The organism is Bullifex porci (assembly GCF_009695635.1).
In the GTDB taxonomy this organism is placed as follows: domain Bacteria; phylum Spirochaetota; class Spirochaetia; order Sphaerochaetales; family Sphaerochaetaceae; genus Bullifex; species Bullifex porci.
This window is the reverse complement of record NZ_VUNN01000002.1, coordinates 1-57671: the sequence shown is the minus strand read 5'-3', so window position 1 is coordinate 57671 and position 57671 is coordinate 1. Positions and strand designations below refer to the sequence as shown.

The following is a 57671-nucleotide window of genomic DNA, read 5'->3' as shown; positions in this document are numbered from 1 at the left end:
TACCAACCTTTCGCCATTATTATTACCTACTAGAAAATTAAGAAGATACCCTTCAAGAGAAGGAAATCAACAAGGCCAAGGATAAGAGCAAATACTACTGTAGAGATAATAACAATCTTTGTTGACTGGAAAACCATCTGACGGTTAGGCCATGAGACCTTTTTCATCTCGAGGTAACATTCCTTGAAGTATTTAACAATTTTCTTCATCTTATTTTCTCCCAATTTGTTTCAAGGTACCTGCAGGCCAAGTAGGATTCGAACCTACAACACCCGGTTTTGGAGACCAGTGCTCTAGCCGTTGGAGCTATTGACCTGCAGGTACCTTGACGTACCCTTATAATCTTATTTGATTTTTGTCTCTCTGTGAAGAGTGTGCTTTCTCTCAAAAGGACAATACTTCATGAGCTCAAGCTTATTTGGTGTATTACGACGATTTTTCTCTGTAGTATAGTTCTTCTGCTTACACTCTGTGCACTGAAGAGCAATTTTCTCTACTGGACCTTTCTTCTTTGAACTTGCCATACCAATATATCTCCTCGGTTATTACCGTTCTTTTCTCTTATCGAGCCCTCGAGCGGATTTGAACCGCTGACCCCCACCTTACCATGGTGGTGCTCTACCGACTGAGCTACAAGGGCACAAATATACACTTATCCGACTATGTCGAACATGCAGAAGATAATGTATCAGAATATTTCATATTTTGTCAATATATCAAAAAAATTATTCTTTTAATATATTTCTTCTCGAGTTTATTTTTATTTACATTAGTTTAGTACTTGCTTAATTTACAAAAAATTATCTATATTAAAATTCGTTGATTTTTACAAATTAGGAGATAATATGGCCAACGAAATTCGTACAAAATACGGACACACTGCCAAAGACATCGCACAGGATTTTGCAGAGCAATTAAAATATACTCTCGATGCAGATACTTATCATGTAGATGATCAAGCTAAATATCAGGCTGCAGTGCTGGCAATCCGTGATAGGATAATCCACCAGTGGGATCTCTCCAGAAAAACTCAGAGAGCGAAGAGCGCTAAGAGGGTCTACTACCTTTCACTAGAATTCCTCATGGGTAGAGCTATGACCAACAACATCATCAACCTTGGTATTGAAAAGCAGGTTAAGGATGCTTTTGCTTCTCTTGGATATCAATTTGAAGAGCTTGCAGATATTGAACCAGATGCAGGCCTTGGTAATGGTGGTTTAGGACGTCTTGCAGCATGCTTCCTCGATAGCTTAGCAACTCTAGAGCTTCCAGCTTATGGCTATGGTATTAGATATAATTATGGTATCTTTAAGCAGCAAATTAGAAATGGCTGGCAGGCAGAGCTCCCAGATAACTGGCTTGAAAACGGAAATCCTTGGGAAGTAAAGAGACCTTCTATCGTATACCCAGTATATTTTGGTGGTGAGGTAAAGGTTATCAGAGAAAATGGAAAGGATATCTATAAGTGGGTTCCAGCTGAACAGGTAAATGGTATGGCTTACGACACACCAATTATTGGCTACGGTGGTAAGACTATCAACACACTTCGTCTCTGGTCTGCAATGTCACCAGCTGAATTCAGCTTCCAGGAGTTTAACTCAGGTGATTACACAGAAGCAGTAAGAAACAAGATTAATGCAGAGAATATCTCACAGGTTCTCTACCCTAATGATACTCTTTATATGGGTAAGGAGCTAAGATTAAAGCAGCAGTACTTCTTTGTTGCGTGCTCAGTTGCAGATATCGTTAGAAGATTTAAGAGAAATCCTAACTACAATTGGAAGAACTTCCCTAATGAAGCAGCTATCCAGCTTAACGATACTCACCCATCAATTACAGTTCCAGAGCTAATGAGAGTACTCATCGACCTAGAGGGACTCGAGTGGGATGAGGCTTGGGATATTACAGTTAAAACTCTTGGATATACAAACCACACATTGATGCCAGAAGCACTTGAAAAGTGGTCAGTACCAATGCTTGGTTCAATTCTCCCAAGACACCTCCAGATCATCTATGAAATAAATCATCGCTTCCTCCAGAAGGCTGTAGCATTCTTCCCATTCCAAAATGACAAGATTGCAAAGGTTTCTATTATCGAGGAATCAAATCCTAAGATGATTAGAATGGCTAACCTTTCTATTATTGGTACTCACTCAACAAACGGTGTTGCAGCACTCCACTCAGAGCTTCTCAAGACTAGTATGTTCCCTGAGTTTAACCAAATCTACCCAGAAAGATTTAATAATAAGACTAATGGTATTACACAGCGCCGTTGGCTCTTAGATGCAAACCCATTACTTGCTAAAAAGATTACAGAAGTAATTGGTGATGGCTGGATTACAGACTTTAGCCAAATTGCTAACCTTAAGAGCTATGCAGATGATGCTGCCTTCAGAGAGGACTTTAATAAGATTAAAAGAAGTGCTAAGGAAACAGCAGCAGCATTCCTCAAGAAGGATTGTGGTATCATTGTAGACCCATCTACCCTATTTGATGTTCAGGTTAAGCGTATTCACGAGTATAAGAGACAGCTAATGAATATCTTTAACGTTATCTTAATCTATTCAAGAATGAAGGAAGATAAGGCTTATAGAGAATCATTCCCACCTACAACCTTCTTATTTGGTGGTAAGGCTGCTCCTGGATATGTTAATGCTAAGCTTATTATTAAGTTTATTAATAACGTTGCAGCAGTTATCAACTCTGACCCACAGGTTAATAAGAGCTTACAGGTATTCTTCATGCCTAACTACCGTGTAACAATGGCTGAAAAGGTTATCCCAGCTACTAACATCTCAGAGCAGATCTCAACAGCAGGTCTTGAGGCTAGTGGTACAGGTAACATGAAGTTCATGATCAACGGTGCTCTCACAATGGGTACTCTCGATGGTGCAAACGTTGAAATCCAGGAAGAGGCTGGCGCAGAGAACTGCTTTATCTTCGGTCATACTGAGGATGAAATCACAGCTCTTAAGAATAATGGCTACAACCCAATGGACTGGGTAAATAAGGATGCAGAAATCAAGAAGGCTGTTGATCTAGTTACCTCTGGTCACTTCAACGTTAGTGAGCCAAATATCTTTGAGCCACTCTTAAGATCCCTATTTGAATATGGTGATAAGTATTGTATCTTTGCTGATCTTAGAATGTATAACGACATGCATAACAAAGCTACAGATCTTTACAAGAATAATATTGATGAATGGAATAAGAAGGCTATCATCAATATTGCTTCTTCAAGTAAGTTCTCTTCAGATAGAACAATCCTTGAGTATGCAAATGAGATTTGGAAAGTTAAGAAGTGTCCTGTTAAGAAGAGCAAGACAGATAGTGCCCTTGAGGATGCTAAAAACAACTAATAAATAGCCTATGTCATATAAAAGCGTCTTTCCTTGTGAAGACGCTTTTATTTTTTAAAGAGGAAGTAAGCTATATAGGTATTGCATTATTGGAGCTAGGATTAAAGCAGGTAGGAAGTTTCCTGTTTTAGAGTCCTTAAGATTTAGTAGGCTTAATGCTAATAGAACTAGAAGGAATCCTCCAGTTGATGCCATAGCACTTATTCCAACCTCTCCTAGTATAGGCTCGATATACCCACCTGCTAAGGTAAAGAAGCCCTGATAAACAATAATAGTAAGCGCAGAAGCAAAAACTCCAAGACCGTAGGTTGATGCAAACACTATAGCCATAAAGCCATCCATTACACTCTTAATTAATATTAGCTCATAGTTTGAGGTAGTTCCGGCTTGAATGGAGCCAACTATACTCATTGCTCCAGTACAAAATAAAAGTGAGGAATTAAGAAAGCCCTTTGCAAAATCTCCATTTGAAGCTGATGAACCACCAAGTCTTTCTATCTTATCGCCAAGGCTTAAAACTCTATCCTCTATTCTTAAGGCAAACCCAATAAAGCCACCTAAAATCATACTAAATAAATTTGCTATAGCACTTGGTGCCTCTAAAGCCATTCCAAGTCCAAGTACTAAGGTTGTAACACCTGCTGCAGTCATAACAATATCTTTAAAGGATGAAGATATCTTTTTCTTTAATAAAAGGCCTAAAAGGCCACCTAAAATTACAGTAAATGCATTGATGAATGTTGCTATCATAGGTGCTATTATAGTTTTAGGAGAGGTTTTGTTCTATTATGAAAATAGGAATTCTTGCAGCAGGATTGTCAAAAAGAATGGGTAATATTAATAAGCTATTAATAGATGTAGGAGGAAAAACAATCCTAGAGCATAGTGTAATAAATGCACTCTCATATTCAAATGATATAACTGTAATAACTGGTTATGAAAGAGAAAGGAGCGAGGATATATTAAAAAACTATCCCGTTAAAGTAATATACAATCCACAATATGAAAATGGACAAGAATCATCGTTAAGATGCCTACTCTCTCATACTCAATCAGATATCATAGTAACTCTTGCCGATGTACCCTTTTTACAAAGGGAAGATTTTATAAAAGCAGAGATAAATTTAAAGGATGTACTAGCTGCTAGACCGATATTTAATGGCATAGCAGGTCATCCAGTTGCTCTAAAGAAGGAGCTAGTAGAATTAATACTCTCAAGTGATAAAAGAGTTAGAGATGTAATTAAAGAGCATCCTCATAATTTCTATAGCGGAAGAAGAGAAAGCATAATAGATATTGATGATCCTGCTTCATTAAATGCTATTAAAGAGCATTTAAAATAAAGCCTCACCCTGCTTTATGCATAGGTGAGGCATTTATTTAGTTAGAGACCTTTATATGGTCATTTTCAAGCGTTAGCTTAATTGGTTTAGAGGTTGAAAGTGTTCCTGCAAGCATCTCCTTAGCAAGAGTATTTTCAATCTCATTTTGAATTGCACGTCTAATTGGACGAGCACCGAAATCTGGGTCAAAGCCAACATCACTAATATAGGAAACGACCTTATCATCCCATACTAAGTCATAGCCACGGCCTTGAATTCTCTTCTTTAGAGCTTCAAGCTGCAATTCAACAATTGAAGATACCTGCTCCTTACCAAGAGGATTGAAGATAACTATTTCATCGATACGGTTAATAAACTCAGGCTTAAAGTGAGCTTCAATTATTGATAAAATATCCTCCTTCTTAGCTTTCTGCTCAAGTATCTCACGTGATGCTAGGTTACTAGTCATGATAATAATAGTATTTGTGAAATCTACTACTCTACCCTGACCATCTGTAAGACGACCATCATCAAGAACCTGAAGTAGGATGTTAAATACATCAGGATGTGCCTTTTCAATTTCATCAAACAAGATAACTGAATAAGGTCTTCTTCTTACAACCTCTGTAAGCTGACCACCCTGATCATAACCAACATATCCTGGAGGTGCTCCAATTAATCTAGACACTGAGTATTTCTCCATATACTCAGACATATCTATACGAGTTAAAGCTCTCTCATCATCAAAGAGAAAATCTGCAAGAATCTTTGCAAGTAATGTCTTACCTACACCAGTTGGACCTGCAAATAGGAATGAGCCAAGAGGTCTATGCTCATCGCCAATACCTGTCTTATTACGTCTAATCGCATTACTAACAGCTCTAATTGCTTCCTCTTGTCCAATTACCTTCTTAGAAAGAGTATCCTCAAGCTTTAGGTACTTTTGCATCTCACTACCCATCATCTTACTAACAGGTACACCGGTCCAGGAGGAAACTATTCTAGCAATATCATCCTCTGTTACCTCCTCTCTTAAGAGACGATGCTCAGAGTTTTGTGATTGCTTTAGCTTCTCCTCTCTCTCCTTGATATCCTTCTGGACAGCTGGAATTAAACCATATTTAATCTCAGCAGCTCTATTTAGGTTACCATCCCTCTCAGCTTGTGCTTGCTCACTAGAAAGTCTTTCAAGCTCACTCTTTTTGCTCTTTAGACCATCAATAAGCTCTTTTTCATTACTCCATTGAAGATGCATTGCATCGTGACGAGACTTTAAGTCGGCAAGCTCGCTATTAATCTTATCAAGACGCTCCTTACTAGCTTCATCCTTTTCTCTAGCTAGAGCACTCTTTTCAACAGATAGCTGAAGCATCTTTCTATCGATTTTATCGAGCTCTACAGGCTGGCTTTCGATCTCCATCTTTAGCTGTGATGCAGCCTCATCGACAAGGTCAATTGCTTTATCAGGAAGGAATCTATTAGTAATGTATCTATCTGATAAAGTAGCAGCAGCAACTAGGGCTTCATCCTTAATTCTTACACCATGGTGTACTTCATATTTAGGCTGAAGACCTCTAAGAATAGCAATAGTATCCTCTACAGTTGGTTCCTTTGTATAAACAGTCTGGAATCTTCTCTCAAGAGCCTTATCTGTTTCGATATACTTTCTGTATTCATCGAGTGTAGTTGCACCAATAGCATGTAACTCACCTCTTGCTAGAGCAGGCTTAATTAGGTTAGAAGCATCGGTAGAGCCCTCACTTGCACCGGCACCAACAATAGTATGAAGCTCATCGATAAAGAGTATTACCTCGCCATTACTTTTAGTAACTTCATTAATAACGCCCTTTAATCTTTCCTCGAATTCACCCCTAAACTTTGCACCTGCAACCAAGGAGCCTACATCAAGAGAAAGTATTCTCTTACTTCTTAAGGATTCAGGTACATCACCCTTTACAATTCTTTGAGCAAGTCCCTCTACAATAGCTGTTTTACCAACACCAGGCTCACCAATTAATACAGGGTTGTTCTTAGTCTTACGGCAAAGAACCTGCATAACCCTTCTTATCTCCTCATCACGGCCGATAACTGGGTCAAGCTTATCCTCTCTAGCTGCCTTAGTTAAATCCTTACAATACTTCTCAAGTACCTGGTAGCTAGCCTCAGGATCTTGGTTAGTAATTCTAACGTTCCCCCTAATATCCTTTAAAGCCTTAAGAATCTCTTCCTTCTTAAGTCCGAGTTCGTTTAAAGCACGTCCCTCAGCACTTGAGGACTCTACTAGCGCAAGTAGGAAATGCTCTGCACTAGTATATTCATCCTTAAAAGAGGAAGCTATTTTTTCAGCTTGATTTAAGTCCTGATAACAGCTCTGGGAAAGACTTCTTTGTACATTGCCATATGCCTTTGGAAGCTTAGCAAGTACATCTCGCATTGCGGAAGTTACACTTTGAACGCTAATTCCTAGCTTTTCCAAAAGAGGTCTAATTACACCTTCCTTTTGGTCAAGGAGTGCAATTAAGATATGTGCTGAGGTCAATTCGCTATGTCCCTCTTCACCAGCAAATTGATTAGCTCTCTCAACTGCCTCCTGCATTTTAATAGTAAATTTATTTAAATCCATAATAATCTCCAAGCTTTGGAGAACGCTTCACACAATCGAAAATGTAACTATCAAAGAGTAAATCGACAAGTTTTTTTTAAAGCTCTATTTTAATTTTCTTCTGAACAATATTAGGACTTAACCAATAATCATAGGCCTTAAGCTCAAACTCAATATCCTCAACCTCAAATATTAAATTTTCTTCAAGAGTTCTTTGACTCCAGCTAATAGTTGAATACTTTGAAGAATATGGTAGGACAGAGGTTGCCCAATATGGATCCGCCATATATCCATTTATAGATGAATAATCGAGAGAAAATAGAACATTCTTATCTGTATTATTTTCTAGATAAACCTTAAGTATACTAAGACCATCCAAATAGACAGGAGGATGCAAAAGTAAGAAATAATTGCTAGACTCTGAAAAAAGAGAAAGCAATGGGAAGAAACAGAAAAACTTACTCAGAAAGTTTCAAGAAGCAGGTAGCCATCGAAGCGATGGACGGAAAGAGGACAGTAGCTGAGATTGCAGCAAGCAATAATCTTTTTATTAATTTACCTACAAAATTAGTAGGGTATTACTTTTTTCTGAAGAAATCGAGATAGGTTGCAATAAATGCTTTAGAGTCAGAAGCAGAGAAATTACCCAAAAATGCAATTTGAAAGCAGAAAGCTTCCAAGAGTGTAAATAGATGTCTTGAAACCATCTCTATATCACACCCTGGAATAATCTCACCATTTTGAACACCGTGATTTAAAAGTCGTTTAAACAAAATAGTAAGCTTCGCAGTTCTTTTCATGATGATGTCTGAAAAATCTACATGCTCTCTCTTGCTTTGAAGCATAACATCCATTAATGATTGTAGCTCACCCTCTGAAGCAACAGCTTGGTCAACAATATCACAGCAAATCCAAGAAATACGATCTATAGTATTACCATAGCTTTCATCCCATGCCATTTGACTATATTCAAAGAACATTTTTCCTGTAACAAGCTTTACAGCATAGTAGTAGATTTCTTTCTTATCCTTAAAATATTGATATAAGGTTGGACGCGATAGCCCGCACTCCTGTGCGATAGTAGAGAGATTACTATCTCTATATCCATCACGAGCAAAAATCTCTAATGCTTTCTTTAGGATTGTTATCTTTCTTTCTTCATGGTCAATCTTTTTTGGCATAAAGTAATTATATCGATAAAATGTCAAAAATGACAAGTAAATATATTATTGTCAAATTTGTCAAAGAGTTATGACACTGTCAATAATAATAAAAAAGTGCTTCACAAAGGAAGCACTCTATTAATTAAAATCTGAGAGAATCTGAGATAGTTGCAACCATTACAGCCTTAATAGTATGCATTCTATTTTCAGCTTCATCAAAAACTACACTGTGGCTACTTCTGAATACCTCATCTGTTACTTCCATTTCATCTAAGCCAAACTTCTCTTTTACCATCTGAGCAGTTGTAGTATTTAGATCATGGAATGATGGTAAGCAGTGTTCAAAGATACAATTCTCATTACCAGTTAGCTTTAGCACATCCATAGTTACTTGATAAGGCTTTAATAGAGCAATACGCTCAGCCATCTTATCCTCTTCACCCATGGAGCACCAAATATCTGTATAAATGATATCAGCACCATTTACAGCCTCTTCAATACTAGAAGTTATTGTAATTTTACTACCACTAATCTCAGCAAAGGCCTTACACTCATCAACTAATTCCTTAGCAGGGAAAAGACTCTCTGGAGTTGCAACTGCAAAATCCATACCTACCTTAGTAGCACCAATGAAGAGTGCATTTGCTACATTGTTTCTTCCATCTCCAACGTATGCAAGCTTCATCTTGTCTAAAGGCTTCTTTAAATGCTCCTTAGCAGTTAAGAAATCAGCAAGAACCTGTGTAGGATGGTCATCATCTGTAAGACCATTCCAAATAGGAACTCCTGCATATTTTGCTAAATCCTCAACTACACTGTGCTTAAAGCCTCTATATTCAATACCATCATAGAGACGTCCAAGAACCTTAGCTGTATCTTCAAGAGATTCCTTTTTACCCATCTGTGAATTTGTGAGGAAGGTTACACCAGCACCTTCATCAAAAGCTGCAACCTCAAATGAGCAACGGGTACGAGTACTAGTTTTATCAAAAAGTAATACGATATTTTTACCTGAGAGCAAGTTTCCCATTACACCTGGATCACAAGGCTTTACATACTTTTTCTTCTTTAATTCTTCTGCTAAGGAGATTAAATACATAATCTCATCCTTAGTATAATCCTTTAATGTTAGAAAACTACGACCCTTTAATTTCATAAGATACACCTCTTGGAGAATAATATATTAATTTCTAAAAGCATCGTCAATAGAATTTGCATAAATATGCATATTAATCTCTATATTTTTTAATATATATATTTTATATCAAATAAATATTATTTATTATTTCATAAATATTTATTAAAATATTTTCACACATTAAAAAAGCTATAAATAATTTAATAATAATGCAGATTCATTGCTCATCAGTAATTTGAATAATATCTGTATTTGCATCCTCCTCTGGAAGCTCAATAGCTTCAAGCTTTGAAGATATTTTTTGAGTTCTTGAAGAAACATCACTAAGCTTTAAGGAAGCACTATCAATACTTTTTACTGCGGCATCAACACTCTTTGCAAAATTACCAAATTGCTTTTTCATAGCTGCAAACAGCTTCCAAACCTCATGACTTCGCTTCTCAACTGCAAGAGTTTTAAAGCCCATTTGTAAGCTATTAATTAAGGCAGCAAGTGTTGTTGGACCTGCAATAGTAACTCTATATTGAGTTTGTAAGCTATCTGTAAAGCCTGGAATTGATAGAATCTCAGCATAAAGACTCTCAGTTGGGAGAAATAAAATTGCAAAGTCAGTTGTTCTTGGTGGATTTATATACTTTGAATAAATATCCTTTGCTTCTGATAAGACTCTGTTTTTCATCTGAGTCTGGTAATATCTCATTTCATCAATATTACCATTTTCACTAGCTTTAACGTAGTTTTCATAGTCCTCTCTAGGGAACTTTGAATCAATTGGAAGGTAGCAGTTATCCTTCTCTGTTTTGCCTGGGAGCTTTATTGCAAACTCAACAACCTCACTGCTTCTCTCCTTTGGCTTAAAGTTCTTAACAAATTGATCAACAGTTAAGATTTCATTAATTATAGCCTCTGCTTGAACCTCTCCCCAGACGCCTCTACTCTTTACATTTGTAAATAGCTTAGAAAGGTCTCCAACATTTTTTGCAAGACTCTGCATCTCTCCAAGTCCCTTATAAACAGCTTCAAGCTGCTTTTGAACCTGCTCAAAGGACTTAGATATTCTATTCTCAAGAGTCTCTTGAAGCTTTTCATCAACTACTCTTCTCATCCTCTCAAGCTGGTCATTATTTTCCTTTCTAAGGTTTTCCATGCTTACGCTAACAGATTGCATTAATCTAGTAGTTGAAACAGATACCTCATTAAGAGTCTTATTAATACTCTCAGTTAATATTGCATTTCTATGATTTAGAGTATCAAAACGCTCTGTGATGGAATCACGAAACTCATTTAGCCCCTCATTGTGCTCTCTTTCAAGCTCAAGAAAATCTCTGTTTGAAGCTTTATTAGGCTTTATTTTAAAAATAATAACAATAAAGGAGAGTAAATTTAAAACTAACAAACTTATTATTACAATTAAACTAATATTCATACCTATTAATATAGTATTAAAAATTGTCTTTCATCATTACAGGATTAATAAAATACACTTCTATTTTAATCTTTTTTTGTTACTTACCTTCTTAGGTAAGAAAAAAGGGAGTGGCCAGGACAACCACTCCCAAAAGAGAATACTAATTATTATTTTACGAGAACAACTTCACCGTTTGGATATTTCTCACTAACAAACTTAGCAACCTTTTCGCTCTTAAGTGCTTTTACAAGAGCCTGGATGCCAGGATTGTTTTCATTACCAGCCTTAACTGCGATTACGTTTACATATGGGCTGTCTGCACCTTCTACGAATAGACCATCACGAGTTGCGATTAAGCCAGCAGGAATTGCATAGTTACCATTTATTACAGCTGCATCAACATCATCAAGAATTCTTGGGAGTGTAGCTGCTTCAATTTCCTTAAACTTAAGACCCTTTGCATTCTCTGTGATATCAGAAGGTGTTGCTTCGAGACCAGCAGAAGCAGAAAGCTTAATTAAACCAGCAGACTGTAAGAGAAGAAGTGCTCTACCCTCATTAGTTGGGTCATTAGGAATTGCAATTGTAGCACCATTCTTTAGATCAGCTAAGCTTGCTACCTTCTTTGAATAGAGTGCGAGAGGCTCAACGTGAATACCACCAGCATTTACAAGGTGATAACCATGCTCTGTATTAAATGATTCAAGGTAAGGAATATGCTGGAAATAGTTAGCATCGATCTCACCACTTTCGAGTGCATCATTAGGTGTTACATAGTCTGTAAATTCGATTACCTGAAGTGTATAGCCTTCAGCTGCAAGGTCATCAACGACTAGATTGAGTAAAATTGCGTGAGGATCAGGGGTTGCGCCAACCTTGATGACATTTGAAGCTGCAGCTTCTTTACTTCCTTGTGCGAAAACAGATGTAAATGCAAATAATACAACAACTAAAACAGTAAATAATTTTTTCATGATATACTCCTTCGCCATCCAAATAATATGGATGTTAATGATTTAATTTTTAAGATTTTTTGATTGTGGTTATAAAAATGGTTTAATTTAAAATATTATGCCCAAACGGGCATCATCATCATTGAAGAAGCCATCATAGAAACTGAACACATTGCATAAATATTATTTGTCATATTCAATCTCCTTTATTTCGATAGCTTGGCAATAGAATATCGACCCTTAAGAAAAAAATCAATATTTTTTATTCATTTTTTTAAATTTTTATGCAACGGATATTCACAGGTGATTAACTAATATTACGTTTTTTCCACTTTGCTTTATATAGCTTAAGCATTGTAATTACTTCCTTTTTCTTTTCAGAGCGAGCAAATACAAAGGTATCAGCAGCTTCCCAAATTGAAAAGCCACCAATAATATTAACAGCATCGTAGATAACTCTTTTTGCTAGATTTTCTAAGAAATATGAGACTATAAGTAATAAAGCCCCAACAATTAAAAAGGCACTTACCTTAAGTGTAAGGACCCTTAATTCATTAATTTTTCTCTTTAATGAAAGCGCAATAAAGCTCTTATATGATTTTTGAACCTTTTCGAAATCAACCTCATCATCAACAACTATATTAAGCTCAGTAGCCATTGGAAGGTTTGATGAAATGGTTTCAAGATATTCAATTACATCATTTGAAGGAATATCAGAGTTTACTTCACTAAAAAGCTCCTTTCCTGTGATGAGTACTTCAATATCCTTACCCACCTCAGGAAAGATCTCCTTTATAGGAATTATATGTCTTAGCTCTTTAATTCTTTTTCTAAATTCTTTTTTCATCGTGAAGCTAATAGCTTAGCAGATAGCTTATTTCCTGCTACCTGGATTACCTCTACAAGGATAAGAATAACAAGTACAGCAGCTACCATATAGGATGGTCTAAAGCGCTGATAACCATATCTAATAGCAAGGTCACCAAGACCGCCACCACCAATAGCACCAGCCATTGCTGAGTATCCAATAAGGTTAATGATAGTCAAGGTAACACCAGATACCAATGAAGGCATTGCCTCTGGGATTAATACCTTTATTATTATTTGTGCATTTGTTGAGCCCATAGCCTTAGCAGCCTGAACAACACCTGGATCTACCTCCTTTAAAGCAGATTCGATGATTCTTGCAACAAATGGAGCAGCGGCAATTGAAAGAGGTACGATAGTAGCTTTAGTTCCAATACTTGTACCTACAATTAATCTTGAAAGTGGGATTAAGAGTATCATAAGGATGATAAATGGAAAGCTTCTTAATACATTTACTATTCTTCCCAAGATATTGTTAAAAATTGGCTGTGGGATGATACCACCCTGCTCCTCTGATGAGGTAACGTGTAAAAGCACACCAATAGGAAGCCCTAAAATTAAAGAAAATAGAGTTGAAAAGAATACCATTACAAGAGTTTCTCCTGTGGCACTCATAACTAGATTAATCATCTGATTCATTTTACTACCTCCACAGAAATACCACCCTCTTTGAGCTTTTCGATTGCCTTTTTAGCAACCTCCTCATTAGGTCCGATATCTAATGCCATAATACCCATCTCTTCACCATTAACAGTCTGAACCCCTGCAGCTCTAATATTAAATAGAGCTCCAGTTTCCTTTGTTACGCTACTAATTATAGGTTCATCTGTTGCTTGACCGCGGAAACGAAGAGTATAGTGACCAGGCTCCTGGGACCATCTAACTACAGATTGACTCATATTTGTTCCAGTTGATAAAAAGTCCTTTGTAACATCAGATACAGGGGATGCGAAGACCTCACTTACCTTTCCTTCCTCAACTACTCTTCCTGAATCTAATACAGCAACAAAGTCACAGGCATCACGAACAACCTCCATTTGGTGTGTGATCATAACAACTGTAAGGTTCATCTTCTTTTGAATTTCTTTAATTAAAGCCAATATTGCTCTTGTTGTTTGAGGGTCTAGAGCACTAGTTGCTTCATCACAAAATAAGATATCTGGCTGAACAGCAAGCGCTCTTGCGATAGCAACTCTCTGCTTTTGACCACCTGATAGAGTAGATATTGGAGCATCACCTCTACCCTCTAAGCCTACTAATGCTAGAAGCTCTTCACTTCTCTTTTTAATATAGCCTTTTTCCATATGGCAAATCTCCATTGGATAAGCAATATTCTCTAAAGCATTTCTAGAAGAAAACAGGTTGAAGTTTTGGAAAATCATTCCAATTCTTCTTCTTTTTGCAATTAGCTCCTTCTTAGAAAGGTTATCAACTCTTTCCTCATCGTACCAAACCTCTCCACTATCTGGCTTTTCTAGCATGCTAATTAGACGTACTAAAGTTGACTTACCAGCCCCTGAACGACCAATAATTCCATATATCTTATTAGAAGGGATAGTAAGAGACACATCCTGCACTGCATGAAGTGTTCCATAATCCCTCTTTAGGTTTTTTAGTGTTATTTTCATGAAAAACCTCTATAAACAAATTATTAATTCAAAAAATACAATAAATCTAATTTATATGCTACACTCTTTTTATGAAAAGAATTATTAATCTTTTGTTATTTATTTTATTGTTATCAACTCAGCTATTTGGCTCAAAAAGTAGTGAGTTTGAATATCTTAAGTCTAATATAAGCTCATTACATAAAAACTTTTATAATTCAAATTCTAAAGAGGAATGTGATAAAGTATTTTCCGCTCTAAGTAGCAATATTGATAGCTATGATGATTCTTCATATTACTTTGCTTTACTATCATATCTAGCTCTCTCAAATGATTCCCATACATCGCTGTATGCACCAGATTTAGGCCTACAGTTTAAGTACTATCCTCTTCAGCTATACTTTATCGGTTCTGAGGCCTATGTATTATCAGGTACTGCAGATTTAAAGGAATATATGGGGAAAGAGGTTATTAAAATAAATAATTACTCTATAGAAAGTATTATAGAAAAGAGTAAAGCAGTAATCCCTCATGATAACGATGTATATCTAAGGCTTTTTCTAAGCAACCAATTAAATAACACTGCTTTTCTTAGCTTTATCAAGGTTGCGAATAGCTTAGATGATGATGTAGTTCTTACATTTTCAGATAATACAACAATAATGCTTAAACCAATTTTAATTACTGAGCTAAGAAGTAGAGAGCTAATTAGTAGTGTAAAGCAATACTCACCATATATCTATCAAGGGTATTATTGTGCAAGAGAAATCAGAAAAGATACACTTTTAATATCCTATAACACATGCTCTGAGGATCCAAGCTACCCAATAAGCTCCTTTACAAGTGATATTAAAAGTATGCTCTCTAAGACAAAATATAAAAAAATTATTGTTGACTTAAGGTACAATGGAGGTGGTAATTCAGCCCTATTTGAGCCAATTATTAAGCTACTAAAGAAACAAAAATGTGAAAAATATTGCTTAATTGGAGAGCAAACCTTTTCAAGTGCAGTATTAAATGCAGTTTCATTAAAGGATGATGCGCGTTTTTCATTAGTAGGCACTCCAACTGGTGGAAGTATTAATCACTATGGAGAAATAAAGAGCTTTATTCTTCCAGAAAGCGGTTGGGAGGTTTCTTACTCAACAAAGTATTTTAAGCTCAGTAAAAAATATGATGGTAGTATTAGACCTGATATCGAGATAAAAAAGGATATTAACTCCTTTATTGAAGGTAGAGATTTAGAGATAGAATATTGCTTAAAATAATGTAGGCTCCTCAAAGGTCTCGAGGTAGGAGAAGATTTTATTATTATCATGTAATATGCCCAAAGCTTCACATTTTTCATGAAAAAGCTTCATTAATGCACCTTCCCTTGGGCTTGATATTACATAGCTATTACCATAAAGCTTAATATATTGGTCTTTCAGAGCAGGAAAATGCTCATCAAGCTTCTTATAGTAATACTCTCTATTACCTTCTCTTAGAGTTAATCCCATTCCAAAGCAAATAATGCCCTTTACATTTACACGCTTACACATATCAAGCAGAGACAAAATATTACCTCTAGTATCGTTGATAAAGGGTAATATTGGAGAGAGCCAAACAATAGTTGGGATATTATTATCTCTTAATATCTCTAGAGCCCTAACTCTTTTTGAGGTGGGACAAACATTTGGCTCTATTATTTTACATAGCTCATCATCGGCTGTTGTAAGTGTCATTTGAACTACTGCTTTACTTTTTCTATTAATGCTAGAGAGTAAATCTATATCTCTTAAAACTAAATCTGATTTAGTAATTAGCGTTACACCAAAGCCAAAATTATCAATTACCTCTAAAGCTCTTCTTGTATATTTTAATTCCTTCTCAAGGCTCATATATGGATCACTCATTGAGCCTGTTCCAATCATGCAGCTTTTTCTCTTTTTTCTTAGCGCTTCCTTTAATAGCTCTATAGAGTTTTCCTTTACAGCAACGTTTGTAAACTCATGGTCCATACCATAGCATTTACTTCTTGAGTCGCAATATATACAGCCATGGGTACATCCCCTATAGAGGTTCATACCATTCTTTGGTGATAATATCGATTTAACATTAACTAGATGCATACTTTAATGATAATACACAAGCTAAGACAGCTGTATGTCATCTTTTATTTTTTTCTTCAACCTAATATCATAGGAAAAATGAAGCTCTACATATCTGATTTACATTTTTTCCATGAATCATTATTAAACAATCTTGATAATAGACCATTTTCTTCTGTAGAGGATATGAATGAATATATGGTTTATAAATGGAATGAAAGAGTAAAGAGCCACGATGAGGTTTATGTTTTAGGGGATTTATCATTTGGCAATGTTGAAGAGACAACAAAGCTATTAAATCGGCTTAAGGGTAAGCTTACTTTAATTATGGGTAACCATGATAGCTTTGCAAAAAAGACTGCATTTAATTCAACTAGAATTCGAGAAATAAAAAGCTATATGGAGATAAATGATAATAATAGAAGAGTAATTCTATCTCACTATCCTATAATGTTTTATAATGGCCAATTTAAGCAAAGCACCTATATGCTCTATGGCCACGTACATAACTCCTTTGACGAGGTTTTAATTAACGACTTTATTAAGCTTGCTTCCTCAAAAAAGCGACCAGCAAAGGGATTTGATAGTGAGACTACTACTCCATTTAATATGATTAACTGCTTTTGTATGTTCTCTAACTACACTCCTCTATCACTCGATGAGTGGATAGAATTAGATAGAAATAGAAGGTTAAATTATTAAAGCTATGCCATCTTAATATTAATGTCACATTTCGATTTACAGCTTTGAAAATAAAGTATGAATTATGAATTCTCCAAGCTCTTTATTAAGGCTGTTACTCCCTCAAGCACATCACTATAGCAGGTATCGAAATCATCAGTATACCAAGGATCAGAGATATCTCGGCTACTTCCTGCATATGAAAGTAATGAGTGAAGCTTTCCTTTTTTATCATCAAAGAAGAGCCTCAAATTTCTCATATTAGCACTATCCATACCAATTATAAGATCATATTGATCGTAGTCATCCTTTCTTATACGACGAGAAGTCTTTCCCTTTGTACTTATTCCCTTTGAATAAAGTAGCTGTCTTACAGGAGGATATACGGGGTTACCAATCTCCTCACTACTAGTTGCTGCTGAATCAGCATGATATTTTCCAGCTAATCCTTTTTTAGCTACGATATCGTTAAATACAAACTCAGCCATTGGGGAGCGGCAAATATTGCCATGGCAAACAAAAAGTATCTTAATCACTGTTTTTCCCTCCTGAAATGCCGCAAAAGGCCGCATTTTGACCCTATTTGCGTACCTTTTAACGTTTTCATTTTAAGCTATCGTTACATAATTTCCAAAACAAGGCAAACCGGTGCAAGCCGCGTCAGGCAAAAGTAGTCAAAACGTAGTCGAAATCGTGAAAACAGACTACTGCGTTTTTGAGGCAGGGATATCCATCATTTTACGTTAAGAAATTGCTGCCTCTATCTTTTTGGCATTGACTTCTAAAAATCAATTCCACTATTTTTATATCAATTTCTTCCCATTTACCAAAAACGAAAATTTATAATTTTTGGTAATCAAGCAACCAGTCCGCAATATCAACAATTCGAATGCCTTCGTATTGGTACTCATCGTGCCGGGTCCGAGCAACAATCATCTTTGGATAAGCATCCCTGATTTGCAGCAGTGGGGACACCTCACGCTTAAAGGTCTTTTCGTCGTTAATATTATCAGATACCTGAATATAGATCTTTTCGTTTCGCTTGATGGCGACAAAATCTATTTCTTTCTTATAGAGAACACCAACATAGACCTCATATCCCCGGCGCAGCAGCTCGATTGCAACGATGTTTTCCAAAATTCTGCCGTAGTCCATATTTTTTGTACCGAGCTTAGCATATCGAAACGTATGGTCGCACAAGTAGTATTTATCGTTGCTGGAAAGATACTTTTTGCCCGTAATATCATATCTGCGAATTTTGTAAAACGCAAAAGCATTGCACAGATACTGCATATAGGAACTAATGGTCACATGGTTGACCTTTTCTTTGAAAACACCGAATGTGTTTGCGATATTTCGTGCAGAGGTCAGATTTGAGATGTTGTCCATCAGAAAGTCCACCAGTCTCTCCATTAGCTGTATATTGCGGATTTTATACTTTTTGCGGATATCTCTCACGATCAAAGTATCAAAAACATCGGCAATATAGTCATATTTAGATTCCTGATCTTTATACAAGTAGGAACCGGACATACCGCCCTCCATCATATATTTATCCATAGCGGTATATTTGTCACGGTACCCAAAGTACTGCATATATTCGCTGAAAGAGAAAGGGAATACCTTTATTTCAAAGGTTCGTCCGGTAAACAGTGTGGCAAGATCGGAACTGAGTAAAAAAGCATTAGAACCGGTGATGTAAATATCAAACTTCTCCATAGCGTGTAACCCGTTAATCGCTTTCTCAAAATCCTTACACATCTGCACTTCATCAATCAGAATAAAGTTATGCTTACCCTTGACGTATTGAGCATTCACATAATCATACAACGCTCTGTACTCAAGCAGATGGTCATATTCAAGCAGATTGAAATTTATATGGACAATATTACAGTCCGAAATCTCAGCTTCCACATAATCTTTAAAAGCTTCAAGCAGCTTGGATTTGCCACTACGACGCACACCTATGATAACTTTGATATCCGGCGTTCCAATCACATTGATCAATTTATCTAAATACTGGTTACGGTCAATCAATTTCACTGCTCATCACCTCTCGATATATTATGCCTATTCAAATTACCAAAATCAATTATTTTTTAAAAATGGTAAATAGATTGATATATCAAAACATGCGCAGTGACAATTCCTGCTGCAGAAAAACCCTGCTGACCATCACGATATGGATGACATTTCAAAGACGACAGATGATTTGTCCATAGCTATTCATTTTAGACTTAATTCGTCACACGCATCACTGACTATAAAACAACCCTTTCCCCTCAATATTTACTCTACCCTTTTTGATTTTCATGCTAAATTATTGTTAATAGCGCCCACCAAGGTTAAGACTTCTGTCTCCTTGAGTATTACACATCAAGAGCACCAGTAATTCACAGTTGATCACCACCCAATTCACACTTCAGCACCACAATAAGTTTAAAAAGCAATTCACGTTTCAGCACCACTTAACCTGCTCTTAAAATTATAGTACCCGCAAGGGAATTTTTTATTTTAGGAGGACATTTATTAGTATAAAAATCACTGTGCGTAAAATCTTAGAAGCTAAGCTCTATGGTTTTTCAAGCAACAATATTGCATCTACTTATGGAACATCTAAAAATAGTGTTTAAGTTGCAATTGCAGAGACGGATGAAGTATTATCAGAATGTACTATCCCTTGGATTGAGTCATATAGGATGCAAAGATTAAAGATATTATTAATTATTCCAGCAATAAGATCAAATATTTGATATGGTGCTCTTCTGCGAATCGCTACTGGTGCTCCTTCGCGTAGCACTGGTGCTTTTCACGTGAAATATTCACATAGGAAAATCTAGTCTTGAGAGACTCCTCGACATCTTCTAAGGCATACATCAAAACCCTTGTTAGTTTTGCATCAAAGTGATAAAGAGCCAAGACTTTTTCAAAAGAAAGACCGTCGATGTAACAATCTTCTCCATTCTTCTTAAATTCATGAAGATATCCGGAAAGTCTATAATAATTGACAGTCTCAAGAACCTTTGCAGCTTGGAACTCATCATGAATGATGAGTCCACGTGATTTCAACAAAGCAACCTGATCCGTGTAAGACTTATGTAATTTCAAAGGATAATCACCTTGGATTAAAAATTCGGCCCCCGCATGGTACGCACTGTTAGGAGGCGGGCGAGGGTCTTTATCATGCATATATATAATATGCTGAAAACTGTTGTGAAAGGCAAGAAAATGCTCTATAAGAAGCCAAAGTAGTCAGTAAAACAGGCACCAAAGTCTATTCCCTGAAAAGTAGTATTTCGGTAGTAATCCTTCTCCCCAGTGGTTACAATCTGCACCGTAAAGCCCCGCACTGACGCAGTTTATCTATGTTCTGAAACCTGTCTGTTTTTCCTCCTGAAATGCCGCAAAAGGCCTTAATTGGCCACGATTTGCATACCTTTTAACGTTTTCATTTTAAGCTATCGTTGCATAATTTCCAAAACAAGGCAAACCGCGTCAGGCAAAAGTAGTCAAAACGTAGTCAAAATCGGGAAAACTGACTACTGCACCTTTTTCTGAACCTTGCTTTCAATTGACTACTATTTACTATATATATTGTGTATGGATAATGTCATGGTTCAGCCTGGGTTCACATTTTAACGTTTATTTTCAGGGGTGGGTTCACCTTTTAGCGATAAAGTGCTCATAATTCAGATTTTCTTTGATTTTACCAAGAGCTCGCATAAAAGCTCTATTGGCAAAGTAACTAAAAAAGCACCCATCCGCCAATGAATGAGTGCCTGTTTTTTTTGTAGAAGATTTTATATTGCTCTAAAACTTAGCTGTGTAACGTTTTTATTCTCACCGGCTGCCTTCTGCTTCTCTTCCTTGGTGTACTTTGCCAAAACTTTTTTCCTCCTTAAGAAAAGTCTAGGATTTTGTCCGCAGTCCCGAATGGTTGATTTAGGCCGACGCTAACAGTCCGAGACAATCTGGATTATGCCCTTTATGAGGATATTTAATCATTGTCTCCATAATTCTTTTTCCCAGAGAAAGCGAAGACTCTCCATACATTTGGTCTTGTGATAAGAGGTTCGTAGTCTCTATATTTCTCATCTTTTTCCTCGATAGCCTTTTCAGTCCCTTCTTGGGACTTATTCATCTTTTCTATAGATTTCATTGTCTCTCCTGTTTCTTAACCTCTTGTCATGGAAGTGATACTTATTTCTTGGACGCTCTCTTTCGCTTTTTCTTTTCTTGGATAAGAATGGGATAGATAAAGAGATAGTTTTGCAGATACAGGGCCTATTAATTCATAGAGGACACTTGAAGAGAGGATTATTGTTTCAAGAGCCCTTCCTTCATCTCCTCCCAATACTTTTGCGCCCATGGCAGCCAAGCCTATGGCTACTCCCGCCTGAGGGATGAGGGCCAGACCCAGATAGGAGCGGATTCTTTTTTCTTTTTTCGTAATAAGAGATCCCAAATATGCTCCGGAGTATTTACCAATAATTCTTGTAAAGAAATACATGAGGCCGATTATTGAGAGGGGCATGGCTCCAAACCTCTTCATGCCGCTAAATAGCGATCCAAGATCGAAGTTCAATCCTGATCTGACGAAGAATAGCAGCAGGATCGGAGGACTGAAGTAGTTGAGTTGCTTAAATAATCTTTCGTCTCCTGTTGCATTTATATAGACCATGCCCATAGACATACATCCCAGAAGAGGCGATACACCCAATAAGGTGCAGATTCCGCAGAATCCGAAGAGAATCGCCACAGTAACAATCAGTCTGTTGTCTGTGCTTCTTTTTCTGAGAAGATATTTTAAAAGAAAACCGAAAGCTCCTCCTACTGTTAGAACCACAATATTTGAAAGGATAGGCACAGAGAGGACCTTGAAATCTAATACTCCCATTGCGATAGATGAAGAAATAGAAATGGCAAGGGAAAAAGCAATCAATCCCACCACATCATCCAAGGCCACTACGCCCAAAAGTGTATCCACGAAATCACCCTTTGCCCCTGTCTGTCTTATTGTCATCAATGTTGAAGCCGGTGCCGTAGCAGAAGCCAGGGCAGAAAGAATAAGGGAGAAGCCGAAGTCTAGTTTGAGAATATAGAATGTGGACATAAACACAACTATGGAAGAGGCAAGAGCCTCCATGATTGTAATGATTACAACTTTTCTTCCATTTTTCTTTAAAATACCCATTTTGAAGTACTCGCCTGTTCCAAAAGCGATAAAAGACAATGCTATGTCACCTATAAAGCTCATTCCTTCGATTGTGCCTTTGGGGATTAAGTTAAAGACAAAGGGGCCCATAAGAATTCCAGATAGGATGTATGCCGTGACATTAGGAAGTCTCATGAACTTCGTTATTCGTGTCATAAAAAAGCCGAAAAAAAGCATTAAGGATACTGATATGACTTTTATTGCAGTAGGGTCTGTAATTCCGATTCTTTCAATAAAAGATAATGTATCCATAATAATCTCTCCTTGTATGGAATAGAATGATATTTGTTGTTGAAGATAAATGCAAATTATATTATTCTTTATTCCTATAAAAATATTTAATTGGAGTTACTATGCTTGGAACAAAAATGTATACTTTCCTAAAAGTTGCAGAGTATCTGAATTTCACAAAAGCAGCAGAGGCTCTATATATGACTCAGCCAGCTGTCAGCCAACAGATCAAGCAACTGGAAGAGGAAGTGGGCGCTAAGGTCTTTATTAGGAATAAAAATGGCTTAATCCTTACACAGCAAGGAGAAATTGTTCTTAAATATGCCCGTAGGCAAAAAGCTCTCTATGATAAGATGCTTTTGGAATTGGAGAACTCAGAAAAAAACGTAGGCCCTTTGAGAATAGGAATCACCCATACCTCGGAGAGCAACGTCACAGCCGCCGCCCTAGCAAAATACAGCATTGAAAACAATGGTGTAAAGATTATGCTTACTACTGATACTATAAATAATCTTTATGATAAACTAGAAAACTATGAGCTTGATTTAGCAATCATAGACGCTTCTTCCAATAATCCCAAGTTCTCTTCCATGCTACTTGATATAGACTACCTTATGTGTGTGTTGAGTCCTGATAATCCTCTGTCTCAGAGAAGTGCAGTGACAATCTCTGAGCTGAAGAAAGAAAAGATGATACTCCGTTCCTCTGAAAGCGCTACACGCAAACTCTTTGAAGAGACTTTGGTCTATAACGGAGAGGACATATCCTCCTTCGATGTTATTCTTGAAGTGGACAACATCGCTACTATAAAAGACTTGATAAGAAAAGATTTGGGAGTATCCATTATTCCTAGAAGCGCCTGCCTGGATGAAATAAGAAAAGGAAAGATAAAGGCTCTTCCTATTGAGAACTTCTCAATGGTAAGGGAGACAAGAATCGTGTACAACAAAGATTTCAGGCATAAAGAAGTTCTTGATGATATAATCCGCATCTACGGAAAAACAGCAAGTGTCTAAGGTTGCTGGGAGAATTGAATGCGATATAGATATAATGAAGTCAATCTCCATACCCATTCTGACCTGTGACCTTCTAGGTGGACCAAAAATCCAATTAGGAGGTTTTTTCATGAAAGTAAAGGAAGAGGATCTCAGACGAGAGCTTCTTAAGGCAATTAACGGAGAGGACTTGATCATCAATTGTTTAAGAAGTGTGCTAAGAGACATGTCAAGACAATTGGTTAAAAATTATCCGAATAATTAATCTACCTCTTCTATCTTAATATTAGGGAAAATTCCCTGCTTATATACTTCATCTAGAGCAATGATAATCTAAACTTTGATGTATTCTTTCATGATTAATAAAGCAAATAGATGAAGCTAACCCTCTTGAATGCAGAACAGAGCCTTATGTAATTAGGGGCCGTAACAATTAAGGTGATATTTAAGCAATTATATCTTTTATTTATAAGGACAGTTTACTAGGCTGTCCATTTTAATAAATAAGCGGTGCAATTACTGATACACTCATAAAGATATGTGCCTATACAACAAGTCGGGAATCAGAGGAAAAAATCAGGTAATTGGTTCAGGCCCGGCTCTGGCAATGGCATCATATAGGTCGGAGCATTTCAGGCCAGCTTCTATTCCCTGATGAATCTCAAAAGGAAATCAGCAATTCCTATTATTGTGTATCCATTCTCATCAAGACACTCTCCAATAGGCTTATTGATGACTATTATCTTTCGGACCTGATCATTAAGCATGATATACGGCCTTAACTCTCTTGCCCTTGTCGGTGCATTGGAAATATCATCCGTGACCTGGATATAGTATTGTCGATTCCATTTTCTCGCAAAGAAATCCACCTCATAGGTATTCCTTATAGAGGTTCCCATCCTGTTCTTTTCAATGTTGTCAAATGTTCCGACATTGACAGTAAAGCCATTATAGACAAGTTCATTGTAGACAATGTTTTCCAGCATCTGCCCTTCATCCGGGAACGAGAAGTTCAATCTTGCATTCCTTAAACCAGTATCGGCAAAGTAGTATTTCCTCAAGGCACCGATTTCAGCCCGCCCCTTCAGATCATACCGTCTGGCCTCCTTTAAAAGAAATGAATCAGTAAAGTACCAGATATACTTCTCAACCGTCTGTTTGTCGATGTTTTCATGTCTGACACTGCGGTAAGTATTTGCAATACGTTCCGCATTCAGCAGTGATCCTGTTCCTTCTGAAAGGATATTACAAAGCTCATCAAGAGCTTCTCCCTTTCTCAGGCCATTCCTTTCCACGATATCTCTGAAATAGGTAGTTTCAAAAAGGCTTTTCAGGTACTCCTTCTTTTCAAGATCATTCTTCAGCACAGCCAATGGCATGCCGCCATATTGCATGTATTCATAGATAGCCTCTGTCTTTGATCCTCCAATATATTCATAGAATTCAGAGAACGACAGAGGAAAAACCTGAATGGTGACGGCCTTATCGCGGAATTCCGTGACGATGTCAGAGGACAGCATTCTGGAATTTGAACCTGAAACATATAGGTCTATGTTCTTTTCTCTAGACAGACCCAGAACAACGGTCACAAAAGATACGGTTTCAGAGTCCCCTTTCTTTGCCAGAACATGCTTACCTTCTGTCAGATTGGGATTGACGATTGAATATACCATCTGAATCTCATCAAGAAATACGACACATTTTGATCGACCTTTACAATACTCCCTGACATATTCTCCAAGATAGAGTGGATCCCGATATCTGATGTTCCTGTCATCATCCAGCTCAAGGATAAGAATATCATCCTCCTTCATCCCATCTGATAACAGATACTCCCTGAATATCTCCTTCATCAAGAAAGATTTTCCACAGCGTCTTATCCCTGTAATAATTTTTGGAAAACCGTTATCCCGGTTTGCTATCAGCTGCTGAAGATACTTTTCTCTGCGAATCATATATTCACCTTTTCTGTATATTTCTACATCTTTGATGATTATATCATAGCGCACAACGTAAATATAATCACTAAAAATGTAGAATTCTACATTTTTGTGTATTTACACTATCAGTACAGACATGCCCATATCCGCTCTCGAAACCAAGTACTCTTGTTGTATTAAAAATAACCATGGGATTAACCTAAAGTGATAAGTAACCAAACAAACACAAAAGGAAAGAACAATAGCTACGCTTAGTAATCAATTCTGAATGTATACACCGCTGTCTTCAAGAACATGAGAATTGAGATATCCTCAGATGGTATCGTGCCTGTATATGTGGAAGCGAAGGTTAATAGACGACATTCATACAGATGCTCCGCCTGCGGAGAGAAGTGCCCGTAATTGACTCTATATTTCTGGGGAATTCAAGAGGGGGAATGCGGACAAATTCTTGGACCTACGATAACAGCGAGTAGAAGAAATGTCGTTTAGTTAGGAAGAAAAAAAAGAAGGCACTTCAATTGTATGATGAAACAGGTTCGATATCGAAGGTAATTCAAAAACTGGGATACCCGAGCAGATAGAATATGTATACTTCACCTTTTAACGATTACTTTGATACCCGCGCTAAGTCCTGTGGCACCGGCGAGTAATAACTTCCGTTACGCCGGGAACTACGTTAGACTCAATCTCAGACTGTCATTTAAGCAGTTTAGCTTTCAACCTCAGGCTCCACGTTTCACCCCAGTGGCCCCAGCGTTCGGAAATTAAACACCGTACCGTGGGTGGAAAGACCATTGAAATGCTTCAGCATTTCTTTCAGTCTGCTACTGTTCCATTCCGTTTCTATCAGAAAATGGCGTTCCATTTAATCGGGAATTACAGTATGGTCATTTACCTCCTAACTTTAGTTTTTCATTGAAATCTTTGCGGGTTTTCTTTTAAACATTTCAGTAAGGCCTTTAATTTCTCTTTCTCTTTGATGTATCATATTCATTGAAAAGTAAGACGTTAACGTCAGCAAGTTTTCAATGGAGGTTGAGGTGTGGAAATAAAACGAGACCGTTATTTGAAGAAAATCATCTCCTTTATGTGGGATGGTCAGGTAAAGGTGATTACTGGTATTCGCAGATGTGGCAAGTCCTATTTGCTTCGCAATCTATTTGGGAACTACCTTCTCAGCGAGGGGGTTGCTGAAGATCACATTCTATCCTTCGAGTTGGACTCGACCCGTGATATTCGTTATCGCAATCCTTTAGAGCTTGCATCTCATGTTCGGGGAATTGTGGAACACAGCGCAGAACAATACTATCTCTTTGTAGACGAGATACAGATGTCCGATGAAGTTCCGAATCCCTACAATCCCGAAGGAAAGAAGATTACCTTCTACGATGCACTCAATGATTTAAAGTCCCTGTCCAATCTGGATATTTATGTGACCGGCAGCAACTCTAAAATGCTGTCCTCCGATATTCTGACAGAGTTCCGGGGGCGCAGTGATGAAATCCATGTGCATCCGCTTTCTTTTGCCGAATACTATTCAGCCGTTGGCGGTGATAAGCAGGACGCTTTTGATAATTTTGCTTTCTACGGCGGTATGCCTCTGATTCTGTCCCGACCCACTGATGCTGCAAAGATGGCTTATCTGAAATCTCTTTTTTCGGAGGTTTATCTGAAGGACATCGTAGAACGGAAGAAGATCAAGCGTGAGGATGTGCTATCCGCTATTCTTGATCTGCTGTGTTCGTCTATCGGTTCTCTGACCAATCCAACGAAGGTGGCAGCTACCATCAATACCATGCAGAAACGCAGCGGCGAAAATGTGGTTGCCCTGAACACAGTGAAAGCCTATATGGATTATCTGGCAGATTCGTTTCTGTTTTCCGAGTGTAAACGCTGGGATGTCAAGGGCAAAAGCTATTTTGACTATCCCAACAAATACTACTGTGAGGATATTGGGCTGAGAAACGCCCGTATCGGCTTCCGCCAGCAGGAAATAACGCATATCATGGAGAATATCATTTACAATGAACTGCTGATCCGTGAATGCTCCGTTGACATCGGTATCGTCTACAGCAATGAGAAGAATGCCAAGGGAAAGGTTTCTCAGGTTGCAAGGGAAATTGACTTTATTGCAACCTCCGGTGGCAAGAAGACCTACATTCAGTCCGCCTACGCTTTGGGAACAGAGGAAAAGGCAATCACCGAGAACAAGCCTTTCGCGCTGACAGGTGATTCCTTCCCAAAGATTATCGTACGCCATGACATTCGCAAGCGTTGGTATGATGACAACGGCATCCTTAATATCAGCGTCATCGACTTTCTGCTGGATGACACGCTTGTCTGATTCATGGGCCATTACAAATAGCTTCTCTAGCAATCCTGGGCAGTGGTCTGGTTATATATATGCTATGAAAAACCCTCACGCTTGCGTGTGGGATGATAGCAGCATCTATAACCAGAAGTGATGTGCCGCCCTTGAAAATAAAGGGCATGCCAACACTACGGATGGCTTCAAGAAGGCCAAAAGCGAATACCGTCCTTTCTAGAATGGAAGGATCCGCCCCAGTTTCTTCCCTAAGCCTTAAAATGTGTTCCGCTGTATAGTTTTCACTTAGTAGCATGTTCTGCTTTACTCCCTTCAAGATAATTCAATATTACGTCCTGACGGTTACGCCTGCGGGCATATCTTAGCATCCTCACTTTATCCAGAAGATACCGGCTCTGTGCCTGCTCGTAAACATCAGGCAATTCCGATTTGCTGAACGTTGCAGCTATGAGCTTGTCAGCAGACATATCAACAAGCATTTTCTCCAGCATTATATAGTTGGGCTTGCTCGTCCTAATTGGCGCCTCCGATATCAAATCCGTTACAACAACACTATCTTTCGCCCAATACAGATTAAAATCATTTTTGCTGGGCTTATACATGACATTATAAATCCCTTGGTCCTGAAGAAATCAGAAAACATAGATACTGCTTTCCTTCTCAGCCTGTATAAAAACCGTATTCTGCGCAATCAGATGGTTTAAAAACTCGTTCATTAAAACTGTTTCAAAGACCGTAAACTGCACATAAGGATACTTTTCAGAAATAAGCCGTATCAATCTTTCGGCTGTGTCAGAATATACCGGTACATATTCATTCTTGGGTATGCCCGAAGATAGCGAATAAGAATCATAGCCTAATCTAGTTAATGCGCCATCGCGGACCAAACCGCTGATTGCCCAGTGATATGTGCTTTCAGACAAATCTGTTTTCAGCATTTTCAGTTCATCAATGAGCTCTTTATGGCCATATATTTTTTTATTATCCATGCGATCAAGCACTTCTTTATACCACTGCATGATATCATCTCCTTTACAGTAATCACGCACATTGGCAATTTTTATTTTTTTTGCTCATATGCTTATCTAAAAACGTTAACCGTATTTCAGATGCTATTGTCAAAGGTGAGGAACCTGTCTGGAAAAGGATGATGAAGTTAAGAAATTCCTGCAGCGCCTTAAAAATAACAAAATATTATGTTGAGTGATTTCTGCTGATTTGGCTGTTTTATTCCGTTATGTTGAGGTTTTGATGATTCTCTCAACATAATGGATTACTGCACATAACACTTCTTTGAATTCCTGTAATTACCTTTATATCCGGTACTCCCTGCACACTTTTTAGCTGTTGCAGATACTTAGTTCTCTCAATTAGCTTCATATCAATAAGCCTCCAAGAATCGGTAAATATCATAATACAACTACATTTCGAGATTTTCATTTTTTTCATTTTCTCGAAATAGAATTTAAAGTAAGATCTCCAATGCTTCCACCTGCCTATTTTCTTTTTCTACCTTTAGTATTATCATGGAAATACCTTTTTTGATGAGAGTTATAACGAATTAGCGGTTGTTGATAACTCTCATATTTTTTACTCTTTTGTTTCTATATATTTTGACTAGCTATTAGTCTTATTGTTGGTTATCTATCTTCATTTATTTTGACTAGATTATCTATATATAAAATAACTATCTACAACCAGGAGCACTTTGTTTAATTTATTCTACAAGCTCAAATTGCCAGTTCTTTTCAGCTGACAACGACGCACCTCATTTCTTGCTTAATATGTAATTCTAAAATAATCCAAATATGCCTTATATTTATCCTGTGCTGTCAGACAAGTATCTATTAGGTAGCCTTTTTCATTATTCCACTCTTTCAATCCACGATAATAGAACATCTTCAGATTATCCTCGATGATGAACGGAACAATATTATATTTCAGGCACTCCTTGAACATAATCAATCTGCCTACACGACCGTTGCCGTCCTGGAATGGATGAATTCGCTCAAACTTCACATGGAAGTCTAGAATGTCTTCAAAGGTCTTATCCTCCTTGGAATTGTATTCTGACAGCAATGCTTTCATCTTATCAGCAACTTCTTCGGGGAGGGCAGTATCCATACCACCAACTTCATTTGGAAATTTCTTGTAATCACCAACAGCGAACCAATCTTTTCTGGAATCGCTGGTTCCATTCTTCAAGGTTAGATGAAGTTCCTTAATAAACCTCTCAGTTAAAGCTATTTTTGCATTCTCAATAATCATGTCAATGCAACGAAAATGGTTAGCCGTTTCGATCACATCGTCTACATTGAGAACTTCGTTTTCCACGCCGATAGTATTTGTTTCAAAAATATATCGGGTCTGATCGTGAGTCAGGCGGCTACCTTCGATATGATTGGAATTGTATGTTAAATCAATCTGTGTCTTATGGTAAATGCCACCAGGGTATTTACTTGCTTTCTGCTCTTTCAGGATATCCAACAGAGTAATCGGTTCCTCTTTTCTCTTGTTGGCACGCTCTGGCTTTTCTGCATTTTCAGGAATGTTCCAGGTCTTGCCAGTAAGGAACGCACCAATCACACGATCTTTGGCACAATAATTTCTAACGCTTCGTTCCGACACATTCCATTTTTTTGCTATTTCCGTAACTGAAAGGTATCGCATCTGCTCTCCTCCGTCATAAATCGAATCAAAAAACTACACTAATCTACTGTATAGTATATCACACTATCGGCAAAAAAATATCAACAAATCCATAATATGCTTTCATCTTTTTGCCGATATGGGAAGTTTAGTTTTGTCGCATTCCTAATCCATCACATTATTATGATAATTGTGTGACTGCATTGCTTGTAGCTATAGCTCAGTGTATGCATCAAATAAAATAATCTCTGACATTATTTAATTACTGATACAATCGGTACAGTTAACTATAGTTACTACTTCACAGCATTCTGCCTATTCAAGAAATACTTCTTACAAGGTTTCAATTCCATATGAGCCCTATTCATAGTGTCATATGGAAACTCTTCTACAAAGGAAAGTTAGATCAATCTGACGTAGCGGGTGCTCTTTCCCTGACCAAGCCTCTGGATTGCTCCTTCCTTGACCAACTCTCGGAATCCTCCTTCTATGGAGCTGATGCTCAAGGACGAACAGAGTTCCCAGATATCCGGCAGAACCGCCTTTCGTACCATCTCCTTGGCAGGAAGTTTTGCATACATAATCTCCATCCTGTCCTCAAAGTCCTTGTAAGCAGAGAGAATAGTCCCCAGAAGATACTTCACGAATGGCATGAAGTCTTATGTCCCCTCATGCCAGCCATATTGGGAGTTCTGCAGTGCATCATAATAGAGATCCTTGGGGTCTATTAATCTTGGCTTCCAATGAAATATATTTGCCTACGTAGAAACCGTTGCAATAAAAGAGAAATGTTGTAAGAAGGTGACTAATTCTTCCATTTCCATCATTGAACGGATGGATGCACAGAAAGTCATGAATGAAGATTGGAATGGCTAGAAATGGATCCAACTCCAAGTTCTCCACAATAATATTTACGAGATTAAGTCCTTGGAATAATCAATCTATATGAAAGCAGTTCAATGAATTACAAAACTATAACTAAAAATTATTCCTATTACGGAATTTGATTTTAAAATATCTCTCCATAAACCAACGATCTGTAGGCATGGTAGTTAGCAAGTCTGTTAAACAAAACTCTAGCTGTAACTGATGATTTCTCAGCTCCGGCTATCTAAGGTTTTTTATTCGATTATGTTCTAACGGCGAAAGAAGTAAGATTATTTCATCGCACGACAGATATCCTCGATGCTCTGCTTTATATCAACATTGATTCCAATAGCCCTTGCTCCAAGGTGTTCAGGTACCACAGCTTCATTCAGGTTCACTCGTAATAATGAAATCTGTTTATTTTCACGCGTCAGCTTTTCAAAAGGAAAACGAATGATGGTCGGAGTATTAAAACCCACACCTAATTCCAGTAAACATATTTTCCTGCCTGAGCTGATGGCTTCTGATAGGAAATCTTCAAAATGCTTCTCAGCTATGTACCATTCCGCGTCTTGAACAAAGTATTGATCGATACGCAAATTCATATTCATTCGTCCACCGCAGACTGGACATTTGGGTACCATTGTACTTGGAATCAGACAATCAACCCTCGCTGCATCCATCTGCCGGAATAGTTCTCTAGCATCGTAACGATTTTGATGACAGCCTTTTGCACACTGGATATGAAAGTAATCTCCCTGTGTACAAAAAATCTTATCTGCTGTAAGTCCTGCTTTCTCAAGCTGGCCATCCACATTTGTAGAAAGGCAAAAGATTTCTTTGCTACCAAGCATTGAAAGCAGTGTTTTATACAGCATTGTATGATTTGCTTCAATTCCGGCTTTCATGCACTGTTTTGACCAGTACCCCCAGTATGCTTCTTCACTTGGATAGGGATAAAAGCCTGCACTATACATATCCTGCATATATGACCCATTGCCATACTTCGCACAAAAATCAGCAAAATTTTCCTTAAACCAATCTCCACCATAGATTGCACAGGCTGCAACGCTCATTCCTGCACCAATACCAACTAGTACATATTCAGCTTCCTGAATCATCTTTGCTGCTTGATAAATCTGATCTTCGTAAGGAGCTTTTTGAAAGATATAATCTCTTGAGGGAATGCCGCTTAAGAAATTTTCAAATGTGATTCTTTTATTGCAAAAACTCATAGAAGCTCCTTATAGATTTCACGGTCTAAATCCTTAAACACATTGAAAATGACCTTAATCTGACTTCCAGTACTCTGCTTATACTTCTTTACAGTTTGCACTGCAATTTCTGCTGCCGGTCTATTAGGGAACATAAATACGAAAGCAATGCTTTCCACGTTGTTTTCATCTGCAATCTTTAGGCAGGACTCATAGCAGGAATGAAGTAGCTCCTCATGGCGTATAGTCAACTTCCCCTGTACGATCGGACCTACTGTATGAATCACAAAATCACATGGAAGGTTGAAGCCTGGTGTGATTTTTGCCTTACCTGTCGGCTCCTCATGGCCCTGCTTTTCCATCAGCTTAGCACAGTAATTGCGTAGCTGAATTCCAGCATATGTATGAATACAGTTGTCAATACAGTTATGGCAAGGCTGATAGCATCCGGACATACCGCTGTTAGCAGCATTGACGATTGCACCAACCTTGAGCCTTGTAATGTCTCCCTGCCAAAGAAAAATATTTAACTAAGGGAGGAGCCCAAAACCTTACATTGAGATATTGCTTCATCATCAGGAGTACCATTACAAATTACACTCTCACATGATAAAACAGCACCATCTGCTTTACATGTATCTTCCCAGTTTCTCATCCACTCTCCATCACCCCAGCCATAGGAGCCAAAGAGTGCAATTTTCTTTCCAGAAAGCTTTGCTTCACAAGAGCTAAACATAGGAGCAAATTCACTATCCTCAAGCTCCTCTGAGCCCATAGAAGGACAACCAAAAGCAATGGCATCAAAGGCATCAACATCTGACGGAGAAAATTCTACAGCAGAGAAAACAGTTACATCAAAACCCTTCTCCTTTGCACCATCTGCTACTGCATATGCCATTGCTTCTGTATTACCAGTACCACTCCAATAAACAACTGCTACTTTACTCATATTTAAAACCTCTTAAAAATTTATTTTTATCTCAAACTGCTACTGCAAGACGTTCGATCGATATTCCATTTGAATAGTGATGAAAGTATGTATCTGTACACTTTCGATACATCTCAAAGGTCTTGGTAGCCTTTTTCTCATCACCATATACCTTCCAAATCCCTGAGCACTTATACTTCTCTGCCTTATTTGTGATAAAGCCAAGCACATCCTCTGGAGGATACCCAAGGAAAAGTCCTATTTCATGAGGAAATTCATCTATTTTCCTTTGGATCAACACCACTAAGAATTAATAAAAGCTCTAATACCTTAATCTTGTAATAGCCCTTAGTGCTGTCACAAGGGACCTTGTACATCTCACTAAATAGATCCTCGATATAGGAGCGAGAGCGTATAACGAAGAAGGAATTACCATTACAAAGCTTCGATGCGACCTTTATGGGCTGGACATTAACATCCTCTAAAAAGCATGAAAAGCATTTTGGTGCGATAGCTGTATTTATAGTAATCGTAATACCATGGTAATGGTTAAGAGGAAAGATATATTCATTTTTACAATTTTCAATAATTCCAATAGCTAAATCACCTGGCATAAGATAAAAATATCCATCCTTATAGGAGCACTCCATCCGACCTTCTCTACAATGATAAATTTCTATTAAGCTTTCACCCTTTTTAGTATATGAGTAAAAACGATTTGTATGTGCAGAATGGTGTGTAAGTGTTATTCCAGTCATAAGGTCATAAACCCTAAGCTGTGAGTCCCCACTTTTATCTACAAATGAATATATAGTAGAGCCATCACTTGATGAGCTCTCAATTACTTTATAATCACTTTTTTCCATTATTTTTTCTAACCATTACTATAGTTAGTATAGACTAACTTACCTGGTTTTGAAAAGTATATGTAAAAATAATCCATTATATACATAAAAATATAAGTGAATGTTTAAAAAAAAGGAATCACTACTGTAGAGCTCTTAAAGGAGGAGGAGGGAAACACACTCCTACTTGAGGATATGAGGAAAAATAGTATTTGGTTTAAAGCTAATGATAAAAATAAAACTGAGATAAAATCTATATCGATAGACCTAGACTCATGTAGCTATTTAAGCTAAAAAAAAGATAACTACTCACATAGTAAGTAGTTATCTTATAGCTATTTATTCTATTACAGCAATTGGCTCCATTGCCATTTCTCTTGCAATAGCATTTACCATCTCAAGGTTTTCTGGAAGGACCTCAACAAGGCCACTTGCTTGAGAGGCTGCAAATTTATTTGCTTCGATTTCACCTGGCATTAATATACCATTTGAGTTCTTTGCCTTCTTTGAGGACTTAAGCTCATTAATTCTTGCATCGATATCGTTATAGTACTTCTCTTCATCGTTGAAGGCTGAAATATCCATTGCGATCATCATGATAGATGGTCCATCAGCAAAATCCTTTGCTCTATCACCTGTTCCACCACCAAAGAGTACACCTGCTAAAATATCAACCATAACAGCCATACCCCAGCCCTTATAGCCTGCCATAGGAGGTATTGTATAGTAGTCCTTCATGCTTGTTGTAGGAAGTCCATCTCTATCAAGTCCCCACCCCTCAGGGATCTCAGTTGCACCCTGTCTCTTCATATTAGAGACCTTACCATTAGCAACTACTGTCATCGCCATATCTAATACTGGAGATACTTCATTTCTAGCTGGAGCTGCTACACTAACTGGGTTATTTCCAATTACCTTCTCACAACCGCCCCAAGGAGCCATTGTTGAGTCACCAGTTCCAAGAGCTGTTCCGATCATACCGGCTCTTTGAGCCATTTGAGCATAGTATGCTAAAGCGCCAAAGTGGTTAGCACCCTTAACACAAACAACACCAATACCATGCTCCTTAGCCTTCTTTATAGCCTCCTCCATAGATCTATATCCAAGGATTTGACCACTTGAATGGTTACCATCCCAAACAGCAACTGTACCATTATCTTTAACAACCTTAACACTCATGTTAGGTATCATCTTGCCCTCTTTAATTAGCTTTACATATCTTGCTGTGCATAAAATACCATGTGAGTGAACACCTCTTTGGTCTGCCTCAACTAGCATATCAGCGATGATACTAGCTTCCTCTCTATTTACACCAACCTCCATGAAGATAGCTGCTATTTTCTCTTTTGCTTCCTGAATTGAAATCTTAACCATAAATTCCTCCTTATCTCTCTATTTTTATATATCTGCCCTTACTATGCTGAATTGCATTAACGATCGATACAGCTGCAAGTGCTGTATGACAATCAGCAATAAATGGTGTTTTATTAATCAAAGCTTTATAGAACTCATTAATTAAAACTCCATGGCTAATTCCCCACTCTGATTTCTCACCAGTTAAGACCTCTGCTGGATGGAATATAGTATTTCCACCCTCCTCAACTATAGTAAGTCCTGATTGTCTAACTGTCATAACTGCCTTCTCTAGTCTTAGCTCTACATCACAAACCTTGGAGCCTAGGTAGCAGTTAGTACAGAAGGCAACAACCTCTGCACCACACTTAAGACGCATTAAGGCCATTGCTGTATCCTCAACCTCATAGTCATTGCTATCACGAAGCTTCCCATCAAAGCCCGCAAGAGATTCAACACCTCCTGTAAGGTAGTCAACTAAATCAAGTGTGTGTATTGATTGATTAATAATACAGCCGCCACCCTCTCCACTATACTTTCCTCTCCATGGGGATTCACTATAGTACTTTCCATTTCTATACCAGGTGACTAGTGCCATTCCACTAACTATTTTTCCATACTTACCGCTATCTAGAATTTGCTTTGCCTCTATAGTTGCTTTATTTAGACGATTTTGAAAGCAAACTCCTAGAAGCTTTCCACTCTCCTCACTCTTTTTAATCATCTGCTTTGCTTCATTTACTGTTATAGCAAGAGGCTTCTCACAAAAGACATTAATACCATGCTCAAGGAGATCAATTACAATTTGAGGATGAGTATTGTGTGGTGTAATAACATGTACTACATCAAGATTTTTATCAAAAAGCTCACGATAATCTGTTAGAGGAATACCTCCATAGGTTTTTGAAAAGGCTAAAGCCCTCTCATAATCGATATCAACGCAATATTCAAGTGTAGTATAAGCATTACCAAGTAAAGCCTTTCCATGGTTCTTTGATACAGCACCACACCCTATTACAGCACTTTTTAGCATTTAGTTCTCCTTTGCGACAGATGATTTATACTGTCCTGGTGTAATTCCTTCTACGGCCTTAAAGACACGTAGGAAGGTTCTTAAGCTTCCAAATCCACACATCGATACTACATCGCCAACCATTTTACCTTCATTAAGTAGCTCCTTAGCACGGTCTAGACGGTAGCTTGTTATGTACTCAGAAATATTAATTGTGTGATATTTCTTAAATATTCTCGAAAGATATGCTATTGAGATATTAAAGCTATCGGCAATGGATGAGACGTTCATCATCGCATCTGAATAGTTTTCATGAATATATTGTAAAACCTTCTTATATATCTGATAGGTCTCAGAGGACTCATCTGTATAGGTCTCACTAATAGCCTTTATGCTATAGCAAATAGTATCAATAATTTCCTCAACACCCATTAGCGACTTCTGAAAGTGCTGAGACTGTAAAATAGGAGGAAAGTTTATATCAGGTATAACCTCTCTATATTGGTTATCTAAGCTATTAATTGTTCTAACAATTGTTCCACTCATGCTAAATAGTAAAAATCTAAGAGTCTTTGGAGATACCCCATTTTCTCTATTTCTCTCAATAACCTTATTGATAATCCCCTTAGCTCTTTCACCATCACCCTCCTTTAGCGCCTTTTGGAGCATCATATTCTCCTCTAGAGTGAATTGGTAGGTGGTTTGCTTTGTAGTATTTAAGAGCTCACTATATGATAAGAATGGAATATCATGGTCCTTCTGATATTCATGTACACTAATAGCCTCTAAATAGCTATCACGAATAGAGTCTAAGCCTGTATGAAGATATGATGCAGATAAACTTTCTAATACACCATCCTCTTTAACTCTTTTGTAGCTTTCAATAAAGAACTCTTCATCATCTCTTTTTGTATTAACTATAAAAGCATCCCCATACTCCGATTGAAAAGGAATTACAATTGAAGTACCAAATAGCTTTTCTAAGTATTGTAAAATATCTTCCTTCTCACTCTTAGCAATTAATACAAAAAATAAATCAGATAGCACCTCAAAGCCTAAGGCTGCAAGAGTTTCCTTAGTAACTGTATTATCACCATCAATAAGCTTACTAAAGGCACTCTCTATTAAGGAGCGTTTCTGCTTTGTAATTACATTACTAAGCTCCTCTTGTTGAGCTCTTAGATTTGAAACACTAGATACAAATGGCGCATAGTCATTTGAGCTAAGTGGTATTTCATTTAAATCTACTCCAGATTCAACAGCCGCAGCCTCATAGTGAGTCCAGTTTCGCTTAACACTTCTTACAATTAAAACTGTACCAAAGAATGCAGCAGTTACTAAGCCTAAGGTTATTACCTCAATTAAGAGATAGTAATTCTTAAAATAGGTATTTCTATCCATTACAACTATACATTTAAGGCTTAAGATAAGATCCTCAGCAACAGAAACAATTGATTTATCAATTTTTGCTGTCGAGCCAAGCTCTAAGGAAGCAAAACGACTATCTACCTCTCCTGCCTCATATTTTCCAGATAGACAATAAACTAAGCTATTTTGTCTCTCACTATAAATAATTACATCGTGGTAAATATCTATAACGGTCGAAAAAAGCTCATTTTTAGATACTCTTACTCCTAAGCAAAGATTATTTGGGTTATAGGATTTTATATATGATAGAGGAATAAGTATTAATACCTCACTATCTGTTACATCATACATATAGACATCCCAAATCTCGCCTCGGAGTATTTTATCTATTTCGCTTTGCTCTAGCGGGAGGACCTCCATTAAAGCCATCTCACTAATAACACCCCACGATTGATCTGATATATACCAATTATTTGTCGGGCTAAAGAGAAATAGCTTATTTACACTGCTACTAGTTTGCTCTAGGCGTCTAATATCAGCTGCATGATATGATAGATTTAGACTCGATATCTCATTTAAATAATTAACATTTCTCAGGATATCGAAATCACTATCAACAATAATCTCTGACTTTATTTCATTAATTCTTGTTAATACGTCGCGAAAGTTTCTTTGAACATATGAGGCTGCAATAGAATTTGAATATGTTACAGCAGAGGAATTAAAGTATAAGGTCAAAAGAGCAAGAAGAAGGACCATTAACAGAGGTATTAAGGTAGAAAGGAGGTAGGACAGTGTCCATCTCATCACTGTCCTTCTTTTAAAGCTCTGTTTTTTCTCCTTCATACCTTTAATCCTTACTTATTGCTTTAGCAGCAAAAGGAACCTCCACACTTTTCCTTTAATAATTCTTCATATTTATCGCCATCAATTGGGAGATCAACCCAACCACCACCTGTCCAGGAGGATAGGAAGATAGCGTTTATAATCTCTAGGCTCTTAATTCCATCGCTACCTGGAGCAAGGAGAGGTGTTCCCTTTAAGATAGCATCACAGAAATTTTTAATTATACCACAATGTGAGGTGTATGTACCCTTAACAGGGATTTCACACTTCCAAATCTCTGGGTGTCCAATTTCTCCCTTAAATCTCTTTTGGAAATCATCTGTATCCTCTCTACAGCGCCAAAATGTAATAGTATCATTTTCAATTACAAGCTTACCTCTAGTACCTGAAATCTCAAGGCGGTTAGTTCCTGGCTCATCGGCAATAGTTGTAATGTATGTTCCAATGTGACCATCAGGGTATTCCATTAAAGCATAAACATCATCCTCAACCTCGATATTTCTATACTTACCATAGTAAACATCTGCTTTAACACGAGAAGGCATTCCACAAATCCACTGCCATAGATCTAGATTATGAGGATTTTGGTTCATCAAAAGGCCACCGCCCTCGCCCTTCCAGGTAGCACGCCAAGTAGAGTTATCATAATATGATTGAGGTCTGAACCATGAAGAAATTAACCAGTGACAATGTAGTATTCTTCCAAGCTCTCCTCCTTGGACAAGGTCTCTTGCCTTTTGATAGAGAGGATTAGTTCTTTGGTTAAACATTACACCAAAGACTCTATCAGATTTCTCAGCTACCTCATTCATCTTTTTTACTGCATTAGTATATACTCCTGCTGGCTTCTCACAAAGATAGTGTAAGCCATGCTCAAGGGCATAAATACCATATACTGGGTGGTAGTAGTGAGGACATGTTGGAATTACTGCATCAACCTCACCTGAATCCATTAGCTCCTCAGCGCTATTAAAATACTTTACTTTATCACCTGCTAAGGCCTTTGCCTTCTCAAGCTTTTTTGGGTCGATATCTGCGATAGCTGTAAGAACAGCGTTATCAACCTTATTTGCAAGAAGGGCATTTGAGTGTTGAGAACCCATATGTCCAAAACCAATTATACCAATTCTAACCTTTTCCATGATAAAGCTCCTTATGCGTACGCTCTCAAGACCCTTAGAGCCTTTATTGAGTCACTCTTTATATCGTCACTCTTTCCTTCGATAGACATTCTATTATTGTAAGCAGCACTTTTAAGTGCAGAGAAGAATTCCTTAACTTCATCACTCTCCTCTGTAGGAAAGACTCTACCCTCCTTAAGAGCTATGTGAGTATGGAGCAAAGGAGAGCACTTAGGAATTAAAGCTAAATCCTCATTTTCCTTTCTCATATGAAATGCATCTGCTAAAAGACCAACATTAGGCATATCAACAGCAGCTTGTAAAGCAGCTCCTTCACAAAGTGAATTAATTAAATTTGTTTCACTTCTATTTAATGGCTCTATAGCAATTGAAATTCCATGCTCTTCAGCAATTGAACCGATAAGCTTTGTTACCTTAACAAGGCTCTTAAAGCCCTCTTGGTAATTCATACCATCAGGGATAACTCTACTCTTTCCTGATCCAAAGACTACTAGCTTACAGTCAAGAGCATCCATTCTAGCAAAGGCAACCTTAAGATAGCTAATTAACTCAGCCTCATTATAGCTATCACCTATTACATTCATTGTTTTAGGAAGGAGCAAGCATGCTGTCTCCATCTTTATTTTTGATGAATAAAAGCTTTTAAGAACCTCATCAAACTCCTCTTGAGGCCAAAGTGCTAGTTGATTTAGCTTACCTTCAACATAGTCAAAGCCAAGCTCTTCAACCTCCTTAACCTTCTTTATATCTGTACAAAGTCCAAATCTCATACTCTCTTAACTCCTTCTCTTGTGATAACCCATTTTCCACTATCACTACTTATGATAACGCTTTCCCCATCAAGTGATACAGAAGCCTTTGACCCCTTTTCCTTAACAATTGTTGCTGCCATAAAAGGAGCTTTTCCACCATAAGCCATAGTTACCTGTCCTATAGGCTCTCTTACTGGATAACCATAGCTAATCCAACCGCCCTTTGGATCCTCACTACCACATAAAAGGTATGAATTAAAGTCAACAGATGATACAAAGTCAACCTCAAACTCTAAGCCATTCTTAGATTTATAATCTATATGCTTACCACTTAGTGCTACATCTGTAGTATTGAAGTTATACATTAATCTAAAATCATGGTCTTCCTTTGCAGGGCCATCTACGTAATCAACTAAAACAGCTACAGAGTCAGGTAAAAGAATCAGCTTTCTTCTATGGAATACTGGGTCATTAAGGTATGCATATCCATTGTGAGAAAGGTCAATGAGCTTTAAGCCCTCCTTTTGTCCAAAGTAGAAGCAAAGACAACGTACATTTCTTCTTCTATCAACACCCTTAATTTCACCCATCTCATGGTCATCTACATATAAAGTATTATGAGCTAGAGCAGAGCAGAAATATGCTCTCCAATCCTTCCATATTGATGAGCGATAGATATATCTACCTGAGTCAACTAAAATATCCTCACCCTTAAGAGTGATCTCTGCATGCATACAGTCGTTATGACTATGTGTTGACCTCTCTCCTAACTCGAGCTGAGTTGAATGTGTGCATAGGTAATCGGCCTTACTATCCCAGCCAGAGCGCATTACATAAATACCCTCTTCACTATATTTAAAGTCCTTAGCCTTTGGTTCCTCACCCTCCTTTCTTAAGGTTGCAAAGTATTTAAACTCCTCATCGCCAAAGAGCTCATACATCCAATTCATATATGCTCTGAGCTCATTTAAATCCTTAGGGAAGAAGGATAGATTCATGCCCTCATAAATTGATGTATCTGCTCTTCTAGTAGTTAAATCATCCCTATCTGCATCGCCAATCATAGGTGTTGATAAATCTGGTTTAATTAAAGAGCAAATATAAAGAGCACTTCTTCTAATTGCTTCCCAAGCATAATCTGGAACATATATTCCATTTAAGCGGCACATAACTAAAGCCTGTGCAAAGGCAATTGATGCAACCATATGGTAAATAGGTGTCTTTTCCATATGAATTCCATTATCGCTAAAGCAGAATCTTACCTCATGCATTACTCTTGAATATGCAGTATCAAACCACTGTTTAGACTCCTTAAACTCTGGGAACATAATAGCAATCTGTAGAAGTGCACTAGTTTCCATACTTAGCCAGTTTGAGGATCTATCATGGTTAGAGTAGTGACCCATCAAGAAGAGTGCATGCTCTCTAATTCCAAGCATAAAGCTTGCTAAATCTTCACCAGTAATTACATTTGAATGTCTAAAGATTTCAAATACAGGTAGCCAAGTAGTATAAACACGAATACCTGTTTCAATAGTTCTCCAAGCAGTTCCTGGGAATGGCTGCTTAGGGACAAAGGTAAAGTCCTTAATGAAATCATCTGCAGGCCAAGCATTGCGGAAGGAGTGCATTTGACTTATAAACTCCTTAGTATACTTTTCATCCTTTGTTAATGCATAAGCCCTAGCAAGAGGCTGCCAATAAATTGTACGGAAAAGAGACCAGCTCCACTCATTATCACGACTAGTCTCAGTGGTTGGATTAAACTTCCAGTCAATAGGACCATTAAACTTATGACCAAAAATATCGTGCTCCATTACTTTTTCTGCATCATCAATTATTTGGTCATCAACTAATTCCTCTGCATCCTTAATAGAAAAAAGGTACTTAGGATTTTCTCTATTTCTATAGTATTCAACTAGCTTCTCACCTGTTATATTACCCAACATCTTAAGCTTAGGATTATCTAAGTCTAAGAGAGGAATAAGTTCTTCCATATAATTCATTGTAAACCCCAAATTAGTATTTGATTATAGTTAGGACAGTCCTATAACAAGACTGTCCTAATAATTTTAAGATAAAGTCTAATTATTTAGCCATGTATGCGTCGTAAGCTTTCTGGTAAATTACTAGAGCATCCTCAAGACCAAATGCCTTTATCTGATTCTGGTACTCTTTAAATGTCTTCTCATTGAGCTCAAGTGCACCTGTGATGAACTTTGTCTCCATCTCTTCAGCAAATGTATTTACCTTGTTGACAATAGAAGCAACCTTAGCACCATCCTCTGATGGAACAGATACTGGAGGAAGCATGTACTTACCATAATCTGTCTGAGCCCACATTGAGAGTGCTTCAGACTGTTCCTTAGTATCGTAGTACTGCTCGATATATCTTGGATCCTGGATGAAAGCACCGTTAACAGAACATCTCATATACTTAGCCATAACATCATCAGCATTCTGCTTAACGAAGTCTGTGTATGTTGGGTAGCCATTAACCATTTCATATGTAACACCCTCGATACCGAAGTTAGCAAGCATGTGGCCTTCTTCACCATAAGCATAGTCAAGGAGTCTTGCAGCAGCTTCAATATTCTTACAGCTTGTTGTAATTGCAGCAGCAGAAGAAGCAGTTGTATCGAATACTGTGTTCATCTTAGCGAACTTAGAATTTGTTCCAGCAACCTTTGTTAATGGCTTAGCAGATGAGATTTCAACATCTGGTCCCATTGTCTTAACTGCAGAAGCAATTAATGAACCTGGGTTGTAACCAATAGCAATCTTGCCACTTAAGAACATAGAGTTCATGCCGTTCTTGTTAACAGACATATAGTCATTATCTAAGAGACCTTCAGCATAGAGCTTTCTGAGGTATGCAAGGTAGTCATATCTGTTAGCTTCGAGATAACCGTGCTTAACAACACCATTCTCTACATACCAGCTATCCCATGAATCAAATGCAGGAGCAAATACTCTGTTGATGTGGTCTGGGCGAACAGACATAGGAATTTCTACTAAGCCAGATTTCTTGATAGCTACTAAAACATCATATAATTCATCTGCTGTTTCAGGAGTCTTATCAAAACCAAGCTTCTTTAAGATATCCATTCTGTAGATAATACCTTCAGAGAACAATAAGCTGTTATTGTTGTAGTCATAGCCTCTGAAGAATGGGAAGCAGTAATATGTACCATCATCTGTTGAACACTCTTTTGCGATGTCTGGGTGCTCATTTAAGTACTTTGTGATATTTGGACAATACTTTTCAAATACATCGTTAAGTGGGATGATAAAGCCATCATCGATAGCGCTCTGTGGTCCACCTACATATGAAGCCCACTTATATTCAACGATATCAGGAAGATCACTTGATACCTGGAGAATAGAGAACTGCTCACCTAAGATCTTTGTTTCAGAAGATACGTTTGTGAATTCAATCTCTGTGTTAGTTCTCTTCATTACTTCCTGCCAATAAGGAAGCTCTGAGAAATCGTTGGCATTCTTAATCTTTGCGCTCATTGGAGCCCAATATGTGAGCTTATCAGGACCTGATGCCTTTGAACCTTCCTGTGCACCTTGTGCAAAAAGAGGAAGTGCTACCATCATGATAGCGAGTGCAAGTAATAATACTTTTTTCATAATTTATCTCCTTTTTTTGGTTTTTAAATTAATTTAGGTTCAAATCAATAGACCAAGAGTTGTAGGCCTCTTGGAGTGCCTTTCCTAAATCAGGTAAGGTGTAATAGATACTATCCTTATCATCCTTTTTAGCTACTGCTAAATTGGACATTTCCTTAACACCCATCTCCTGTGCAAGTAACACACCATGTGTGTGCTCACGTGAGGTTTTTAGAGTACATACAGGAGTTCGCTTTTCCTCTATGCAGCGTATTACTTCCCAAAGCTTTTCAAGACGCTCACCCTTATCGATCGAAGAATAATCAATTACTCTTCCATCTGCTAAGTGACCGACAAAGCCCCTATTATTCTCTTCGATATAGCCACCATCAAATTCATATAAGCTTAATGGCCCTACCTTTACCTCATCTACTGCATGTGAAGCGTAGTAATAAAGCTCTACACCATCTACTGTTGTTAGCTTTAAGATTGCAGTATCACAATTGGTAATATTAGGACGAACACGAATTAAAGAGCCTTCGCAGCTTATGCTACTTGTACTTTCATCCATATTCTTTCCTAACAAAAAGACCATATTCTGATATTGGTGTGCACAAGCATTTGTAAAAGGAGAGTCAAATACCTTCTCTCCATGGCAAAGTAGTGCACCTGCCCAATTTGAGCGTGAGTAGTAAATGTCATTTCTTCTCATTAAACGAATAGTCTTAAAACGAATAGGCTTTCCAAAAAGTCCAGCTATAATATCCTTCTTTATAGCAAGTACATCATGAGAAAAGCAGAGCTGGTAGCCAACAGCTACAAAGAGTCCAGTTTCACGGCTCTTTTGCTCCATTACATCAATTTGTGCTTCGTCAAAGCAAACTGGCTTTTCAGTTAAGACGTTACTACCATTTTCTAATGCGAGCATGGTATATGTAAAATGAGTGTGGATAGGAGATGAAATAATAGTCAAATCCACCTTATTTGTAGCAAAGAACTCCTCAGGAGAGGCATAAATAGGAATATTTCTATTTAATACCTCTTCATATAATGAACTTTTACTAGCAAATGGATCTGCGATGGCAACTAAACTAGAGCCAAGGACATCACGAGATAAATACTCCTTGACGTAGTTTTCGCCATAACCACCCATTCCACAAAGTAGAACTTTAATACCCACCTTATTTCTCCTCGAAAGCAGACTTTAGAATTCCTGCTGCATCGACCTCAAGAGCCTTAGTAGGACATACCTGGAAGCAATAGCCACAACCAATACAGTTATCTGTCTTTTGAGCCTTCTTACCATCTAAGGCTATACCCTTGTACCAGCAAACATCCTCACAGCGACCACAGCCAATACACTTTTCCTGGTCAACTCTTCTTAAGCGATATGCTTCTCCAAGCTTATTTTGTCTTTCCTTAGCAAAGCTATCTTCCATATTGAAGAGCTTTAATGCAGCTCCCTGTAGCTCCTTTACTGAGCTATACCCATTTTGATCCATCCAATCTGAGCACTGCTTCATAAGACGAGCACATTGCTTAATACCACCTGAGCAAGCAAGCGCACCTAACTGAACCATCTCAGAGCCAGCCATGATATAGCGAAGAGCTTGGTCATATGAGAATACTCCACCACCTGCATACATAGGAATTGTAATTCCGCGTGAACGAGCATCTGCAACCTCAAAGCAAACTATTGGACATGCTTGAGTTCCACCATAGCCTGAACCTGGACGAGGCTGAGTTGTCTGCCAATCAAGATCAAAGTAGAATGCCTTCCATCTTGCTGTTGGACCAACAGCATCTGCACCAGCGGCAACAGCACGACGAATTGAGGTTAAGCAATCGATATCCTCAACTGCAAGCTTTACCATTACAGGAGTACCAGGAACAGCTTCTTTGATCATCTTTGTGCAGCTCTCTACTAGCTGGTAGTAGTTAAATTGTCTATCAGAAGCAGTAGCAACACCTGGGGTATTAAAGTGGAGCTCAATAGCATCAGCACCAGCGTTTACAACCTCTTTAGCCTCAGTAACCCAACGCTTCTTCCAATCTGTATACTTTTCAATATCATGATAGTGTCCAACAGAAGCCCAAAGCTTAGTATCAGGGTACATATCCCTTCTTGCTCTTTTAACCTCTTCACAGTACTCATCTAGAGAAGCAATGTTATCAGGACACTGCTTTCCAACAGCATGAGAGTGGAATGCTGGTTGACCCTTAACTACAGCATCAAAGCTAGGATAAAAGAATCCACCGCCACCCATTCCATGTCCAAAGTTTCTCATTGTAATAGCACCTGGCTTACAGCTACTACTCTTTATAACGTTATCGGCACCCCTAGTTGCTGGGCTAGACGCAATAACGAATGGATTAATCATGTCAAAACAATCAACATGCATATCTGCCATATTCAAACTCCTTTTTGTAGCAAAGCCTTTAAGGCTGCTGCATCTTGATAAAATTGCTCTTCAGAATCCTTTAGTACAAATTCCAAAAGTGCATAATATTTTTTATCTTTCTCGAGTACTGAGAAATATTCTCTCCAATGCTCAAGTCCCTCATCAAATGGTCTTCTTCCACTCTCATCCCAGTAGTAAACGTGGAGATAAGAAAGATATGGAAGAATCATCCTTAGTCCCTCTTTTCTCTCCTCAAACGATAGAGCCTGAGTAGGCTGCCACAATGTATGAAGATATGGACTATTAATGGTCCTTAAAACCTCTAATCCCGATTCATTTTCATCGGTTAAGGTATTTTTGTGCCACTCTAGATTTAAGACAATGTCATATTGCTTTGCTAATTCAACGGCTTTAGAAAGCTCAGAAATAAGCGCCTTTCTTTCATCCTCTGTTAAAGCTGCAGATGGCTTACTTCCCGCCCAAATTCTAACCATCTTTGCACCTAAGGCCTTAGCTGTTTCAAGGCTTGGCTTAATATCCATACCCTCACCAAGACGATAGTATGAGCCATATCCAGCTATCTCAAGGCCACTTTCTTGAGTGAGTATTGAAACATGCTTTGCTAATTCAATATCGCTCTTTGCAATGTGATGGTTTTCGCTCCACTCGATTGCGCATAAACCTGCATTCTTAGCTATTCTAAGGACCTCTTCGATACTCCTTGTTTTGAATGTAGCACTAACAATTCCCGGTATAACCATCGTCATTACCCCTTAACAGCACCAACCATAACACCCTTTACAAAGTACTTCTGAAGCAATGGATAAATGAGGAGGATAGGAAGTGTTGCCACAACAATAGTTGCATACTTTACTGAATCAGAAGAGAGTGCAAGGGCTTCCATAGAACCAGAAGACATTGTAGATGTATCATCCTGAACAAGGATTGTTCTTAAGATGAGCTGTAAAGGATACATACTCTTTTTTCTGAGGTAAATCATAGCTGGGAACCATGAGTTCCAGTGTGATACAGCATAGTAAAGAGTAATTACTGCAATAGATGCCTTTGTTACAGGTACCATGATATATGTAAGAATAGTTGCATGTCCTGCACCATCGATCATCGCAGATTCAGGTAGAGACTCTGGGACTGCTGCCATAGCAGTACGAAGAACTACTAGGTTGAAGGTATTAACAGCACTAGGTAGGATTAGAGCCCAACGGCTACCTACTAAGCCCAGCTTATCAACGATGATATAGGTTGGGATCGTACCACCCTGGAAGTACATTGTGAAAACAATCATTAATGTAAAGAACTTAACAAACATCGGTCCCTTTCTTGATAAAACATATGCAGAAATGATTGTTAAAACTAAGTTTATAGAGGTTCCTACAACTACTACAAAGATAGTATTTAAATAACCTGTAATAATACTCTTATCCTGAAATACCATCTGATAGCTATAGAGTGAGAACTTAATTGGATGCCAATAAATTCCTGAGTGCTTCATTACCTCAAATGGATCAGAGAAGGAAGCAAATACTATACTCATAAGAGGAATAATTACAGCAAGAGATAGAAGAATTGTAACAAGAACAACAAATGCGTGGAAAATTTGTTCACCAACAGTATATTTTACTTTCATAATCACACCTCCCTATTACCAAAGTCCTGAGCCTGTTAATTTGTTCGATATCTTGTTAGTCGTCCAAACAAGAATGAAGCTAACAATAGAGTTGAACATACCTACAGCAGCTGCATAGGAGTAGTTAAGGTTCAAGAGACCTTCTCTATAAACATAGGAGTTAATTACATCTGCAACCTCATAGGTCATTGGGTTGTACATCAAAATAATCTTCTCATATCCAACATTGAACATCTTTCCAATCTGAAGGATGAGCATGATGATAATAGTAGGTAATAATGATGGAAGTGTAATTGACCAAAGCTGTCTTAGTTTTCCAGCTCCATCGATTCTAGCTGCTTCATATAGCTGTGCATCGATTGCTAAGAGAGCTGCTAAGTAAACAATAGAGTTCCAACCAATGTTCTGCCAAATATTAGAGATGATATACAATGGTAAGAAGTACTTTGGCTCATTAAGCATTGTAACAGGCTCAAAGCCAAACTTTGCTAAGAACTGTGTAATAGCACCATTTCTACCAGTTAAATCCATAAGGATAGATGTAACTACTACTACAGATACAAAGTGAGGGATATAAGTAATTGTCTGAACAGCCTTAGAATATGTCTTTGATCTTAGCTCGCTAATAAAAATTGCGAGGAGAATAGGACATGGGAATGTAAAGATTAGGTTTGTTACAGATATCCTAATTGTATTCATCAATGTTCTCTTAAAGTAGTAGTCATTGATAAAGTTCTTAAAATGTGTAAGGCCAACAAATGGTGATTTAAAGAATCCAAGTCTTGGCTTATAGTTTTCAAAAGCAATAATAAGACCAAACATTGATCCATACTGGAAAACAATGTAATAAACTAAAACTGGAATAAAAAGGAAATATAAGGTTTTATACTTAGACCAATCCTTTTTAAGCTTTAATCCAAGAGGAATATCCTGATTTGGATTTGCTAACTTTTGTTTCTTTTTCATGAGTTACCAACCTTTTGTAACTTCAGTATGGAGCACAGAGATAAATCACGAAATTGACAAAAATAATACTTTAATTGCCAATTTTTTACTTAGTAATTTCGTAAATTTTATGTAATTTAGTATATTATCTCCTTATTTTATATAGATATAATAATGCCAGAAATTAAAAATATACATAGTTGAAAATTTGACAGAAAAACTTAACAGGTGCTTTTTCTCAAATTGTGATGCAATAATCGAATTATGTTTACAAATCCAATTATACCAGGCTTTGCCCCAGACCCTTCTATTACCTTTTACAATGGTATTTACTATCTTGTAACCTCTACCTTTGAGTATTTTCCAGGTGTTACTCTCTGGAGTAGCCCAGATCTTGTCTCTTGGTCTTATCATAGTAGTATCTTAACTAAAACTTCTCAGCTTAACTTAGATAAAGCTAATAGTAGCTCCGGACTTTATGCTGCCTCTATTAGAGTAAATTCCGCTGGGCGCTTTTATATGGTTACTACCAATAAGTTCACACATGAGAACTTTATTTGCCATACAGATGATATAAATAAAGAGTGGTCAGAGATACACTTTATAGCTAAGGATGGAATAGACCCATCACTTCTATTTCTTCCAGATGGAAGGTGCTTTTACACCTCTAATGGCAGTGTTGATGGTGTTAGAGGAATTAAGGGTGCCTTTATTAATCCCGATACAGGAGAGTTATTAGAGGATTTTCATTTGTTAACTAGAGGATGCGGAGGTCATGCAACAGAGGGGCCACACATTTATTATAAGGATGGCTACTACTACCTTATGATCGCTGAAGGCGGAACTGGTTATGGACACTATGAAGCAATACTAAGGTCAAAGGATATTCATGGGCCATATGAGAAAAATCCTAATAATCCAATTCTTTCTCATGTTGCAAGAAAGGGTCACCCTATTCAAGCAACTGGTCATGCTGACTTAATTGAAACTCCAGCTGGTGATTGGTATGCAGTTTTCTTAGCAATTAGAGTAAAGCCAAGACCTCTACTACACCATTTAGGAAGAGAGACCTTCATAAGTAATGTCACTTGGAAGGATGGCTGGCCAATTATAGGTGATAATGGTTATGTTGAACTATTTTATGAAGAAGGTCCTAATCAAAAGGAAAGTTTCGATTACTCAGTTTCTTTTTCTCACCCTTTAGAAAGCTACCCATATTTAAAGGTAAGAGTACCTAAGGATGATTGCTACATTTTAGATAGAGATAAAAGAACATTAACCTTAATTGGAGAAGAGAAGATAAATACCTTTTTAGGTCACCCTACCTTACTTTGCTTTAGGCAGAGGGGCTTTTATGAAGAGTGTAAGGTATTGCTAAGTATTAAGGAGCTTGAAGGTACAGCGGGTATTACTTCTTGGCTTAGTAGTGATTACCACTACCGCCTTCAAGTTATAAAAGCGGAAGATAATATTAACATATCTCTTATTAGACACATTCATGATTTTGAAGCAGTAACAGAGGAAATAACTCTTCCATATTCAGAAATAATATCCTTAAAGATAGTTTCTGATGATGAAAACTACTATTTTTATGCTAATGATACCTTCATTGATAAAGCTACTGTATATGGCCTTGCAGCTGAAGGAACCATGTATAACACCTTCACTGGTGCACTTTTTGGTATCTATTCAGAAAATGGTAGAGCAAAATTTTTAGATCAAATTGAAATGAAAACAAGGGAGATAAATAGATGAAAAAGACTGCAATCGTAACTGGTGCAAGTAGAGGAATTGGATATGCAATTGCAAAACAGCTAGGAAAAGATGGCTTTAATATTGTAATGGTAGCAACAGGAAGCAAGGAAAAAAATATTGATGCTATAAAACAGCTTGAGGAAGATAATATTAATGTTCATTACGTCCAAGCAGATGTTTCATGCCACGATGATAGACTAAAAATAGTTAATGAGGCTATATCACGCTTTAATAGAATAGATGTCTTAGTCAACAATGCTGGAGTTGCGCCTCTAGAGAGAAAGGATTTACTTGAAATGAGTGAGGAATCCTTCGATAGAGTTTTGAATATTAATACTAAGAGTAATATGTTCCTAACACAAGCTGTAAGTAAGCAGATGATAGCACAGGAAGCGATAGAGAAAAGAAAGGGTGTAATTGTTAATATTTCCTCCTGCTCTTCTGTAGTATCATCAACAAGCAGAGGTGAGTATTGTGTCTCTAAGGCAGGTATTTCTATGCTAACTACTCTTTATGCAGACCGCTTAGCCTCAGAGGGTATTTTAGTTCATGAGGTAAGACCAGGTGTTATAGCAACAGATATGACATCGAAGGTTCAAAGCAAATATGACAAGCTTATAGAGGATGGCTTATTCCCAATTGCTCGTTGGGGAACGCCAGAGGATGTTGCTAATGTAGTTAGCGCCTTAGTATCAGATAAGTTTATGTATACAACTGGTAATTATATCGATGTTGATGGTGGCTTCCACATAAAAAGGCTATAGCTATGAAGTTTAATGATTATGATGTTGAGTATATTAGTGTTAATACACTTATAGTAGGCACCGGCGCAGCAGGCTACAATGCTGCATGTAAGCTAAAGAAGCTTGGACAGAGTGATATTATATTAATTAGCGAAAACCGTGTTGGTGGAACTAGTAGAAATACTGGAAGCGATAAGCAAACCTACTATAAGCTCACACTAAGTGGAGACACTCCTGATAGTGTTAGTGAAATGGCAAATACTCTATTTGAGGGTAAAGCCGTTGATGGTGATATAGCACTTTGTGAAGCTGCACTAAGTGCTCCTAGCTTTTTACGTCTTGTAGAGCTAGGTCTTCCATTTCCTGTAAATAGATATGGAGAATATGTAGGGTATAAAACGGACCATGACCCAAGAAATAGAGCAACCTCTATTGGCCCTTATACATCAAGAGAGATGACAAGAGCATTAGAAAGAGAAGCTGAAGCACTTCAAGTTCCTTTCAAAGATCATCTGCAGGTAATAAAGATTCTCTCTGATAGAGAACGTAGCTATGGTGCTATTTGTCTAAACACAAATGATAATACATTTGTAGTAATACAGGCAGAGAACATTATTTATGCAACAGGTGGTCCTGCTGGGATATATAAAAATAGTGTTTATCCCGAAAGTCAATTTGGAGCGACAGGACTCGCCTTTGAAGCCGGAGTTAAGGGACGAAATTTAACTGAATGGCAATTTGGCTTAGCCTCAGTAGCTCCACGTTGGAATGTATCTGGAACATATATGCAGGCCCTTCCTCGTTTCATTTCTGTTAATAAGGATGGTACAGATGAGAGAGAATTCTTAAATGATTTCTTTTCAAATGCCGGAGATATGCTATCTAAAGTATTCTTGAAGGGATATCAATGGCCATTCGACGTTAGAAAGGTTGATGGAGGAAGCTCAATAATAGATATACTAGTCTATTTAGAAACCTGTAAGGGAAGAAGAGTTTTCCTCGACTTTACTCGTGACCCTCTTGATGGAAACTTCGAGTTTAAGGCTCTATCTAGTGAAGCATATTCCTACCTAGAAAGAGCAGGAGCATTAGTAAAAAAGCCTATTGAAAGATTAAGAATTATGAATAGCCCTGCTATCCTGTTCTACCAGGATAAGGGTGTTGATCTAAACACAGAGCCATTAGAAATTTCTCTATGTGCACAGCATAATAATGGTGGTCTTGAGATAAACTGCTGGTGGGAAAGTAATATTAAAAACTTCTTTGTTGTAGGAGAAGCTGCAGGTAGCCACGGAGTATATCGTCCAGGTGGCTCTGCACTTAATGCAGGTCAGGTTGGATCAACTAGAGCTGCAACCTATATTGCGAAGAAGTATAGCTCATCAACTCAAGATGAAAAAAAGTTTAAAGAGATAGCTAAAAAAGCTTTAGAAGAGGTTACTGGAATTGCTAAAGCAACTCTCTCTAGTGAGGAAAATGTATTTACTCTTCGTGACAAGCTTACATTAGCGATGAGTAATTGCGGAGGAGCTATTAGAGATAGAGATGCTATTGTAGAGCTCATTAGCTCTATTGATAGCTACATTAAGCAATTCAATGAGGAAGTAAAGTATTCAAAACCTACAGCACTAAAGCATGTCTTTAGGCTTAGAGATACATTGCTTACTCAAAAGTGTTATCTCGAAAGTATGTTAAACTATGCTTCAGAAAAAGGGAAAAGTAGAGGAAGTGCTCTATATACAGATTATACAGGCTTTAAGCCTTATGCTTCTCTTCCTAACACCTTTACATTCTCACTTGATGATGGAGCAAAGGATAGCTTAATACAAGAAATGCTTTATAAGGATGGTAAGTGTTCATTTAATTGGCGCCCTGTTAGACCTCTTCCAAAAAATGATGACTTTTTTGAAAACGTCTGGAGAAGCTATAGAGAAAATGGAAATATAAATTAAAAAAGGAATAAAATATGTCAAACCATGAAAAATTTCACTATAAAACACTTGAAGAAGTAAAAGCTAAATGCAAGGAGCTAGGAGTATATATCCCATTTGCAAATGATACATCTATCCTCGCAAATAAGCTAAGAATTAGAAATATTACATTGCAAAATAGATTGGGCTCAGCACCTATGGAGGGTTCAGATTCTACTCTTGATGGAAGTCCTTCTGATATAACTCTTAGACGATATAAGAAGGTTGCAGAGGGTGGCTCTGCAATTATGTGGTTTGAAGCAATATCTGTTGCACAAGAGGGAAGATCCTCAAGAACACAGCTTCTCATTACAAAGGATAATGTAGATACTTATAAGAGATTTACAGATACTATTAAGGAAGCAGGGTTAAAGAAGAATGGATATGCACCATACCTTGTTATGCAGGCTAACCACTCTGGTCGATACTCAAATCCTGATAATAAGCCTGCACCACTTATTGCTTACCGCCATCCATATCTCGAGCAGTTTAGAGCTGCAGATGATAGCTGTATAGTATCTGATGATTATTTAAAACAAACAGAAGAGAACTTTGGTGAAGGAGCAAGGCTAGCAAAGGAGGCTGGCTTTGATGCAGTTGACATAAAATCATGTCATGGGTACTTATTTCAGGAGGTAGCATCAGCATTCTATCGTCCAGGCCTTTATGGTGGCTCATATGAAAATCGTACTAGGCTATTAAAGAACTCTATTAAAGCTGCTCAAGTCTTTGAGGACTCATCATTCATGGTAACCTCTCGTGTAGGTATTTATGATGGATACCCTATCTATGCAGGCTTTGGCCAAAAAACAGATGGCTCAATGGAATTAGATTTAACTGAGCCAATTAGACTTATTAAGGAATTAAAGAGCATGGGCCTTGATATAGTAGACCTAACCATGGGTAACCCATATACAACTACTCACGTTGTTAGACCATTTGATATGGGTAAATATCCACCTGAGGAGCATCCATTTGAAGGTATTGCTAGAATGATTAACTCTATTGGAGAGGTAAAAAAGGCTGTCCCTGATATGACTATTCTTGCTTCAGCACCTACATACTTAAGACAATATTGTGATTTATATACTGCAGGTGCAATTGAAGAAGGACTTTGTGATGGAATGCTCTTTGGCAGAATGCAATTTGCAGATCCTGACTTTGCAAACGAAATAATAAATGGAAGAATAGATCCAAATCGTATCTGCTTAACCTGTGGTAAGTGTGGTGATTTAATTCGCTCTCACAAACCAACTGGTTGTGTTATTAGAGATAATAAAACCTTTATGCCTTACTATAAGGAATTCTTAGAGGAAAAGAAAAATCTTCCTGCTAATTTTAGAGGCTAAAAAAGAATACCCTAAGTTTATCATTAAGCTTAGGGTATTTCATTAATTCATTTTATTGATAATCATCATCAGCAGTGTTGAAATATCTCTTAGAATTTAGCTTCTTTATTACATTAGAAGGATTAAGGTCTTTTGTAAAATTTTTTATACCTTCTTTAAAACACTTTTCACAAAGATAATCGCTGAATAGCAAGAAATCACGATAATTCATACCATTACCACAATTGCAACTATACATAAAATCATCAAAATTATATAGTTTCTCACCATTCTCAAGATGCCTTCCACAATGACCACAATATGCATGATCTATTAATTCAGAAGCTTCATATTTATTTCCAAAATATTCCCTAACAGCATCATACACATCATCCACGATTAGCTTTGTAGCCTCATCGGATATAATCTTTTTCTCTCTTAACTCCATTAAATGCATTAATATAGGTCCCATAGCATAGCCTATTGAATGATTGCTCATTACTTTACCTCCAAAATTAGTTTTCTCAAAAATACTTTGACCGCCCTACTTCTAGCAACTGAAATAATCTCTTCACAACCCAAAATGAGCATAAAAATGCATAAAAAATCAAATTTAAAAAATTAGGTAAGAAATTAACAGAAATTTCCATTAGCTTAACCATACTAATCGAGATTAGTAGCCAAATAAACTATATCTAGATAATATCAAGAAGGGACAATCTGAAAATGAATATTACAAAACTTGAATTCTATTTATTAATAATTAATATCTTAGCTTTTATTATCGCAGCTATTAATTCTAAGATTCCATCAAAAAAGCCTGATGGAAGAAGCGATATAATAGTTGCAATAGCTTCAATAGCGGGAGGCTCTATTGGCGCTCTAATTTCACTTTTAATTTTTGATAGAAAAGCAGAAAAAGGTAATATGCTTTCGAGAGTAATAATATCTTGCTTGGTTGTGATACAAACAATTATTTATCTAATATTTAAAGGCTTTATATCAAATAAAATTACATTTGCTTTTTGGAGCATATTAGTTAAATACCCGATTTCTTTTATCTATTTAGCCTTAATTAATATTATTACATTCCTATTTTATCTAAAGGATAAGAAAGCGGCAGAGAAGGGAAAGGATAGAGTAAAAATAGCTACTCTTCTTTTTCTCTCTTTTATAGGAGGTTCACTTGGCGCATTATTAGGAATGTATGGGTTAAGACACAAAACAAATAAAAGCTACTTCACTATTGGCATTCCCTTAATGATTATAATGCAAATATTTACACTCTTCTATCTTTCAAATATTTGATTAGTAAATATAAGTAATTATAGAAGTAGTTTATCTTGAATTCTGCTTTAATAATTAATTATTATTTATTTTTTGATGATATCCTCAATTATTATAGTGAATATTTTATGTACTTGCTTATTTTTTGCTTATCGCCTATGGTAGCTATATTGATATCAAGGTTTTTGTTAAAGATACTCATGACCTATACATGTTAAAAGCACTAATTCAATAGGACATTTTTCTTTAATCTTTTTTTGATAAAAACCTCATTCTACGCACAGAAATGAGGTTTTTTGCATTTTTGAGAATCTAAAAGTCCTAAATATTTGAGTTAATAATTATAATTTTCCATCCTTTTTATAATTTTCAACTAAGCTAATAAACTCTTCTTTAGAAACATTACATTCCTTAGCTGCTCTATCAAAAGTAAGAATATTAGAGAGATACATTTTAATATATGCTTCGTGTAAGCCATTTAACCTACCCTGTGACAAGCCTTGCGACATTCCTTCTAACCTACCATTATCTAAAACCATTTGCGAATAATTACACATAACCTCTCCTTCATTTATCGCTTCTATTTCTCTCTTAATACCTTTTTCTTTTTCTTCTTTATCATATTCTGTCGAAAATAGTGCCCATATACAATGAGTTTAAATCTCTAATAAGAAGGGATAAGAATAAAGACTTCGATTTAAATCCTCAGCTAAAAGTATTAATTCAATAGGACATTTTTCTTTAATCATTTTTTGATAAAAACCTCATTCCACGCATAGAAATGAGGTTCTTCTTTTTGATGATCTAAAAGCTAATAATTATACTTTTCCATCCTTTTTATAATCTTCAACTAAGCTAATAAACTGCTCATTAGAAACACTACATTCCTTAGCTGCTCTATCAAGAGTAAGAATATTAGAGAGATACATTTTAATATATGCTTCATGTAAGCCATTTAACCTACCTTCTAACCTACCATTATCTAAAACCATTTGAGAATAATTACACATAGCCTCTCCTTCATTTATCGCTTCTATCGAAAGCTTATATTTTTCTCTTAATACCTTTTCCTTTTCTACTTTGTCATACTCTGTTGAAAACA

The 57671-nt window shown here is 37.3% G+C and carries 55 protein-coding genes, 2 tRNA genes and 2 pseudogenes (1 of these 59 running past the window's edge); 12 read left to right on the top strand and 47 right to left on the bottom strand.

The features are described 5' to 3' along the window. The 5 genes from nusG to FYJ80_RS01510 form a co-directional block, all read right to left on the bottom strand. Positions 1-17, bottom strand: partial view of a transcription termination/antitermination protein NusG gene (gene nusG / locus FYJ80_RS01530; protein ID WP_154424363.1) — the 5' portion only. The gene continues 550 nt to the left of window position 1, outside the view; 17 of the gene's 567 nt are visible here — the first part of the coding sequence; its start codon is at positions 15-17; its stop codon lies off the left edge, out of view. A 12-nt stretch (positions 18-29) separates the two neighbouring features. After that, complete coding sequence (secE, locus tag FYJ80_RS01525) at positions 30-209, bottom strand: preprotein translocase subunit SecE (RefSeq protein WP_154424362.1); 180 nt, start codon at positions 207-209, stop codon at positions 30-32. 33 nt (positions 210-242) lie between these two features. Beyond that, positions 243-316: transfer RNA gene (locus tag FYJ80_RS01520), tRNA-Trp, on the bottom strand. Positions 317-344: 28 nt separating this feature from the next. Then, the gene (gene rpmG / locus FYJ80_RS01515) at positions 345-524 is read right to left on the bottom strand and encodes a 50S ribosomal protein L33 (protein WP_154424361.1); all 180 of its coding nucleotides are present in this window, start codon (positions 522-524) and stop codon (positions 345-347) included. Positions 525-567: 43 nt separating this feature from the next. After that, a tRNA-Thr gene (locus tag FYJ80_RS01510) sits at positions 568-640 on the bottom strand. 205 nt (positions 641-845) lie between these two features. Between FYJ80_RS01510 and FYJ80_RS01505 the strand changes: the two genes are divergently transcribed. Then, positions 846-3359 (top strand): glycogen/starch/alpha-glucan phosphorylase, encoded by a 2514-nt coding sequence (locus FYJ80_RS01505; protein WP_154424360.1) that lies wholly within the window; start codon positions 846-848, stop codon positions 3357-3359. A gap of 54 nt (positions 3360-3413) precedes the next feature. Here FYJ80_RS01505 and FYJ80_RS01500 read toward each other — a convergent pair whose 3' ends face one another. After that, entirely contained in the window at positions 3414-4109 is a 696-nt protein-coding gene (locus FYJ80_RS01500) for a DUF554 domain-containing protein (RefSeq protein WP_154424359.1), read from the bottom strand. Between the two features lie 38 nt (positions 4110-4147). Between FYJ80_RS01500 and FYJ80_RS01495 the strand changes: the two genes are divergently transcribed. Next, entirely contained in the window at positions 4148-4702 is a 555-nt protein-coding gene (locus FYJ80_RS01495) for a nucleotidyltransferase family protein (RefSeq protein WP_154424358.1), read from the top strand. Positions 4703-4739: 37 nt separating this feature from the next. Here the strand turns inward: FYJ80_RS01495 and clpB are convergent, their stop codons facing one another. The 9 genes from clpB to FYJ80_RS01450 form a co-directional block, all read right to left on the bottom strand. Continuing rightward, on the bottom strand, positions 4740-7304 hold the full coding sequence (gene clpB / locus FYJ80_RS01490) for an ATP-dependent chaperone ClpB (protein ID WP_154424357.1): 2565 nt from the start codon (positions 7302-7304) through the stop codon (positions 4740-4742). 76 nt (positions 7305-7380) lie between these two features. Continuing rightward, a complete protein-coding gene (locus FYJ80_RS01485) occupies positions 7381-7662 on the bottom strand; it encodes a hypothetical protein (RefSeq protein ID WP_154424356.1) in 282 nt (93 codons plus the stop codon). A gap of 199 nt (positions 7663-7861) precedes the next feature. After that, positions 7862-8464 carry a TetR/AcrR family transcriptional regulator gene (locus FYJ80_RS01480; protein WP_154424355.1) on the bottom strand — a complete coding sequence of 201 codons (603 nt, stop codon included), beginning with the start codon at positions 8462-8464 and terminating at the stop codon, positions 7862-7864. A 124-nt stretch (positions 8465-8588) separates the two neighbouring features. After that, positions 8589-9602 carry an ornithine carbamoyltransferase gene (argF, locus tag FYJ80_RS01475; protein WP_154424354.1) on the bottom strand — a complete coding sequence of 338 codons (1014 nt, stop codon included), beginning with the start codon at positions 9600-9602 and terminating at the stop codon, positions 8589-8591. Positions 9603-9801: 199 nt separating this feature from the next. Then, positions 9802-11010 carry a DNA recombination protein RmuC gene (locus tag FYJ80_RS01470; protein WP_154424353.1) on the bottom strand — a complete coding sequence of 403 codons (1209 nt, stop codon included), beginning with the start codon at positions 11008-11010 and terminating at the stop codon, positions 9802-9804. Positions 11011-11159: 149 nt separating this feature from the next. After that, positions 11160-11966, bottom strand: a complete 807-nt coding sequence (locus FYJ80_RS01465; RefSeq protein WP_154424352.1) for a MetQ/NlpA family ABC transporter substrate-binding protein — start codon at positions 11964-11966, stop codon at positions 11160-11162. 286 nt (positions 11967-12252) lie between these two features. Further along, on the bottom strand, positions 12253-12792 hold the full coding sequence (locus FYJ80_RS01460) for a hypothetical protein (protein ID WP_154424351.1): 540 nt from the start codon (positions 12790-12792) through the stop codon (positions 12253-12255). Then, on the bottom strand, positions 12789-13451 hold the full coding sequence (locus FYJ80_RS01455) for a methionine ABC transporter permease (RefSeq protein ID WP_154424350.1): 663 nt from the start codon (positions 13449-13451) through the stop codon (positions 12789-12791). The genes FYJ80_RS01460 and FYJ80_RS01455 overlap by 4 nt, the downstream gene beginning before the upstream one ends. Next, complete coding sequence (locus tag FYJ80_RS01450) at positions 13448-14440, bottom strand: methionine ABC transporter ATP-binding protein (RefSeq protein ID WP_154424349.1); 993 nt, start codon at positions 14438-14440, stop codon at positions 13448-13450. Before FYJ80_RS01450 ends, FYJ80_RS01455 begins: the two co-directional genes overlap by 4 nt. 71 nt (positions 14441-14511) lie before the next feature. Between FYJ80_RS01450 and FYJ80_RS01445 the strand changes: the two genes are divergently transcribed. Beyond that, entirely contained in the window at positions 14512-15687 is a 1176-nt protein-coding gene (locus FYJ80_RS01445) for a S41 family peptidase (protein ID WP_154424348.1), read from the top strand. Here the strand turns inward: FYJ80_RS01445 and FYJ80_RS01440 are convergent. Then, positions 15679-16530, bottom strand: a complete 852-nt coding sequence (locus tag FYJ80_RS01440) for an SPL family radical SAM protein (RefSeq protein ID WP_154424347.1) — start codon at positions 16528-16530, stop codon at positions 15679-15681. The genes FYJ80_RS01445 and FYJ80_RS01440 overlap by 9 nt on opposite strands. 78 nt (positions 16531-16608) lie before the next feature. Between FYJ80_RS01440 and FYJ80_RS01435 the strand changes: the two genes are divergently transcribed. Beyond that, the gene (locus tag FYJ80_RS01435; RefSeq protein WP_154424346.1) at positions 16609-17211 is read left to right on the top strand and encodes a metallophosphoesterase; all 603 of its coding nucleotides are present in this window, start codon (positions 16609-16611) and stop codon (positions 17209-17211) included. Positions 17212-17273: 62 nt separating this feature from the next. Here the strand turns inward: FYJ80_RS01435 and FYJ80_RS01430 are convergent, their stop codons facing one another. The 5 genes from FYJ80_RS01430 to FYJ80_RS01410 form a co-directional block, all read right to left on the bottom strand. After that, on the bottom strand, positions 17274-17726 hold the full coding sequence (locus tag FYJ80_RS01430; RefSeq protein ID WP_276996274.1) for a low molecular weight protein-tyrosine-phosphatase: 453 nt from the start codon (positions 17724-17726) through the stop codon (positions 17274-17276). A gap of 304 nt (positions 17727-18030) precedes the next feature. Beyond that, entirely contained in the window at positions 18031-19233 is a 1203-nt protein-coding gene (locus FYJ80_RS01425; RefSeq protein ID WP_328596687.1) for an ATP-binding protein, read from the bottom strand. Positions 19234-19965: 732 nt separating this feature from the next. Beyond that, positions 19966-20298 (bottom strand): Abi family protein, encoded by a 333-nt coding sequence (locus FYJ80_RS01420; RefSeq protein WP_206360913.1) that lies wholly within the window; start codon positions 20296-20298, stop codon positions 19966-19968. An 889-nt stretch (positions 20299-21187) separates the two neighbouring features. Next, positions 21188-21349 (bottom strand): hypothetical protein, encoded by a 162-nt coding sequence (locus tag FYJ80_RS01415; RefSeq protein WP_154424343.1) that lies wholly within the window; start codon positions 21347-21349, stop codon positions 21188-21190. A gap of 15 nt (positions 21350-21364) precedes the next feature. Beyond that, positions 21365-22657 (bottom strand): cation:proton antiporter, encoded by a 1293-nt coding sequence (locus FYJ80_RS01410; RefSeq protein ID WP_154424342.1) that lies wholly within the window; start codon positions 22655-22657, stop codon positions 21365-21367. 101 nt (positions 22658-22758) lie between these two features. Here FYJ80_RS01410 and FYJ80_RS01405 point away from each other — a divergent pair, with 101 nt between their 5' ends. Together FYJ80_RS01405 and FYJ80_RS12015 are read left to right on the top strand one after the other, a co-directional pair. Beyond that, positions 22759-23652: a LysR family transcriptional regulator gene (locus FYJ80_RS01405; protein ID WP_154424341.1), complete on the top strand. Its 894-nt coding sequence runs from the start codon at positions 22759-22761 to the stop codon at positions 23650-23652. Between the two features lie 109 nt (positions 23653-23761). Further along, complete coding sequence (locus FYJ80_RS12015; protein ID WP_268878543.1) at positions 23762-23896, top strand: hypothetical protein; 135 nt, start codon at positions 23762-23764, stop codon at positions 23894-23896. 379 nt (positions 23897-24275) lie between these two features. On the opposite strand, the gene FYJ80_RS01400 is transcribed toward FYJ80_RS12015, so the two are convergent. Next, positions 24276-25640, bottom strand: a complete 1365-nt coding sequence (locus FYJ80_RS01400; protein ID WP_154424340.1) for an ATP-binding protein — start codon at positions 25638-25640, stop codon at positions 24276-24278. 976 nt (positions 25641-26616) lie between these two features. Between FYJ80_RS01400 and FYJ80_RS01395 the strand changes: the two genes are divergently transcribed. Next, positions 26617-27918 carry an ATP-binding protein gene (locus FYJ80_RS01395; protein WP_328596685.1) on the top strand — a complete coding sequence of 434 codons (1302 nt, stop codon included), beginning with the start codon at positions 26617-26619 and terminating at the stop codon, positions 27916-27918. A 1-nt stretch (position 27919) separates the two neighbouring features. On the opposite strand, the gene FYJ80_RS01390 is transcribed toward FYJ80_RS01395, so the two are convergent. The 22 genes and pseudogenes from FYJ80_RS01390 to FYJ80_RS01290 all read right to left on the bottom strand — a co-directional run bounded on the left by FYJ80_RS01390 (position 27920) and on the right by FYJ80_RS01290 (position 49507). After that, positions 27920-28195 carry a hypothetical protein gene (locus tag FYJ80_RS01390; protein ID WP_154424339.1) on the bottom strand — a complete coding sequence of 92 codons (276 nt, stop codon included), beginning with the start codon at positions 28193-28195 and terminating at the stop codon, positions 27920-27922. Beyond that, positions 28182-28838: pseudogene (locus tag FYJ80_RS12130) on the bottom strand (DUF6577 family protein). The gene FYJ80_RS01390 and the pseudogene FYJ80_RS12130 overlap by 14 nt, the downstream one beginning before the upstream one ends. A gap of 841 nt (positions 28839-29679) precedes the next feature. Then, entirely contained in the window at positions 29680-30570 is an 891-nt protein-coding gene (locus FYJ80_RS01380) for a Fic family protein (RefSeq protein WP_154424338.1), read from the bottom strand. Positions 30571-30950: 380 nt separating this feature from the next. Further along, positions 30951-31202: a hypothetical protein gene (locus FYJ80_RS11860; protein ID WP_235899565.1), complete on the bottom strand. Its 252-nt coding sequence runs from the start codon at positions 31200-31202 to the stop codon at positions 30951-30953. A gap of 49 nt (positions 31203-31251) precedes the next feature. Then, positions 31252-31452 (bottom strand): Fic family protein, encoded by a 201-nt coding sequence (locus FYJ80_RS11855; RefSeq protein ID WP_328596683.1) that lies wholly within the window; start codon positions 31450-31452, stop codon positions 31252-31254. 254 nt (positions 31453-31706) lie between these two features. Beyond that, a complete protein-coding gene (locus FYJ80_RS01370; protein ID WP_154424337.1) occupies positions 31707-32651 on the bottom strand; it encodes an SIR2 family NAD-dependent protein deacylase in 945 nt (314 codons plus the stop codon). Beyond that, positions 32648-33151: pseudogene (locus FYJ80_RS01365) on the bottom strand (macro domain-containing protein); the annotation flags it as partial. The pseudogene FYJ80_RS01365 and the gene FYJ80_RS01370, both read right to left, overlap by 4 nt. 5 nt (positions 33152-33156) lie before the next feature. Then, a complete protein-coding gene (locus FYJ80_RS01360) occupies positions 33157-33579 on the bottom strand; it encodes a flavodoxin (RefSeq protein WP_154424335.1) in 423 nt (140 codons plus the stop codon). 31 nt (positions 33580-33610) lie between these two features. After that, positions 33611-33859, bottom strand: a complete 249-nt coding sequence (locus tag FYJ80_RS01355; protein ID WP_206360910.1) for a DUF3793 family protein — start codon at positions 33857-33859, stop codon at positions 33611-33613. Further along, complete coding sequence (locus tag FYJ80_RS01350; RefSeq protein WP_154424334.1) at positions 33834-34424, bottom strand: hypothetical protein; 591 nt, start codon at positions 34422-34424, stop codon at positions 33834-33836. Before FYJ80_RS01350 ends, FYJ80_RS01355 begins: the two co-directional genes overlap by 26 nt. A 318-nt stretch (positions 34425-34742) precedes the next feature. Next, the gene (locus tag FYJ80_RS01345) at positions 34743-35777 is read right to left on the bottom strand and encodes an Ldh family oxidoreductase (RefSeq protein ID WP_154424333.1); all 1035 of its coding nucleotides are present in this window, start codon (positions 35775-35777) and stop codon (positions 34743-34745) included. Between the two features lie 10 nt (positions 35778-35787). Continuing rightward, on the bottom strand, positions 35788-36789 hold the full coding sequence (locus FYJ80_RS01340; protein ID WP_154424332.1) for a Gfo/Idh/MocA family protein: 1002 nt from the start codon (positions 36787-36789) through the stop codon (positions 35788-35790). After that, positions 36790-38982: an AraC family transcriptional regulator gene (locus FYJ80_RS01335; protein WP_154424331.1), complete on the bottom strand. Its 2193-nt coding sequence runs from the start codon at positions 38980-38982 to the stop codon at positions 36790-36792. A gap of 23 nt (positions 38983-39005) precedes the next feature. Next, positions 39006-40124 (bottom strand): Gfo/Idh/MocA family protein, encoded by a 1119-nt coding sequence (locus tag FYJ80_RS01330; RefSeq protein WP_154424330.1) that lies wholly within the window; start codon positions 40122-40124, stop codon positions 39006-39008. 11 nt (positions 40125-40135) lie between these two features. Further along, complete coding sequence (locus FYJ80_RS01325; protein ID WP_154424329.1) at positions 40136-40894, bottom strand: sugar phosphate isomerase/epimerase family protein; 759 nt, start codon at positions 40892-40894, stop codon at positions 40136-40138. Then, a complete protein-coding gene (locus tag FYJ80_RS01320; RefSeq protein ID WP_206360909.1) occupies positions 40891-42873 on the bottom strand; it encodes a heparinase II/III family protein in 1983 nt (660 codons plus the stop codon). Before FYJ80_RS01320 ends, FYJ80_RS01325 begins: the two co-directional genes overlap by 4 nt. A 91-nt stretch (positions 42874-42964) precedes the next feature. Further along, positions 42965-44515, bottom strand: a complete 1551-nt coding sequence (locus FYJ80_RS01315; RefSeq protein ID WP_154424327.1) for an extracellular solute-binding protein — start codon at positions 44513-44515, stop codon at positions 42965-42967. Positions 44516-44543: 28 nt separating this feature from the next. Then, positions 44544-45674 (bottom strand): Gfo/Idh/MocA family protein, encoded by a 1131-nt coding sequence (locus FYJ80_RS01310; RefSeq protein ID WP_154424326.1) that lies wholly within the window; start codon positions 45672-45674, stop codon positions 44544-44546. Position 45675: 1 nt separating this feature from the next. Then, complete coding sequence (locus tag FYJ80_RS01305) at positions 45676-46905, bottom strand: 4Fe-4S dicluster domain-containing protein (RefSeq protein WP_154424325.1); 1230 nt, start codon at positions 46903-46905, stop codon at positions 45676-45678. Positions 46906-46907: 2 nt separating this feature from the next. Then, entirely contained in the window at positions 46908-47657 is a 750-nt protein-coding gene (locus tag FYJ80_RS01300; RefSeq protein WP_206360908.1) for a sugar phosphate isomerase/epimerase family protein, read from the bottom strand. Positions 47658-47662: 5 nt separating this feature from the next. Beyond that, complete coding sequence (locus tag FYJ80_RS01295) at positions 47663-48541, bottom strand: carbohydrate ABC transporter permease (RefSeq protein ID WP_154424323.1); 879 nt, start codon at positions 48539-48541, stop codon at positions 47663-47665. 15 nt (positions 48542-48556) lie between these two features. Next, the gene (locus FYJ80_RS01290; protein ID WP_154424322.1) at positions 48557-49507 is read right to left on the bottom strand and encodes an ABC transporter permease; all 951 of its coding nucleotides are present in this window, start codon (positions 49505-49507) and stop codon (positions 48557-48559) included. Between the two features lie 243 nt (positions 49508-49750). Here FYJ80_RS01290 and FYJ80_RS01285 point away from each other — a divergent pair, with 243 nt between their 5' ends. Genes FYJ80_RS01285 through FYJ80_RS01270 form a run of 4 tightly spaced genes read left to right on the top strand, consistent with a single transcriptional unit; the run spans position 49751 to position 55303 of the window. Further along, on the top strand, positions 49751-51241 hold the full coding sequence (locus tag FYJ80_RS01285) for a glycoside hydrolase family 43 protein (protein WP_154424321.1): 1491 nt from the start codon (positions 49751-49753) through the stop codon (positions 51239-51241). Beyond that, complete coding sequence (locus tag FYJ80_RS01280) at positions 51238-52005, top strand: 3-ketoacyl-ACP reductase (RefSeq protein ID WP_154424320.1); 768 nt, start codon at positions 51238-51240, stop codon at positions 52003-52005. Before FYJ80_RS01285 ends, FYJ80_RS01280 begins: the two co-directional genes overlap by 4 nt. Positions 52006-52007: 2 nt before the next feature. Then, positions 52008-53936 carry an FAD-dependent oxidoreductase gene (locus FYJ80_RS01275; protein ID WP_154424319.1) on the top strand — a complete coding sequence of 643 codons (1929 nt, stop codon included), beginning with the start codon at positions 52008-52010 and terminating at the stop codon, positions 53934-53936. A 14-nt stretch (positions 53937-53950) separates the two neighbouring features. Beyond that, positions 53951-55303: an oxidoreductase gene (locus tag FYJ80_RS01270; protein WP_154424318.1), complete on the top strand. Its 1353-nt coding sequence runs from the start codon at positions 53951-53953 to the stop codon at positions 55301-55303. Between the two features lie 52 nt (positions 55304-55355). Here FYJ80_RS01270 and FYJ80_RS01265 read toward each other — a convergent pair whose 3' ends face one another. Beyond that, complete coding sequence (locus FYJ80_RS01265) at positions 55356-55781, bottom strand: hypothetical protein (protein WP_154424317.1); 426 nt, start codon at positions 55779-55781, stop codon at positions 55356-55358. Between the two features lie 227 nt (positions 55782-56008). Between FYJ80_RS01265 and FYJ80_RS01260 the strand changes: the two genes are divergently transcribed. After that, positions 56009-56590: a DUF1294 domain-containing protein gene (locus tag FYJ80_RS01260; protein ID WP_206360907.1), complete on the top strand. Its 582-nt coding sequence runs from the start codon at positions 56009-56011 to the stop codon at positions 56588-56590. A gap of 320 nt (positions 56591-56910) precedes the next feature. Here FYJ80_RS01260 and FYJ80_RS01255 read toward each other — a convergent pair whose 3' ends face one another. Both FYJ80_RS01255 and FYJ80_RS11680 read right to left on the bottom strand, forming a co-directional pair. Further along, positions 56911-57126, bottom strand: coding sequence for a hypothetical protein (locus FYJ80_RS01255; RefSeq protein ID WP_154424316.1), 216 nt, complete (start codon positions 57124-57126; stop codon positions 56911-56913). A 261-nt stretch (positions 57127-57387) separates the two neighbouring features. Then, positions 57388-57671, bottom strand: a 284-nt coding sequence (locus tag FYJ80_RS11680) for a hypothetical protein (protein WP_206360906.1), incomplete at its 5' end; no start/stop codon positions are given.

What these genes read in the sequence shown, in the direction of transcription:
- FYJ80_RS11860 (WP_235899565.1), bottom strand. Translation starts at nt 31,202, where the DNA reads ATGCCATTCGTGAAGTATCTTCTGGGGACTATTCTCTCTGCTTACAAG.
- FYJ80_RS01500 (WP_154424359.1), bottom strand. Translation starts at nt 4,109, where the DNA reads ATGATAGCAACATTCATCAATGCATTTACTGTAATTTTAGGTGGCCTT.
- FYJ80_RS01455 (WP_154424350.1), bottom strand. Translation starts at nt 13,451, where the DNA reads ATGAATCAGATGATTAATCTAGTTATGAGTGCCACAGGAGAAACTCTT.
- FYJ80_RS01505 (WP_154424360.1), top strand. Translation starts at nt 846, where the DNA reads ATGGCCAACGAAATTCGTACAAAATACGGACACACTGCCAAAGACATC.
- FYJ80_RS01260 (WP_206360907.1), top strand. Translation starts at nt 56,009, where the DNA reads ATGAATATTACAAAACTTGAATTCTATTTATTAATAATTAATATCTTA.
- FYJ80_RS01325 (WP_154424329.1), bottom strand. Translation starts at nt 40,894, where the DNA reads ATGAGATTTGGACTTTGTACAGATATAAAGAAGGTTAAGGAGGTTGAA.
- FYJ80_RS01305 (WP_154424325.1), bottom strand. Translation starts at nt 46,905, where the DNA reads ATGGCAGATATGCATGTTGATTGTTTTGACATGATTAATCCATTCGTT.
- clpB (WP_154424357.1), bottom strand. Translation starts at nt 7,304, where the DNA reads ATGGATTTAAATAAATTTACTATTAAAATGCAGGAGGCAGTTGAGAGA.
- FYJ80_RS01350 (WP_154424334.1), bottom strand. Translation starts at nt 34,424, where the DNA reads ATGGAAAAAAGTGATTATAAAGTAATTGAGAGCTCATCAAGTGATGGC.
- FYJ80_RS01320 (WP_206360909.1), bottom strand. Translation starts at nt 42,873, where the DNA reads ATGGAAGAACTTATTCCTCTCTTAGACTTAGATAATCCTAAGCTTAAG.
- FYJ80_RS01460 (WP_154424351.1), bottom strand. Translation starts at nt 12,792, where the DNA reads ATGAAAAAAGAATTTAGAAAAAGAATTAAAGAGCTAAGACATATAATT.
- FYJ80_RS01275 (WP_154424319.1), top strand. Translation starts at nt 52,008, where the DNA reads ATGAAGTTTAATGATTATGATGTTGAGTATATTAGTGTTAATACACTT.
- secE (WP_154424362.1), bottom strand. Translation starts at nt 209, where the DNA reads ATGAAGAAAATTGTTAAATACTTCAAGGAATGTTACCTCGAGATGAAA.
- FYJ80_RS01335 (WP_154424331.1), bottom strand. Translation starts at nt 38,982, where the DNA reads ATGAAGGAGAAAAAACAGAGCTTTAAAAGAAGGACAGTGATGAGATGG.
- FYJ80_RS01290 (WP_154424322.1), bottom strand. Translation starts at nt 49,507, where the DNA reads ATGAAAAAGAAACAAAAGTTAGCAAATCCAAATCAGGATATTCCTCTT.
- FYJ80_RS01380 (WP_154424338.1), bottom strand. Translation starts at nt 30,570, where the DNA reads ATGCGATACCTTTCAGTTACGGAAATAGCAAAAAAATGGAATGTGTCG.
- FYJ80_RS01270 (WP_154424318.1), top strand. Translation starts at nt 53,951, where the DNA reads ATGTCAAACCATGAAAAATTTCACTATAAAACACTTGAAGAAGTAAAA.
- FYJ80_RS01440 (WP_154424347.1), bottom strand. Translation starts at nt 16,530, where the DNA reads ATGCATCTAGTTAATGTTAAATCGATATTATCACCAAAGAATGGTATG.
- FYJ80_RS01345 (WP_154424333.1), bottom strand. Translation starts at nt 35,777, where the DNA reads ATGGTTAAGATTTCAATTCAGGAAGCAAAAGAGAAAATAGCAGCTATC.
- FYJ80_RS01435 (WP_154424346.1), top strand. Translation starts at nt 16,609, where the DNA reads ATGAAGCTCTACATATCTGATTTACATTTTTTCCATGAATCATTATTA.
- FYJ80_RS01315 (WP_154424327.1), bottom strand. Translation starts at nt 44,515, where the DNA reads ATGAAAAAAGTATTATTACTTGCACTCGCTATCATGATGGTAGCACTT.
- FYJ80_RS01390 (WP_154424339.1), bottom strand. Translation starts at nt 28,195, where the DNA reads ATGCTACTAAGTGAAAACTATACAGCGGAACACATTTTAAGGCTTAGG.
- FYJ80_RS01465 (WP_154424352.1), bottom strand. Translation starts at nt 11,966, where the DNA reads ATGAAAAAATTATTTACTGTTTTAGTTGTTGTATTATTTGCATTTACA.
- FYJ80_RS01410 (WP_154424342.1), bottom strand. Translation starts at nt 22,657, where the DNA reads ATGGATACATTATCTTTTATTGAAAGAATCGGAATTACAGACCCTACT.
- FYJ80_RS12015 (WP_268878543.1), top strand. Translation starts at nt 23,762, where the DNA reads ATGAAAGTAAAGGAAGAGGATCTCAGACGAGAGCTTCTTAAGGCAATT.
- FYJ80_RS01450 (WP_154424349.1), bottom strand. Translation starts at nt 14,440, where the DNA reads ATGAAAATAACACTAAAAAACCTAAAGAGGGATTATGGAACACTTCAT.
- FYJ80_RS01300 (WP_206360908.1), bottom strand. Translation starts at nt 47,657, where the DNA reads ATGGTTATACCGGGAATTGTTAGTGCTACATTCAAAACAAGGAGTATC.
- FYJ80_RS01285 (WP_154424321.1), top strand. Translation starts at nt 49,751, where the DNA reads ATGTTTACAAATCCAATTATACCAGGCTTTGCCCCAGACCCTTCTATT.
- FYJ80_RS01265 (WP_154424317.1), bottom strand. Translation starts at nt 55,781, where the DNA reads ATGAGCAATCATTCAATAGGCTATGCTATGGGACCTATATTAATGCAT.
- FYJ80_RS01480 (WP_154424355.1), bottom strand. Translation starts at nt 8,464, where the DNA reads ATGCCAAAAAAGATTGACCATGAAGAAAGAAAGATAACAATCCTAAAG.
- FYJ80_RS01495 (WP_154424358.1), top strand. Translation starts at nt 4,148, where the DNA reads ATGAAAATAGGAATTCTTGCAGCAGGATTGTCAAAAAGAATGGGTAAT.
- FYJ80_RS01255 (WP_154424316.1), bottom strand. Translation starts at nt 57,126, where the DNA reads ATGTGTAATTATTCGCAAATGGTTTTAGATAATGGTAGGTTAGAAGGA.
- FYJ80_RS01445 (WP_154424348.1), top strand. Translation starts at nt 14,512, where the DNA reads ATGAAAAGAATTATTAATCTTTTGTTATTTATTTTATTGTTATCAACT.
- FYJ80_RS01360 (WP_154424335.1), bottom strand. Translation starts at nt 33,579, where the DNA reads ATGAGTAAAGTAGCAGTTGTTTATTGGAGTGGTACTGGTAATACAGAA.
- FYJ80_RS01280 (WP_154424320.1), top strand. Translation starts at nt 51,238, where the DNA reads ATGAAAAAGACTGCAATCGTAACTGGTGCAAGTAGAGGAATTGGATAT.
- argF (WP_154424354.1), bottom strand. Translation starts at nt 9,602, where the DNA reads ATGAAATTAAAGGGTCGTAGTTTTCTAACATTAAAGGATTATACTAAG.
- FYJ80_RS01340 (WP_154424332.1), bottom strand. Translation starts at nt 36,789, where the DNA reads ATGCTAAAAAGTGCTGTAATAGGGTGTGGTGCTGTATCAAAGAACCAT.
- FYJ80_RS01295 (WP_154424323.1), bottom strand. Translation starts at nt 48,541, where the DNA reads ATGAAAGTAAAATATACTGTTGGTGAACAAATTTTCCACGCATTTGTT.
- FYJ80_RS01470 (WP_154424353.1), bottom strand. Translation starts at nt 11,010, where the DNA reads ATGAATATTAGTTTAATTGTAATAATAAGTTTGTTAGTTTTAAATTTA.
- FYJ80_RS01415 (WP_154424343.1), bottom strand. Translation starts at nt 21,349, where the DNA reads ATGAAATCTATAGAAAAGATGAATAAGTCCCAAGAAGGGACTGAAAAG.
- rpmG (WP_154424361.1), bottom strand. Translation starts at nt 524, where the DNA reads ATGGCAAGTTCAAAGAAGAAAGGTCCAGTAGAGAAAATTGCTCTTCAG.
- FYJ80_RS01370 (WP_154424337.1), bottom strand. Translation starts at nt 32,651, where the DNA reads ATGAGTTTTTGCAATAAAAGAATCACATTTGAAAATTTCTTAAGCGGC.
- FYJ80_RS01405 (WP_154424341.1), top strand. Translation starts at nt 22,759, where the DNA reads ATGCTTGGAACAAAAATGTATACTTTCCTAAAAGTTGCAGAGTATCTG.
- FYJ80_RS01330 (WP_154424330.1), bottom strand. Translation starts at nt 40,124, where the DNA reads ATGGAAAAGGTTAGAATTGGTATAATTGGTTTTGGACATATGGGTTCT.